60 protein-coding genes and 2 pseudogenes (2 of these 62 only partly in view) are annotated in these 56,988 nt (G+C 47.2%); 45 read left to right on the plus strand and 17 right to left on the minus strand.

Annotated features, from left to right (window positions below; genetic code table 11):
- On the plus strand, positions 1-494 hold the 3' portion of the coding sequence (locus OF158_RS05760; RefSeq protein ID WP_014095642.1) for a TerC family protein. It extends 310 nt beyond the left edge of the window; 494 of the gene's 804 nt are visible here — the last part of the coding sequence; the start codon falls outside the window, past its left edge; its stop codon occupies positions 492-494.
- A 44-nt stretch (positions 495-538) separates the two neighbouring features.
- Here the strand turns inward: OF158_RS05760 and OF158_RS05765 are convergent, their stop codons facing one another.
- The gene (locus OF158_RS05765) at positions 539-739 is read right to left on the minus strand and encodes an alpha/beta-type small acid-soluble spore protein (RefSeq protein WP_014095641.1); all 201 of its coding nucleotides are present in this window, start codon (positions 737-739) and stop codon (positions 539-541) included.
- 217 nt (positions 740-956) lie between these two features.
- On the opposite strand from OF158_RS05765, the gene OF158_RS05770 reads away from it, so the two are divergent.
- From OF158_RS05770 to OF158_RS05780, 3 genes and pseudogenes are all read left to right on the plus strand, one after another.
- Entirely contained in the window at positions 957-1,118 is a 162-nt protein-coding gene (locus OF158_RS05770) for a hypothetical protein (protein ID WP_014095640.1), read from the plus strand.
- Positions 1,115-1,252, plus strand: a complete 138-nt coding sequence (locus OF158_RS05775) for a hypothetical protein (RefSeq protein WP_014095639.1) — start codon at positions 1,115-1,117, stop codon at positions 1,250-1,252. The genes OF158_RS05770 and OF158_RS05775 overlap by 4 nt, the downstream gene beginning before the upstream one ends.
- Before the next feature lie 236 nt (positions 1,253-1,488).
- Positions 1,489-2,700: pseudogene (locus tag OF158_RS05780) on the plus strand (PAS domain S-box protein); the annotation flags it as partial.
- 247 nt (positions 2,701-2,947) lie between these two features.
- Here OF158_RS05780 and OF158_RS05785 read toward each other — a convergent pair.
- Positions 2,948-4,258 (minus strand): transposase, encoded by a 1,311-nt coding sequence (locus OF158_RS05785; RefSeq protein WP_013858128.1) that lies wholly within the window; start codon positions 4,256-4,258, stop codon positions 2,948-2,950.
- 201 nt (positions 4,259-4,459) lie between these two features.
- Between OF158_RS05785 and OF158_RS05790 the strand changes: the two are divergent.
- Together OF158_RS05790 and OF158_RS05795 are read left to right on the plus strand one after the other, a co-directional pair.
- Positions 4,460-4,720 (plus strand): annotated as a pseudogene (locus OF158_RS05790) (ATP-binding protein); the annotation flags it as partial.
- Entirely contained in the window at positions 4,662-5,132 is a 471-nt protein-coding gene (locus OF158_RS05795) for a methylated-DNA--[protein]-cysteine S-methyltransferase (protein WP_035181953.1), read from the plus strand. The pseudogene OF158_RS05790 and the gene OF158_RS05795, both read left to right, overlap by 59 nt.
- Positions 5,133-5,169: 37 nt before the next feature.
- On the opposite strand, the gene OF158_RS05800 is transcribed toward OF158_RS05795, so the two are convergent.
- The gene (locus tag OF158_RS05800; RefSeq protein ID WP_013858888.1) at positions 5,170-5,592 is read right to left on the minus strand and encodes a YkvA family protein; all 423 of its coding nucleotides are present in this window, start codon (positions 5,590-5,592) and stop codon (positions 5,170-5,172) included.
- Between the two features lie 357 nt (positions 5,593-5,949).
- On the opposite strand from OF158_RS05800, the gene OF158_RS05805 reads away from it, so the two are divergent.
- Entirely contained in the window at positions 5,950-6,240 is a 291-nt protein-coding gene (locus OF158_RS05805; RefSeq protein WP_017552150.1) for an aspartyl-phosphate phosphatase Spo0E family protein, read from the plus strand.
- Between the two features lie 287 nt (positions 6,241-6,527).
- Here the strand turns inward: OF158_RS05805 and OF158_RS05810 are convergent, their stop codons facing one another.
- A complete protein-coding gene (locus tag OF158_RS05810) occupies positions 6,528-8,684 on the minus strand; it encodes an ATP-dependent Clp protease ATP-binding subunit (RefSeq protein ID WP_013858890.1) in 2,157 nt (718 codons plus the stop codon).
- A 526-nt stretch (positions 8,685-9,210) separates the two neighbouring features.
- On the opposite strand from OF158_RS05810, the gene OF158_RS05815 reads away from it, so the two are divergent.
- Positions 9,211-10,245 carry a YkvI family membrane protein gene (locus tag OF158_RS05815; protein WP_035181951.1) on the plus strand — a complete coding sequence of 345 codons (1,035 nt, stop codon included), beginning with the start codon at positions 9,211-9,213 and terminating at the stop codon, positions 10,243-10,245.
- Between the two features lie 81 nt (positions 10,246-10,326).
- Here OF158_RS05815 and OF158_RS05820 read toward each other — a convergent pair whose 3' ends face one another.
- Both OF158_RS05820 and OF158_RS05825 read right to left on the minus strand, forming a co-directional pair.
- Entirely contained in the window at positions 10,327-10,944 is a 618-nt protein-coding gene (locus OF158_RS05820) for a CPBP family intramembrane glutamic endopeptidase (RefSeq protein ID WP_014095632.1), read from the minus strand.
- Positions 10,945-11,188: 244 nt separating this feature from the next.
- On the minus strand, positions 11,189-11,377 hold the full coding sequence (locus OF158_RS05825) for a YkvS family protein (RefSeq protein WP_014095631.1): 189 nt from the start codon (positions 11,375-11,377) through the stop codon (positions 11,189-11,191).
- A 166-nt stretch (positions 11,378-11,543) separates the two neighbouring features.
- Here OF158_RS05825 and OF158_RS05830 point away from each other — a divergent pair, with 166 nt between their 5' ends.
- From OF158_RS05830 to OF158_RS05850, 5 genes are all read left to right on the plus strand, one after another.
- Complete coding sequence (locus OF158_RS05830; RefSeq protein ID WP_026104678.1) at positions 11,544-11,738, plus strand: hypothetical protein; 195 nt, start codon at positions 11,544-11,546, stop codon at positions 11,736-11,738.
- Positions 11,739-12,132: 394 nt separating this feature from the next.
- Complete coding sequence (locus OF158_RS05835) at positions 12,133-12,399, plus strand: phosphocarrier protein HPr (protein ID WP_013858895.1); 267 nt, start codon at positions 12,133-12,135, stop codon at positions 12,397-12,399.
- Positions 12,399-14,120 (plus strand): phosphoenolpyruvate--protein phosphotransferase, encoded by a 1,722-nt coding sequence (gene ptsP / locus OF158_RS05840; protein ID WP_035181948.1) that lies wholly within the window; start codon positions 12,399-12,401, stop codon positions 14,118-14,120. Before OF158_RS05835 ends, ptsP begins: the two co-directional genes overlap by 1 nt.
- 338 nt (positions 14,121-14,458) lie before the next feature.
- Complete coding sequence (locus OF158_RS05845) at positions 14,459-15,244, plus strand: SDR family oxidoreductase (protein WP_014095628.1); 786 nt, start codon at positions 14,459-14,461, stop codon at positions 15,242-15,244.
- 135 nt (positions 15,245-15,379) lie between these two features.
- Positions 15,380-16,243 (plus strand): NAD(P)-dependent oxidoreductase, encoded by an 864-nt coding sequence (locus OF158_RS05850; protein ID WP_014095627.1) that lies wholly within the window; start codon positions 15,380-15,382, stop codon positions 16,241-16,243.
- A 256-nt stretch (positions 16,244-16,499) separates the two neighbouring features.
- Here the strand turns inward: OF158_RS05850 and OF158_RS05855 are convergent, their stop codons facing one another.
- Positions 16,500-17,654, minus strand: coding sequence for an aminotransferase A (locus tag OF158_RS05855; RefSeq protein WP_026683822.1), 1,155 nt, complete (start codon positions 17,652-17,654; stop codon positions 16,500-16,502).
- Between the two features lie 239 nt (positions 17,655-17,893).
- On the opposite strand from OF158_RS05855, the gene OF158_RS05860 reads away from it, so the two are divergent.
- Positions 17,894-18,796, plus strand: coding sequence for a chemotaxis protein (locus OF158_RS05860; RefSeq protein WP_017552157.1), 903 nt, complete (start codon positions 17,894-17,896; stop codon positions 18,794-18,796).
- 131 nt (positions 18,797-18,927) lie between these two features.
- On the opposite strand, the gene OF158_RS05865 is transcribed toward OF158_RS05860, so the two are convergent.
- Complete coding sequence (locus OF158_RS05865; protein ID WP_017552159.1) at positions 18,928-19,395, minus strand: YkyB family protein; 468 nt, start codon at positions 19,393-19,395, stop codon at positions 18,928-18,930.
- A 175-nt stretch (positions 19,396-19,570) separates the two neighbouring features.
- Here OF158_RS05865 and OF158_RS05870 point away from each other — a divergent pair, with 175 nt between their 5' ends.
- From OF158_RS05870 to OF158_RS05920, 11 genes are all read left to right on the plus strand, one after another.
- On the plus strand, positions 19,571-22,687 hold the full coding sequence (locus OF158_RS05870) for an MMPL family transporter (RefSeq protein ID WP_035181945.1): 3,117 nt from the start codon (positions 19,571-19,573) through the stop codon (positions 22,685-22,687).
- Between the two features lie 257 nt (positions 22,688-22,944).
- The gene (locus OF158_RS05875; RefSeq protein ID WP_225620879.1) at positions 22,945-23,913 is read left to right on the plus strand and encodes a GGDEF domain-containing protein; all 969 of its coding nucleotides are present in this window, start codon (positions 22,945-22,947) and stop codon (positions 23,911-23,913) included.
- A 34-nt stretch (positions 23,914-23,947) separates the two neighbouring features.
- Positions 23,948-24,634, plus strand: a complete 687-nt coding sequence (locus tag OF158_RS05880; RefSeq protein ID WP_235221809.1) for a putative bifunctional diguanylate cyclase/phosphodiesterase — start codon at positions 23,948-23,950, stop codon at positions 24,632-24,634.
- 166 nt (positions 24,635-24,800) lie between these two features.
- Entirely contained in the window at positions 24,801-25,016 is a 216-nt protein-coding gene (locus OF158_RS05885) for a hypothetical protein (protein WP_014095621.1), read from the plus strand.
- A 131-nt stretch (positions 25,017-25,147) separates the two neighbouring features.
- The gene (gene fadH, locus OF158_RS05890; protein WP_035181941.1) at positions 25,148-25,912 is read left to right on the plus strand and encodes a 2,4-dienoyl-CoA reductase; all 765 of its coding nucleotides are present in this window, start codon (positions 25,148-25,150) and stop codon (positions 25,910-25,912) included.
- Between the two features lie 22 nt (positions 25,913-25,934).
- Positions 25,935-26,843 (plus strand): acetamidase/formamidase family protein, encoded by a 909-nt coding sequence (locus tag OF158_RS05895; protein WP_026683826.1) that lies wholly within the window; start codon positions 25,935-25,937, stop codon positions 26,841-26,843.
- 337 nt (positions 26,844-27,180) lie between these two features.
- On the plus strand, positions 27,181-27,432 hold the full coding sequence (locus OF158_RS05900) for a YkuJ family protein (RefSeq protein ID WP_013858910.1): 252 nt from the start codon (positions 27,181-27,183) through the stop codon (positions 27,430-27,432).
- A gap of 167 nt (positions 27,433-27,599) precedes the next feature.
- On the plus strand, positions 27,600-28,046 hold the full coding sequence (gene cbpB, locus OF158_RS05905) for a cyclic-di-AMP-binding protein CbpB (RefSeq protein ID WP_013858911.1): 447 nt from the start codon (positions 27,600-27,602) through the stop codon (positions 28,044-28,046).
- Positions 28,047-28,115: 69 nt separating this feature from the next.
- Complete coding sequence (locus OF158_RS05910) at positions 28,116-29,006, plus strand: transcriptional regulator CcpC (protein ID WP_071646891.1); 891 nt, start codon at positions 28,116-28,118, stop codon at positions 29,004-29,006.
- 61 nt (positions 29,007-29,067) lie between these two features.
- Positions 29,068-29,778, plus strand: coding sequence for a 2,3,4,5-tetrahydropyridine-2,6-dicarboxylate N-acetyltransferase (gene dapD, locus OF158_RS05915; protein WP_014095617.1), 711 nt, complete (start codon positions 29,068-29,070; stop codon positions 29,776-29,778).
- A gap of 67 nt (positions 29,779-29,845) precedes the next feature.
- Positions 29,846-30,964: an N-acetyldiaminopimelate deacetylase gene (locus OF158_RS05920; protein ID WP_017552165.1), complete on the plus strand. Its 1,119-nt coding sequence runs from the start codon at positions 29,846-29,848 to the stop codon at positions 30,962-30,964.
- 37 nt (positions 30,965-31,001) lie between these two features.
- Here the strand turns inward: OF158_RS05920 and yhfH are convergent, their stop codons facing one another.
- The 4 genes from yhfH to OF158_RS05940 form a co-directional block, all read right to left on the minus strand.
- Positions 31,002-31,136, minus strand: coding sequence for a protein YhfH (gene yhfH, locus OF158_RS05925; protein ID WP_013858915.1), 135 nt, complete (start codon positions 31,134-31,136; stop codon positions 31,002-31,004).
- Between the two features lie 450 nt (positions 31,137-31,586).
- Complete coding sequence (gene rnjA / locus OF158_RS05930) at positions 31,587-33,254, minus strand: ribonuclease J1 (RefSeq protein WP_014095615.1); 1,668 nt, start codon at positions 33,252-33,254, stop codon at positions 31,587-31,589.
- A gap of 4 nt (positions 33,255-33,258) precedes the next feature.
- A complete protein-coding gene (locus OF158_RS05935; RefSeq protein WP_013858917.1) occupies positions 33,259-33,465 on the minus strand; it encodes a DNA-dependent RNA polymerase subunit epsilon in 207 nt (68 codons plus the stop codon).
- 128 nt (positions 33,466-33,593) lie between these two features.
- Entirely contained in the window at positions 33,594-33,845 is a 252-nt protein-coding gene (locus OF158_RS05940; protein ID WP_142743390.1) for a hypothetical protein, read from the minus strand.
- A 368-nt stretch (positions 33,846-34,213) separates the two neighbouring features.
- Between OF158_RS05940 and pdhA the strand changes: the two genes are divergently transcribed.
- The 6 genes from pdhA (at position 34,214) to OF158_RS05970 (ending at position 39,825) form a co-directional block, all read left to right on the plus strand.
- Complete coding sequence (gene pdhA, locus OF158_RS05945) at positions 34,214-35,320, plus strand: pyruvate dehydrogenase (acetyl-transferring) E1 component subunit alpha (protein ID WP_014095614.1); 1,107 nt, start codon at positions 34,214-34,216, stop codon at positions 35,318-35,320.
- 3 nt (positions 35,321-35,323) lie between these two features.
- On the plus strand, positions 35,324-36,301 hold the full coding sequence (locus tag OF158_RS05950; protein WP_014095613.1) for an alpha-ketoacid dehydrogenase subunit beta: 978 nt from the start codon (positions 35,324-35,326) through the stop codon (positions 36,299-36,301).
- Positions 36,302-36,415: 114 nt separating this feature from the next.
- Complete coding sequence (locus tag OF158_RS05955; RefSeq protein ID WP_014095612.1) at positions 36,416-37,729, plus strand: dihydrolipoamide acetyltransferase family protein; 1,314 nt, start codon at positions 36,416-36,418, stop codon at positions 37,727-37,729.
- Between the two features lie 4 nt (positions 37,730-37,733).
- Positions 37,734-39,146 (plus strand): dihydrolipoyl dehydrogenase, encoded by a 1,413-nt coding sequence (gene lpdA / locus OF158_RS05960; RefSeq protein ID WP_014095611.1) that lies wholly within the window; start codon positions 37,734-37,736, stop codon positions 39,144-39,146.
- A 186-nt stretch (positions 39,147-39,332) separates the two neighbouring features.
- Positions 39,333-39,575, plus strand: coding sequence for a hypothetical protein (locus tag OF158_RS05965; protein WP_014095610.1), 243 nt, complete (start codon positions 39,333-39,335; stop codon positions 39,573-39,575).
- Between the two features lie 139 nt (positions 39,576-39,714).
- On the plus strand, positions 39,715-39,825 hold the full coding sequence (locus tag OF158_RS05970; protein WP_014095609.1) for a GapA-binding peptide SR1P: 111 nt from the start codon (positions 39,715-39,717) through the stop codon (positions 39,823-39,825).
- 128 nt (positions 39,826-39,953) lie between these two features.
- Here the strand turns inward: OF158_RS05970 and OF158_RS05975 are convergent, their stop codons facing one another.
- Positions 39,954-41,423, minus strand: a complete 1,470-nt coding sequence (locus tag OF158_RS05975) for an aminotransferase class I/II-fold pyridoxal phosphate-dependent enzyme (RefSeq protein WP_014095608.1) — start codon at positions 41,421-41,423, stop codon at positions 39,954-39,956.
- 120 nt (positions 41,424-41,543) lie between these two features.
- Here OF158_RS05975 and OF158_RS05980 point away from each other — a divergent pair, with 120 nt between their 5' ends.
- Both OF158_RS05980 and OF158_RS05985 read left to right on the plus strand, forming a co-directional pair.
- Entirely contained in the window at positions 41,544-41,702 is a 159-nt protein-coding gene (locus OF158_RS05980; RefSeq protein WP_014095607.1) for a hypothetical protein, read from the plus strand.
- 34 nt (positions 41,703-41,736) lie between these two features.
- Positions 41,737-42,024 (plus strand): UPF0223 family protein, encoded by a 288-nt coding sequence (locus OF158_RS05985; protein ID WP_014095606.1) that lies wholly within the window; start codon positions 41,737-41,739, stop codon positions 42,022-42,024.
- Positions 42,025-42,147: 123 nt separating this feature from the next.
- Here the strand turns inward: OF158_RS05985 and OF158_RS05990 are convergent, their stop codons facing one another.
- Complete coding sequence (locus tag OF158_RS05990; protein ID WP_014095605.1) at positions 42,148-42,768, minus strand: DUF1054 domain-containing protein; 621 nt, start codon at positions 42,766-42,768, stop codon at positions 42,148-42,150.
- A gap of 195 nt (positions 42,769-42,963) precedes the next feature.
- Here OF158_RS05990 and OF158_RS05995 point away from each other — a divergent pair, with 195 nt between their 5' ends.
- Positions 42,964-43,158: a hypothetical protein gene (locus OF158_RS05995; RefSeq protein ID WP_014095604.1), complete on the plus strand. Its 195-nt coding sequence runs from the start codon at positions 42,964-42,966 to the stop codon at positions 43,156-43,158.
- A 202-nt stretch (positions 43,159-43,360) separates the two neighbouring features.
- Entirely contained in the window at positions 43,361-44,155 is a 795-nt protein-coding gene (locus OF158_RS06000) for an inositol monophosphatase family protein (protein ID WP_014095603.1), read from the plus strand.
- Between the two features lie 12 nt (positions 44,156-44,167).
- Here the strand turns inward: OF158_RS06000 and OF158_RS06005 are convergent, their stop codons facing one another.
- Complete coding sequence (locus OF158_RS06005; protein WP_014095602.1) at positions 44,168-44,353, minus strand: YlaF family protein; 186 nt, start codon at positions 44,351-44,353, stop codon at positions 44,168-44,170.
- A 124-nt stretch (positions 44,354-44,477) separates the two neighbouring features.
- On the opposite strand from OF158_RS06005, the gene typA reads away from it, so the two are divergent.
- From typA to OF158_RS06020, 3 genes are all read left to right on the plus strand, one after another.
- Entirely contained in the window at positions 44,478-46,322 is a 1,845-nt protein-coding gene (gene typA, locus OF158_RS06010) for a translational GTPase TypA (protein ID WP_017552173.1), read from the plus strand.
- A 64-nt stretch (positions 46,323-46,386) separates the two neighbouring features.
- Positions 46,387-46,719 carry a YlaH-like family protein gene (locus OF158_RS06015; protein WP_014095600.1) on the plus strand — a complete coding sequence of 111 codons (333 nt, stop codon included), beginning with the start codon at positions 46,387-46,389 and terminating at the stop codon, positions 46,717-46,719.
- A gap of 186 nt (positions 46,720-46,905) precedes the next feature.
- Positions 46,906-48,234 carry a PhoH family protein gene (locus OF158_RS06020; RefSeq protein ID WP_014095599.1) on the plus strand — a complete coding sequence of 443 codons (1,329 nt, stop codon included), beginning with the start codon at positions 46,906-46,908 and terminating at the stop codon, positions 48,232-48,234.
- A 66-nt stretch (positions 48,235-48,300) separates the two neighbouring features.
- On the opposite strand, the gene OF158_RS06025 is transcribed toward OF158_RS06020, so the two are convergent.
- The gene (locus OF158_RS06025; RefSeq protein WP_017552174.1) at positions 48,301-48,792 is read right to left on the minus strand and encodes a peptidylprolyl isomerase; all 492 of its coding nucleotides are present in this window, start codon (positions 48,790-48,792) and stop codon (positions 48,301-48,303) included.
- A gap of 242 nt (positions 48,793-49,034) precedes the next feature.
- Here OF158_RS06025 and OF158_RS06030 point away from each other — a divergent pair, with 242 nt between their 5' ends.
- Positions 49,035-49,316, plus strand: a complete 282-nt coding sequence (locus tag OF158_RS06030; protein WP_013858935.1) for an Fpa/YlaN family protein — start codon at positions 49,035-49,037, stop codon at positions 49,314-49,316.
- Between the two features lie 178 nt (positions 49,317-49,494).
- Positions 49,495-50,712, plus strand: a complete 1,218-nt coding sequence (locus OF158_RS06035) for an FtsW/RodA/SpoVE family cell cycle protein (RefSeq protein ID WP_014095597.1) — start codon at positions 49,495-49,497, stop codon at positions 50,710-50,712.
- A 157-nt stretch (positions 50,713-50,869) separates the two neighbouring features.
- Here the strand turns inward: OF158_RS06035 and OF158_RS06040 are convergent, their stop codons facing one another.
- On the minus strand, positions 50,870-51,817 hold the full coding sequence (locus OF158_RS06040; RefSeq protein WP_035181934.1) for a COX15/CtaA family protein: 948 nt from the start codon (positions 51,815-51,817) through the stop codon (positions 50,870-50,872).
- A gap of 480 nt (positions 51,818-52,297) precedes the next feature.
- On the opposite strand from OF158_RS06040, the gene cyoE reads away from it, so the two are divergent.
- The 5 genes from cyoE to ctaF form a co-directional block, all read left to right on the plus strand.
- Positions 52,298-53,212, plus strand: coding sequence for a heme o synthase (cyoE, locus tag OF158_RS06045; protein WP_014095595.1), 915 nt, complete (start codon positions 52,298-52,300; stop codon positions 53,210-53,212).
- Positions 53,213-53,298: 86 nt separating this feature from the next.
- Complete coding sequence (coxB, locus tag OF158_RS06050) at positions 53,299-54,372, plus strand: cytochrome c oxidase subunit II (protein ID WP_035181932.1); 1,074 nt, start codon at positions 53,299-53,301, stop codon at positions 54,370-54,372.
- A gap of 37 nt (positions 54,373-54,409) precedes the next feature.
- On the plus strand, positions 54,410-56,281 hold the full coding sequence (gene ctaD / locus OF158_RS06055) for a cytochrome c oxidase subunit I (RefSeq protein WP_017552179.1): 1,872 nt from the start codon (positions 54,410-54,412) through the stop codon (positions 56,279-56,281).
- A complete protein-coding gene (locus tag OF158_RS06060; protein ID WP_014095592.1) occupies positions 56,281-56,907 on the plus strand; it encodes a cytochrome (ubi)quinol oxidase subunit III in 627 nt (208 codons plus the stop codon). The genes ctaD and OF158_RS06060 overlap by 1 nt, the downstream gene beginning before the upstream one ends.
- Before the next feature lies 1 nt (position 56,908).
- Positions 56,909-56,988 carry the 5' portion of a cytochrome c oxidase subunit IVB gene (gene ctaF / locus OF158_RS06065; RefSeq protein ID WP_017552180.1) on the plus strand. The gene runs 250 nt beyond the window's last position, so 80 of the gene's 330 nt are visible here — the first part of the coding sequence; it begins with the start codon at positions 56,909-56,911; the stop codon falls past the right edge of the window.

Raw genomic sequence — 56,988 nt, forward strand, 5'->3', positions numbered from 1 at the left:
CCGCATCGAAGCCGGTTTCTTTCTGGATGACCGTTTTTAAAGTGGAACTCGCCGACATTGCGTTTGCCATTGATTCTATGCTTGCAGCTGTGGCCATGGCTGTGACGCTGTCCCCGGCCGGCTCGTTTCAAATTGGGGGAATTAACGGCGGACAGTTCAGCGTTATGTTTTTAGGCGGGGTGATCGGACTGGTGCTAATCCGCTTTGCTGCCAACCGGTTTGTCCGCCTGCTGGAAAAATATCCGGGCCTTGAAGATGCCGCTTTTCTGATTGTCGGCTGGGTCGGGGTGAAATTGCTCGTTTTTACGCTTTCACACCCGGGCGTCGGGCTGATTGATGAACATTTCCCGGAGTCTGCTTTGTGGAAACTGATTTTCTGGGCGGTGATGCTTGCGATCGCAGCGGGCGGCTATTTTTTCTCCGTCCGCAAAAAAAATCGCAATAAAGAGGCGCAATCCGCCGGGAAATCGGGTAAAAAGCAGCAACAGATGTAAAAAAACCGGCAAAGCAGGCGAATCCCGCTTTGCCGGTTTTTCTTTTATTCCGGATTTTGCCCCAAAAGGCGGGACTGGGCCTCGCGCACGAGCCGTTTTGTCATTTCTCCGCCTACCGATCCGTTTGCCCGAGATACGGTATCCGATCCGAGCTGCACGCCAAATTCTTGCGCTATTTCATACTTTACTTGGTCCATGTATGCCTCAATCCCCGGTACCAACAATTTATTGCTGTTTCTCGCCATCATCATTCTCCTTTTTTTAAAAAATTGGCTCCTCTTTCTGCCGCCCGTATTGCGGCTTCAGCCTTTATGAATAGTATCGGCTTGCAGGAAAGAATTATGTTTGGAAACAGTTGTATTTGCATGCACCCTGAGCCGGTTTTGACAGATATTGCAGCCATAAGGGCGGTGGTGCGCGGGCATGCTAATGATGCAGGCAACCTGAAATGGAGGGGACGGCATGGCGAAACGAAAAGCGGAATTTGATGCAGCCGCGAAAAATAACAAAACCCCGAAAGAGAATCTGGCTGAAACAGCTTTCTCCACGGAATTTGCCCGCGGGGAAGAAGCGGTGAAAGGGGCAAACCGGAATTCAAAAAAAGGCAGGAAAGGGCGTTCATGAACCGCAGGAAACAAAATGTCCGGGAAGAAGCGGGGCTGGAATTCGGGGACATCAATGCCGGGAAGATATATGAAATCATGGCTGAAAGCGGAACCGGCAAAAAAAGAAAAAATGCAAAAAAAAATAAAAAATGAGGATGGCAGCCGCCATCCTTTTTTGCGGAAATGGCAGCAGGAATTCCCCCGTTGGACCACGAATTATCACCATATCATCCATCTTGCCAATTTCATTTGACATATCTTCTCAAAAAGAATATGTTCTTAAATAGCAGCTGGAAACCCTTATGCAGCAGACTTTTCCAGACATTTGTTGTGAACAGAAATATCATAAATTCAGGGGCATGCTTCTTATGAAGAAGGGGAGAACAAATTTGGGAACAGATCAGTTTATGAGCCAAAAGAAAAGGGGACTTGTATTAAGAGATCATGAGCAGCTTTACCGAACCCTTTTTTTGGAAGCAATGGATGCAATTGTATTTTGGGATCAAAACGGCCGGATCCTGTTGGCAAACGAAGCCGCTTTAAAAATTTTCGAGTGCACGATGGAGGAGTTTATCGGGAAAAAGCTGAGCGATTTTGTTTATGTCGAAAACGGCGGGAATTGCCGGGAGTTCGACAGGCTGAACCACATCCCGGCAGCCCGCGAAGAACTGCTCTTTAAAATGCCGAACGGGCAGCTGAAGCATCTCGAGTTTACATCCCGGTATATCAGCGCAGAAAATTACCATGTGACCATTTTCCGCAATGTCAGCAGCCGTTACAAGATGGAACAGACGCTGCGGGACAGCGAGGAACGGTTCCGGAAAGTGTTCGAAGGATCGATCGACGGGATGGTCTTATGGAACTGGGATTTGAAAATTGTCGATATTAACCCTGCAGCCGCGAACTATTTCGACTGCAGCCGGGAAGATGCGATCGGGAAGAAAATCCAAAATTTATTGCTTACCAATGACGAAAAAGTGCAAAAAGATTTTCTCCGCCATCTTTTTCAGTTGAAAGAGAACGGGACGGCAGATTATTTGTTTAATGTTTCAAAAGCCAATGAAACGAAATATTATGAGATCACGTCAAAAGGGAACCTGACATCGAATATGAATTTAACGGTCATCCGGGATATTACCGAAAGAAGGGCGATGCAGGAGCAGCTCCGCAAATCGGATACCCTGAATATTGTCGGGGAGCTCGCGGCCGGCATTGCCCACGAAATCCGCAATCCGATGACAGCTTTGAAAGGTTTTATCCAGCTGCTGCAAAACAGCATGAAAGAGGAAGAGCATTCATTATATTTTAACGTGATTACATCGGAACTGGCGCGGATTGAAACAATTATTACCGACTTTCTGGTGCTGGCAAAGCCGCAGGCAATCCAGTTCCAAAATCATGATATCCGGAAAATCATGCGCGATACGATTGGTTTGCTGAATGCGCAAGCGCTGATGCACAATATCCAGATTTCCTGCCGCTTTGACGATGGGCTTCCGGATGTTTATTGCGAAGGCAACCAGCTTAAGCAGGTCTTTATCAATATCATTAAAAATGCAATAGAAGTCATGCCGGACGGAGGAAAAATAGATATCAAGATTTGTTACGAAAAGGAAAGAGGGCTGGTCCATACAAGCATTCGCGATGAAGGGCAGTTCTGAAGAGTAAATTCATCAATTTTTAGATGTTTTATGATAAAATGACTTATCCACATTTAGAAAATTTTTCCATCTATTTTTTCTGCTTTCAAAGTCAAAAAGAGCCGAATTTGCAAATTTCTTTTTTAAAATTGTGGATAACTTCAAAAAAACCTTTTTTTACATCACATCCTTTGCTATAATATAACCATTAAGTAAACCTTACTTGTATTGGCTTACTTAAATGGGTGAAATCCTCGTCTGTTAAAATGCGTGTCCGAAACGATTCCAACAGATTTGAGGATTTTTCTTTTGCCGTTTTTTTGAGTGCTTTTAAGATTGACGAACCTTTTTCAAACAGCTGTCTAATAATATCTGTTATTTGAACTAATAAATAATGATTTTTCATGGCTGTGTAGTTTTGGCTATTGGCATGTTCTATATTGTAACGATTATTTTTTTGTTCGTTAAATCCTTGATTTTCAATCTTCCAGCGGCTTCTTCCTGCAGCGATGAGTCGTTCCACGTTCTTTTTCGTGATTTTAATATCCGTTATAAATACATACTCTTTCGATTTCCCATCCTCTGTTTTCATTGTGGCCTCCATCAGATTGACCGTTCTGTCTTTGTAGGCAATATCATTCACCCAAACTAATGAATTCTGATCCTTACTTTGTTCCAGCTCTTTTATTGCCTTAAACTCCGTCGAGATACTTTTAATTCTCCCTTCCTTAAATCTGCATATATATTTCCATTTGTGCGCCCTGCACAGATTAAATACCGTTTCACATGCATAGAGACTATCTCCCAAGATACAAATCGGTAGTCTTTTAAATATTTTTTTTATTTTCTTTGCCAGCCTGTCGAAGGCTTTTAATTCACAATCTTGCTTAGAAACATTTTCTGATTCATTTTCGATAAATTCGGAGGCAATACTGAAGACCATATCCCCCACGACAAGCTTGGCTTCAAGTACATGGTGCATATAAAGTACGTTCGTTTCTCCTGTTTCTTTATTTGTATATGCCCGTCTCAGGCAGTGTTTACAATGTTTCTCATGAAAGGTGTGTAATCCAGTTCCATCAATGATGACACCCCAGTACTTTCCTTCAATTCGATAAGACTCGAGAGACCTTTTTTTCAATAATTCTTTAATCATATACGTTCTAATTTTTTCTAATTCATTTACATCTAAGCCAGATAAAAAGTCGTTAATTGTATCATAATGTGGAAGTTCTTCAAGAGAATCTAAGCCTAACACCTTCCCTACATTTTTAATACATTCTTCTTTATTAAAACTCTCACTCATGTTTCTCATGGATTTTAGGCCGGTCATATTTTTCAACATCATCGTAAATAAAAGGACCTCTGGACCATAAGTGATATAGCTTTGATGTCGGTGGTCTGCTACCTTTTTTAGGTTATTCATCAGGTCTTTGAAAAAATGCTTCTGAATTTTAAGGAACTCGAAAAAATAATTTGCTTCTTTTTCACGATTTCTTTTTTCTTTTCTAGTAACCAAAATAAAAACCCCCTCAAAACAGCCAAGTTTAATTAGGGCTTGCTGAACGAATCAAATTTTAGCTTGTATTCGACTTGTCACTAAGCCATGCCAAAATATTCGTCCAGCAAGCTCTAATTATTTAAATTATTACATATTTAGCCGCATTTTTGGGGGGGGAATAGTTAAATTATCACGAAAAATTTTTACTCCTCAGAGCTGGATGAAGGGGAAGGCATCCCGGACGATAAAATTGAAAAGCTGGGCGAGCCGTTCTATACGACAAAAGAAAGAGGAACCGGACTTGGTTTGATGATCAGTTATAAAATCATAAAGGAGCATAAAGGCTTCATTCAAGTCCAAAGCAAAGTACGGGAAGGCACAACTTTTCATATCTTTCTTCCCGTGCAGCAGGAAGCAGGTGATGAAAATGGCTTTTATTTGGCTGGAAAGCCCAATCGGACCTTTAACAGTAAGGGCTGATGAAAAAGGCATTACGGCCGTTTCTTTCGGCAAAACAGATGAAGAGGGTATGCCGGAACCCCGCCACCCGCTGCTTTTGCGCGCAGCCAGTGAACTGGAAGCGTATTTTGCAAAGAAAAGAACCCGTTTTGATGTGCCGGTTTCTGTCTCCGGCACTCCCTTTCAAATGGCGGTTTGGGAAGCGCTGAAAAAAATTCCGTATGGGGAAACGTGCTCGTATAAAGACATCGCTGAGGCTGTCGGGAACCCGAAAGCCGTGCGGGCCGTCGGGCAGGCGAACCGGAAAAACCCTGTTCCGATCCTGATCCCCTGCCACCGCGTGATCGGAAAAGACAAGTCGTTAACAGGCTATGCCGGGAGCCGGATCGATCAAAAGGCATTCCTGCTCCATCTTGAAGGGGCGATTATCTAAAAGGGGCAAAGTTTTGAAATCCCGCGCGGACCAAGGTTCAACTTTTATCTCTTTTGTTTTTCCATTGTAAAAATTTTTCCAAATCCGGGGTCACTTGCGTCAGGAGAAAAGCAAGCACGGCGGTGTCGTCAACAAGGCCCGCGCCGGCAAGAAAATCAGGGATGATGTCAATGGGAGATACGAAATAAATAAGGCCGATTACAATCATGAGAATCGTCCGGTACGGAACGGTGCGGTATTCGCCTTTTGCCCATGCCCTGACAAGCTGGAAAAGGACGCGGATTTTACTCCACATATTGGCAAGCGTGATTTTGTTGGAGAGTGCTTTTTTCTCCGCGCGGTTAACCAGATCGCCGGTTTTTTTCCGGTCGTTTAAATACTGTTTTGCTTTTGAACGAAATAACCATCCGGCTGCTTTGGCCAGCAGAAAATTTTTTGCCATCTGCTTCACTTCTTTCATGTCTTTTTCTCTTTTATTTTTCCACTGCGTGACCAAAAAAAACATGGAGCGGTGAAAAACGGGTGGTTTTTTCGGGAGATGTGAAAATTTTTGGCGAAAATTTTGTCTAATATTGCGATTGTATTTACATTTCCGTCAAGACCTGCGATACTACTTTAGTAATGGTAAAATAAGCAGGATGGGGGCAGGGCTTTTGCGCCTTTCCGGCTTGCAGAGAACTTTTGCCACGATGCCATCATGCGGAAAACCGGCAGAATAGTCCGCCATTTTCCATGTGTAACACCTCACATTTTTTGAAGCATAATCGGGGGATAACAATCATTCAATAGAAAAAGAGAACTAAAGGAGAATTTGGAAGTGGACACGCACATGTTAGAGGAGAACAAGTATCTTTACAGAATTCAGAAAAAACGTCAGGAAATGATGGAGCTTGGGAAAAAACTGGGCCTGACGCATGAGAAAACGGTCCGGTGCAGCCAGCAGCTGGATTCGCTCATGAATGAGTATGAAGCCTATCGAAAGCAGCACAACGCCCGGTCATCCGAAATGGTGATTATCCGGGAAATGTCATTCATATTGTATGAAAAAGTGCAGCGGCTCAATCTGGCTGAAGCGAGAAAAACGTATAAAGCCATGCAGCTTGTTTAACAAACAGGGGAACTGCTTCCAACCTTTGCATCTTGGTTTTGCTCCTTTGAGTGCGGATGAATCCCTGATCAATATTCCGGATGAATATGTTTCCCGCCCGCCTTTTTGTTTGGACTGGTTTTGGCCGGGTAATAAAACCCGGCTTTCTTCCGATTGATTTACAACAGCCGGGTTTGGACTGCGTTCGATCTTTTTACAAACATAAAAAACCCGGCAGATGGCCCGTGCTGTCCATCTGCCGGAATGCAAAAACCGGCATGGGCTATGTCCGCATGCCGGTTTTTGCTTTATTTTTCCGCGATGGCAATGTCACCTTCGCGGACTTCCGCTTTTAAGTTTTTGCTTTCCGGATGGTCGAGGATAAAGTCGGCAATCCGGTCTTCAATTTTTTCCTGGATAACGCGGCGGATCGGGCGGGCCCCAAATGCCGGGTCATAACCGAGTTCGGCGATTTTTTCTTTCGCTTCTGCTGTCACGTCAAGCGTAATCGCTTGTTCGTTCAGCGTTTCATTCAGTTCGCCGAGCATCAGGTCAACAATTTTAACCAAATGTTCTTTTTCAAGTGGTTTAAATTCGATAATGTTGTCGAAACGGTTCAGAAACTCCGGTTTGAAGAAGTCGCCGAGTGAATCGAGAATATTCGATTCTTTGATCGCTTCACTTTTAGCGAACCCGACTGTTTTATGCTTAAATTGGGTGCCGGCGTTGCTCGTCATAATGATGACGGTATCTTTGAAGCTGACCGTCCGCCCTTGGGCATCGGTTAAGCGCCCGTCATCGAGAATTTGCAGAAACATGTTCAAAACATCCGGGTGCGCTTTTTCAATTTCGTCGAGCAAAATAATGCTGTACGGGTTGCGGCGCACTTTTTCCGTCAGTTGGCCGGCATCTTCATAACCGACATAGCCGGCAGGTGCCCCGATCAGTTTCGAGACGCTGTGTTTTTCCATATATTCGCTCATGTCAAGCCGGATCATCGCATCTTTCGTGCCGAACAGTTCTTCCGCGAGCCGTTTTGTCAGTTCCGTTTTTCCGACGCCGGTCGGGCCGACGAACAGGAACGAACCGATCGGGCGGCTTTTCGCTTTCAGGCCGGCACGCGAACGGCGGATTGCTTTCGCCACTTTCCGGACCGCTTCATCCTGGCCGATCACTTTTTTAGCGAGGTTTTCTTCCAGATGCTGCAGTTTTTTCGCTTCATCCGCTTCGAGTTTGCCGACCGGAATACCCGTTTTCTTTTCGACGATTTCCTGAATTTGCGTGACATCGACAACCGGTTTGGCTTCGGTTTGTCCGGAAGCAGCCAGCTCGTTCAGTTTTTGTTCTTCTTTTTTCAGTTCGGCTGCCTTTTCATAGTTTTCCGTTGCAACCGCAGTTTGTTTTTCCTGCGCAATTTCAGCAAGCCGTTTTTGGATATCTTCTTTGCTCGGAACCGCAATCGTCAGGTTCAATTTCGAACCGGCTTCATCCATCAGGTCGATCGCCTTATCCGGCAGGAAGCGGTCCTGGATGTAGCGGTGCGACAACTTCGCACAAGCTTCAATCGCTTCATCGGTATAGGAAACGTGGTGGTAGTTTTCATACCGGTCTTTTAAGCCGCGCAAAATCATGACGGTTTCTTCGAGGCTTGGTTCATTGACCTGTACCGGTTGGAAACGCCGTTCAAGTGCGGCATCTTTTTCAATTTGCCGGTATTCTTTCAAAGTGGTCGCGCCGATAACCTGGATTTCGCCGCGGGCAAGCGCCGGTTTCAAAATATTGCCTGCGTCCATCGAACCTTCTGCAGAACCTGCGCCGACAAGCAGGTGAATTTCGTCAATAAACAGAAGCACGTTTTTCCGTTGTTCCAGTTCGGCAATCAATTTTTTCATCCGTTCTTCAAATTGGCCGCGGATTCCCGTGTTTGCGACAAGCGAAGCCACATCGAGCAAGTAAACTTCTTTATGCCGCAGTTTTGCCGGAACCTGTTTTTCGGCAATTTTTAAAGCGAGCCCTTCTGCAATGGCGGTTTTTCCGACGCCCGGTTCGCCGATTAACACCGGGTTGTTTTTATTGCGCCGGTTTAAGATTTCAATGACGCGGGCGATTTCTTCATCACGGCCGATGACAGGGTCAATTTGCCCGGCCCGTGCAGCAGCGGTCAGGTTGCGGCCGAACTGGTCAAGTAGTCCGTTGCCGCCGCCCTGTGTTTGCGTTTGTACGGTTTGTTTCGCGCCGTTCGGCTGGAACCCGTTGGCGTTCATTTGGTTAAAGAGGTCGTTGAATCCTCCGAATCCGAAGTTTCCAAATCCGTTATTCATAAACATGCCTCCCCAGTTGTTTTCGAATTTTGCCCGTTCTTTTTGGTAGCAGGACTGGCACAGGTTCAATGTTTTTTGGTTTCCGTTCACATTTATATGCATCCCGATCGTCGCTTCGTTTTGATGGCATTTGTCACATAACATCAAACATTCCTCCTTTGATCGGTTTGATTTTGACTATCTTTGACTAATGAGATTGAAAAACAATCAAAGCGCTTTGATTTGCTTTGACCTTAATTGGAAATCAGTATAGCTCAAAATTTCACAAGATGCAAGTCTTTTGCATGCACCCCTTTGATGCATTTTGGCCTTTACAGTAGAATGGCAAAGTCATTTGTCTTGTGCTGAAAAAAGGAAACGGCATCTGCGAGTCACCTTTTGACTATTTTTGACCTTTCTAATATCATGATACAACTGCGCGGCCCGAAAATCAAAAGATCTGCATTTGTCATTTGCGCTATCGGCCAATGGCACCATCTTATAATTGACTATCTTTGACCTTTGCCTATAGTATATGACAACTTTTTTTGTTTGTAAAGGTTTTTTTGACTTTTTTTGACCAATTTTTTAGCGGCGGAAATGAACCGGCAGGGCTATTTTAAGAAAGCGGGACATAGGATAGTAACGGAGCCGGCAGGTTGTCTTATTTTTTCTTAAAGGGGTGCAGGCGTTGAATAAGTGGGGCGGTGCTGTCCAAATCGCAGCCGTATATATTGGAACGGTGATCGGGGCAGGGTTTGCAACAGGGAAAGAAATTACCGTTTTCTTTACACAGTTTGGGCTGTATGGATTGCTTGCCATCTGCCTTTCAGGGTTTTTATTTATTTTCTTTGGCACAAAAATGATGGAAAAAGCGATCGATTTACATGCGGATTCCTATGAAACCTTAAACCGGTATTTATTTGGCAAAAAAGCGGCCGGTTTCGTGAATGTGATGATGATGGCCATGCTATTCGGGGTCTGTGGCGTCATGCTGTCCGGTGCGGGTGCTGTTTTCGAGGAACAGCTCCGTGTTGGCAGGGGGACAGGGATTTTATTGACGGTGCTGCTCGCCTTTTTTGTCATGTGCTTTGGCATCAAGGGGCTGCTTGGCGTCAACACGTTTGTCGTGCCTTTGATGCTTTTGTTTAATTTTCTCCTTTTGTCGCAGTCCGTCCAGTCACCCGGATTTTTTCAAGCGCTCATGGCCCGGCCGGAAAGTGTTGATATGCCCCGTGCCCTTCTCCGCGCCCTTTCCTATGCGGCTTTGAATTTGGCGCTCGCGCAGGCGGTGCTTGTCCCGGTTGCGGCGGAAGTGAAAGATAAGGAAGTCGTCCGTGCCGGCGGGATACTGGGCGGGCTGTTTTTAACGCTCATCCTGATTTCCAGCCATTTGTCACTGGTCACGCTGCCGGACGTTGCCCAAGTGGAGATTCCGATGGCGCATATTGTGAAAGCGAGTTTTCCGGGCATTTATTTTATTTATGTTCTGCTGATTTTCGGGGAAATTTTCACTTCTATTATCGGGGATGCCTACGGGCTTGAGCGGCAAATGCAAAAATATATCCCGATGAAAAGCGGTTTGCTGTACGGGTTGATTTTTTCCGCCATTCTGCTGATCAGCAGCTTGCATTACGGCCCGCTATTATCGGTTTTATATCCCTTGTTCGGCTATTTCAGCCTTGTTTTTATGATGGCACTCGGAATAAAGACGATCCGGGGGTGACCGGTAAGGCATTCAAAACAGCTTTGCGCGGTTGTTATGCATTTGTGGCGGGCAAATGCCGAAAAAAAGCCGTCCCCCTGCTTAAAAAATCGGCAGGAAGACGACAAGCAGCAAATCAAAGGTAAGATGCGACAAAATTTGCGCAGACAGGCTCCGTTTTTTTGCATACAGCAGCCCCCAGAAAATCGAACCGGCAAAAGCGGCAATGACCATGATTTTTAATCCGCAGTAAAAATAAACGGATGCGTTCAATACGGCGGAAATCAAAATCGCATATTTCGCTTCCATCATTTTCATGAGCCGGGCCTGGACAAATGAACGCCAAAAAATTTCTTCTCCGGGGATGAGAATCAGGACAAGCGCTAAGTAATGCCAGAAGGATTCGGGCGAAAAACGCCTGTATGCGCGGGCGACTTCATTGTCAAGCCCGCCCGGCAAAAAACCGAGTACTGTATTGCCAATTCTGAAAATAATATAGAGGAGAAAACCCGAAAAAATGCCATACAACAGCAATTGAAGGTACGGAAGCTTTTCGTGTTTTTCTGATTTTCCAAGAAAAACCGTGTAACTGATCAAAAACAGCATTGCTCCGGAATATAAATACCAAAAAACGGAGGTATCCCGAAACGTAATATATAGCAGAAGGTGGGCGATCAAGATACTTCCGAGAAGCTTTGTATCCACCATGTTTTTTGCCACCGCCAATGCGCTCCTTTCTTAAGTTCGCAAACCGCCGGCAAAAAAACCGGGAAGGGCCAAAAAGAGATCCGGCCCCGCAGTCCGGCCTTCGCGGCATTGGGTCAAACAAAAATACATTGAATATTTTAGCAGAGAAATAGGGAAAAAGGTATCCGGGAAAATAATGTTAAAAAATTCACAATCATAGAAACGGCAGTAAAAAACCGGCATGTGCCGGTTTTTTACTGCGCGGTAAGCGTTTGAATTAATGTAAAGCCGAATGGATAACCTGATAGTTTTTATGATTGACCACTGTTTTTTCATCAAGCTCCAGTTCCTGATAGTTTTCCATATAGGTTAAATCCACGATGACCGAGTTCTCGTTCACCTTTTCGACAATTCCTTGAAGCCCGTCTTTAAATTCAATAATGTCACCAATTTGTGCTTTTTTCATTGCGGTCCTCCCGTAAGAAAGTATTGTAACCAGTTTGCACTATTTTTCTGAAAAATTCAAGGCGAAAGGAACAGAAAAATACAAATCGGGCCGGTTTTAAAAAATCGCGAAAGCAAACAAGTAGGCGGCAGGAAGAATGTGGTACAATACCGGGTGGGGTGGTCGTATGTCGGAAGAAGAAATCAGACAGGAAATCAACCGGCTTCGCAACAGGGAAATCGAAGAATTATTCGTCAGCCGTGAAGATTTTATGGACTTCCGGAAAGTGCTTATTGCCGAGGAAGACTTTAAACATTTTAAGGGCATTGCCTTGCGCGGCGGGAATGTCCGCTATATTTATTTGGACGAGCCGGAAATCTGACCGGGGCATGCATAATTTTGTGCATTTTTAAGCAAAATGAAGTCAACTCTGATGATTGTTTTATTTGGAAAGGCATGTTATTCTATTACGGGGATTTTGTTTTTCCCGCACTGTGCAATATTTGTCATTTTTTTGATCCGGCCGGGGACATGCGTGTTCCCGGTTTCGGGCGAGGCGTGTTTTTGGCACGGATGGGCCGCGCGTACTTTGAGGGAGCAGCCTGCTGAATAACCGGGGATGAACGGTGTTTGCAGGTACCCGGCATCGCTGCGGTTTTTTTCAACCCCCGTTTGCAAAATTTGTCATTTGTATGAAGATGGTTGATAAATATTGACGAAAAATGTACAGTGCATTATTTTTAGAACTATATTATAGAAAAGGAGTCGTTCTACCCATGGCTGAAAAACAATTTAAAGTAACAGCAGATACAGGAATCCACGCACGTCCTGCTACATTGCTCGTACAAACGGCAAGCAAATTCGATTCAGATATCCAATTGCAGTATAAGGATAAGAAAGTGAACCTGAAATCGATCATGGGGGTTATGTCCCTTGGAATCGGCAAAGGCGCCGACATTACCATTTCTGCAGAAGGCAACGATGCACAAGATGCATTGAACGCTTTAGCTGAATTAATGAAAAAAGAGGGTCTGGGCGAATAATGTCAACCATTTTAAAAGGTATAGCAGCATCCAACGGGATTGCCATCGCAAAAGCATATCGCCTGGTAGAACCGGATTTGTCTTTTGAAAAAAGGTCTGTCCAGAATGTTTCGGATGAATTGAAACGCTTTGATACTGCTGTGTCTGAATCCAAGTCTGAACTGCAGGCGATCAGGGAGCATGCAATGAAGGAACTGGGGGCGGACAAAGCAGCGATCTTTGATGCCCATTTGCTCGTTTTGGAAGATCCGGAACTGTTGACGCCGGTCCAGGACAAAATCAGGGATGACCAGGTCAATGCGGAATACGCATTGAAAGAAGTTGCGGATATGTTCGTGACCATGTTCGAACAAATGGACAACGAATATATGCGCGAACGTGCAGCGGACATCCGCGACGTGACAAAACGGATTCTGGCTCATCTGCTGAAAGTGGATATTCCGAATCCAAGCATGATCTCGGAAGAAGTCATTGTCATTGCTGAAGACTTGACCCCTTCTGATACGGCGCAGTTGAACCGCCAGTATGTAAAAGGTTTTGCAACAAATGTCGGCGGGCGTACGTCCCACTCTGCGATCATGGCGCGTTCTTTGGAAATCCCTGCAGTCGTCGGGACGAAAACGGCGATCCAGGATATCCAAAACGGCGACCTTGTCATCGTGGACGGCAACAATGGCGATGTCCATGTGAATCCGACACCTGAAGTGGTCGATGAATACAAACAAAAGCAGGAACAATTTGAACGGCAAAAAGCCGAATGGGCGAAGCTGGTCAATGAAAAATCCGTTTCGAAAGACGGCCATACGGTTGAACTGGTTGCCAATATCGGCACCCCGAACGATCTCGACGGCGTGATCCGGAACGGCGGGGAAGGCGTCGGCCTGTACCGTACAGAGTTCCTCTATATGGGCAGGGACGAGCTTCCGTCAGAAGAAGTGCAATTTGAAGCCTATAAAGCGGTGCTTGAAGGCTTAAAAGGCAAACCGGTTGTAGTCCGTACGCTGGATATCGGCGGCGACAAAAAACTGCCATACTTGCCGCTTCCGGAAGAAATGAACCCGTTCCTCGGCTTCCGTGCGATCCGCTTGTGCCTGGACAGACAGGATATTTTCCGCACCCAGCTGCGTGCATTGCTCCGCGCGAGCGCATACGGCAACCTGAAAATTATGTTCCCGATGATTTCCAATCTGGATGAATTCCGCAAAGCAAAAGCGATTCTTTTGGAAGAAAAAGAAAAGCTTATCCAGGAAGGCGTGCAGGTTGCAGATCATATCGAAGTCGGCATTATGGTTGAAATTCCTTCCACTGCCGTAATGGCTGATTTGTTTGCAAAAGAAGTTGATTTCTTCAGTGTCGGCACAAACGATCTGATCCAGTACACGATGGCTGCAGACCGTATGAACGAACACATTTCGTATTTGTACCAGCCGTATAACCCGGCCATTTTACGCCTTGTGAAACGCGTCATTGACGCGGCGCACAAAGAAGGCAAATGGGCCGGCATGTGCGGCGAAATGGCCGGAGACGAAATCGCTATTCCGATTCTGCTCGGCCTCGGCCTTGATGAATTTTCAATGAGCGCTTCTTCGATTTTAAGGGCCCGTTCCCAAATCAGGAACCTGAATAAGGCTGATATGGAAAAACTGGCAGAAGACGTTTTGAACCTCACAACGAACGAAGAAGTAAAAGAACACGTGAAAAAAGTTCTTTCAAAGGCATAAAAAAAATTTTTCAAAAACAGGTTTAGGGGCGAAGGAAGCGGGTATATGTAAACCATCCCAGCATTAAGGGTAGTATTATTGGTATCCAGTATTGTTACAATACCGGATGTATATCGTTTCTTTCTCATTTTTCCCCCTATTTTTGCCGAGTGGCTTTGCCATTCGGCTTTTTTTTGGATTGCGCTTTGGCGGAGCGCACATCAAAATGCCGGATATCCATTTTTAACGGAAAAATGGTGGGGAAGCCGGTTTGAAGCTTTATCGTGTATGGATGGGGAAAAATCGTTTATAATGAAGACAGGATTTTGTGAACATAAGATTTCGGGGAGGGATTTTGAATGGATTTAGGGTTGAAAGGAAAAGCCGCCCTTGTTGCCGCTTCCAGCCAGGGGCTTGGGAAAGCGGTAGCCAAACAACTTGTAATGGAAGGCGCGGATGTCCTCATTACAAGCCGGAATGAAGAAAAACTGCAGGCGGCAAAAGAAGAATTATCCGCTTACGGCACCGGAAAAGTAGCGTATATCCGGGCAGATATTACCCATCCGGAAGATATTCGCGCCATGGTACAAAAAGCACGGGATACATTCGGCAGACTGGATATACTGGTCAACAATGCAGGAGGACCGCCGGCCGGAAGTTTTGAAGATATGGCGGATGAAGACTGGCAAAAATCATTCGAACTGAATCTGCTTTCGTACATACGCATCATCAGGGAAGCATTGCCACTTTTAAAGAAAAACGGCGGCCGGATCATCAACATTGCCTCTTCATCCATTAAGGAGCCGATCCCGGGGCTGATTTTGTCGAATACGTTCCGGACGGGCATTGTGGGGCTTTCGAAAACGCTGGCGGAAGAATTTGCCCCGTACCAAATCCTTGTGAATACGGTCGGCCCGGGCAGAATTGCAACGGACCGGATCGTCCATCTTGACAAAGTGACAGCGGAGAAAACCGGAAAATCGATGGAAGAAGTCCAGGCAAAGGAACTGGAGTCGATTCCGCTCGGCAGATACGGCGAACCGGACGAATTCGGGAAGTTTGTTGCGTTTCTGGCTTCGGAAGCCAATTCCTATGTTACCGGAAGCAGCTTCCTGATCGACGGCGGAAAAGTCAAATCGATTTAATTTGCCAGGTTTAAAGCAGATCATGCGGGGTATAAAATAGAGGAAAGATTGTTTTCTTCCTTGTACCCCCATGTTTGCTTTTGGCCTGCTGTGATGCAGGCTTTTTTGTTTATTTGCGAAAAAGGGGGACCCAGGATGAAAAAGATCGGATTTATCGGGCTAGGCGTAATGGGCCGGAGCATGGCGCAAAATTTGCGGAATGCAGGATATCCGCTTTTTGTCTATAACCGGACAAAAGAAAAAGCGGAGCCACTTCTCAAAGCAGGAGCCGAATGGTGCAGCACGCCGGCAGAAACGGCTGCAAAATCAGATATCGTCATTACGATGGTCGGCTATCCGCACGATGTGGAAGAAGTGTATTTCGGGGAAAACGGGCTGCTTGGCGCGGCGAAAGAAGGAACGATCCTGATCGATATGACCACTTCCACGCCGACCCTTGCCAAAAAGATTGATGAAGCGGCTAAAGCGAAACAGGTGAAGGCGCTTGATGCACCGGTTTCCGGTGGCGATATCGGGGCGCAAAAAGGCAATTTGACGATTATGGTAGGCGGCGACGAATCGGTATTTGAAGAAGTAAAACCGGTTTTTTCCGTACTCGGGGAAAATATCGTGCTGCAGGGCGGCCCGGGATCCGGCCAGCATACCAAAATGTGCAACCAGATCGCCATTGCCTCCAATATGATCGGCGTGACAGAGTCGGTTGTGTATGCGAAAAAAGCAGGACTCGATCCGGAAAAAGTGCTCAAATCTATCAGCGCCGGGGCAGCCGGGAGCTGGTCAATGTCCAATCTTGTTCCGCGCATGCTTGCGGGCGATTATTCCCCGGGCTTTTTTATCAAGCATTTTATTAAAGACATGAAAATCGCCCTTGATGAAGCGGAAAAAATGGGGCTCAACCTGCCGGGGCTTGCGCTCAGCAAAAAATTATATGAAGAACTGGCCGCAAAAGGTGAAGAAAATAGCGGCACACAAGCATTGATTAAATATTGGTCCAAGTAAAGTTTGCCCGCCGGCATATGCCGGCGGGCTTATTTTTTATGCTGGCGGGATCATCCTGGCCGGGTCATATGCCCATGTTCCAGCAAATTTTGTTAACACGGGAAGCCGTTATGGTTTAACGCAGGCTTCTCTCTTTATGGCGAACGCGGCGCCAGCAAGCCAGCAAGGAATGAAAATATATTTCATTTTCAGCATAACACCCATTGCCCATGGAATGCGGTACCGGCGGAAAAATGAAAATCAGCCGGCGCATATTTCAGGATAGATTTGCAACAAACTTTTCCATGCGCGCAAGCCCTTTTTCAAGTTGATCCATGCTGCATGCGTAAGACATCCGGAACCAGCCTTCGCCGTACTTCGAAAAAGCGCTGCCCGGGACAACCGCGACTTTTTGCTGTTTTGCCAGATCGAGCGCAAAATCGAAAGAGGACCGCTTCAACGCTTCCGGCACCTTTGCGAATACGTAAAAAGCCCCGTCCGGTTTCACATACCCGATGCCGATCTCATCCAGCCTCCTGCATACATAGTCTCTCCGCTTTTCATATTCCTTTTTCATGGCGTGCGCGTCATCGATGCCGGCTGTCAGCGCTTCAAGCGCCGCCATCTGGGAAATAGAAGGCGCGCACGACACATTATATTGGTGGACTTTTAAAATATGCTTTGTGAGCCATTCCGGCGCAAACACGAAGCCGATCCGCCAGCCGGTCATCGAGTGGGACTTTGAGACGCCGTTAATGACGATGGTCTGCTCCGGCAAAAACGAAGCAATCGAGACGTGCTGCAGATTGTACGTTAGCTCGCTGTAAATTTCATCGGCCAGAATGAAAATATCACGGCCGCGGAGCAGGTCTGCAATTTCCTGCAATTCCGCCTTTTCGAGCGTAACCCCTGTCGGATTGGAAGGGTACGGCAAAATGATGCATTTCGTTTTTGCTGTGATAGCCTGGCGGATGAGATCCGCGGTTAGCTTAAACCGGTTTGCCCTTGTGTCCACGTGCACCGGAACGGCTCCCAACAGGCGGATGGCCGGTTCATACCCCGGGTAAACGGGCCCGGGCAGGATGACTTCGGAACCGGGTGTCAATACGGTTCTGAGCGTAATATCGATCGCCTCGCTGGCGCCGATCGTGACAATGACTTCCGTTTCCGGTTTATAAGACAGATTGTATTTCGTTTTTACAAATTGTGCTGCAGCCTTGCGTAAAGCAAGGTCGCCGGCATTGTGGGTATACGTTGTCTTATTTTCTTCAATGGCGCGGATCCCTGCTTGTTTGACATGTTCCGGCGTTTTAAAATCGGGCTGGCCGATTGTAAATGAGACCATGTCTTCGATTCCGGCAACCATGTTTGAAAACTTGCGGATGCCGGATATTTCAATCTCCCGCACATGCGGGTTCAGTAAATGTTCCAAAACCGGTTTCCTCCTCTTTCACGAATTGCTTTTCATTAAATATGTATGTCCTGTTCTTCTTCATCTTACCACGCTTGCACATTTGTGAAAAAGCAATCTTTTCCGTTTGCCCTTTTAGAGGTGAAACATTCTGGTCCATCTGCCGATATAATTCATGTGGGCAAATATTGAGAATCGGGCAGTCTACAAAATGCTCCGCGCCGGATTTTCATACGTTTTAGAACGAGGGGGTGAGAAAGATGAGTCTAGAGCACGAGATTTTACTGGAAAGTGGCACAAACGAAGTAGAGATTGTAGAATTTTCTGTTGCACAAAATCATTATGGCATCAATGTCATTAAAGTAAAGGAAATTATCATGCCGGCTGCGGTCACCACCATTCCGCACGCCCATCCAAATGTTGAAGGCATTATCCAGCTGCGCGGGGAAATACTGCCGGTTGTTAATTTGCGCAAAGTGCTCGGTTATCCGCCTGAAACGGGCGAGGATGACAAATTTATCGTGACGGAGTTCAACCAGCAAAAAATTGTCTTTCATGTGGACAATGTTTCAAAAATCCACCGGTTCTCCTGGGATCAAATTGAAAAACCGTCTGGGATGTATGCGGGCACCGATACACAGGTGATCGGCGTGATCAAGAAAGAAGACATGATGATTTTGCTGCTTGATTTTGAAAAAATGATTGCGGAAATCAACCCGGAAGCCACGATCCGGGTGGAAGAAGTCAAAAAGCTTGGAAAGCGGGAGCGGAACAATAAACGGATTGTGATCGCGGAAGATTCCGGCCTGCTCAGGGAATTGCTCCGCGATACGCTGCTTGAAGCCGGGTATGAACAAATTGCGTTTTTTGAAAACGGGAAAGAAGCATTCGAATATTTATCCGGGATTGCAGAAAGCGGAAAAGAGATTAAAGATGAAGTCCAGCTTGTGATTACGGACATTGAAATGCCGCAAATGGATGGACACCATTTAACGAAAAAAATAAAAGAAGATCCTGCATTAAAAGTGCTGCCGGTTATCATCTTTTCGTCGCTGATCACGGACGCATTGAGGCATAAAGGGGAAATGGTCGGCGCCGATGCCCAAATCAGTAAACCTGAAATCAACCAGCTTATCCTTGCGATGGACGAAAAAGTGCTGTAAACGCAGAAAAGCCCCCGGCTAATCGCGGAGGGCTTTCCTGTATGGTTGCGTATCGTGATTCATCTGGAAGGGGTCTTTTACCCGGTTTTGCAAACGGATTTTCCCGTTATTTGGTTTGCGCTTATTGCGGCTTAGAAAAAGGAGTCACCCAATTTTTTAAAAACCGGTTTGCAATTTTTTCTGCCGGTGCGGGGCTGCCCCGGATGCTGTTGTTTTTCCGTGAGCCCAGTATACTGCTCGAGCAACTGCTTAGCCTGGCTTAAAGGCATGCGGCATTTCGGGTTCCTTGTTTTATGGTCCAGGTATCCGAGATGGGGGAGGTTTTTAAAATCGTCTTTTGACGGCGGAATATGGAATGTATAATCACCGCACTTTACAAGCACATCAGACTGCTGCTGGCTGTACTTTGGATGCTCGGAAAAGTGTAGCCCGACTTTCAGTGCTTTCCCTTCCCGGATCATTTTTTCAAGCGCTTTTTTCTTTAAAAGGTAAAGAAATTTTGGATTGGTTGCGGTTTTCGCATGGCGATTGACCGTGAATACAGCATAAGAGAGGTTTTCGATTGTAGGTTGTAATGGAGCAGGTTTATGCGAATTCAAATAGAGAACTCCTTTCATTTTTAATCATATTATTTTTTAGTCAATTATACTACTTTTCGTTTATTTTGGAAAGAAAGCAACATGAAAATGTCCATTTTTTTACATACTTCTGCGGCCGTTTGTTTTATAATGGTTCAAGAGTGACGTGATCACAAGCTTGGGAGGAAACCAGTTCATGAAGCGATTGGTGCAGTTGAAATGGATTGTTGTTTTAGTATGGGCATTGATCAGCATTTTATTGGCATGGAAAGCGCCGGCAATGGAACCATTAGTCAGGGAAAAAGGCCAGATTAAGGTTCCGGAAGGTTATGCCTCGCAACGGGCGGCTGAAATCAAAAGCCGGCACCAGCAGACAGAAAACCACGGTACAAGCGTCATCATCGTGTTCCATGACCGGGTAAAAATATCCGGCCATGAGATGGGGCATATCCGGAGCACACTTGAACGGCTGGAAAAAAATAAAAAGCAATATGCGATTACGGGCTTAACAACCCATTTTCGCGAGCCGGCCCTTAAAAGTGAGCTTGTCTCCAAAGACGGAAAAACGGTGATGGCCATTGCCAGCGTGGATCCGGGCAAGAAGTCTTTTAAAACAGTGCGCGCGGCTTTGCAGAAAGCGGTAAAAACGCCGGGCGTCGAGGTGATGATGACCGGCAACAGGCTGATCAATGAAGATGTCACGGACAGATCACAGGCGGGCTTGAAAAAAACAGAAGCGATTACGATTGTTTTCATCCTGGCCGTCCTTGTGCTCGTGTACCGTTCAATCGTCGCGCCGCTCATCCCGCTATTAACGGTCGGGCTTTCTTATCTTGTCAGCCAGTTTATCGTTGCGATACTCGTCGACAAGCTTGATTTTCCGGTTTCAAATTTTACGCAAATTTTTCTCGTTGCTGTTTTGTTCGGGATTGGTACGGATTATTGTATTTTGCTGCTCAGCCGCTTTAAGGAAGAACTGGCGGATGGCAAAGAAACATTGCCGGCCATTCTTGCGACTTACCGTTCGGCCGGGAAAACGGTGCTGTTCAGCGGCATTGCCGTCCTGATCGGTTTTGCCTCGATCGGGCTTGCCAGTTTTAAGCTGTACCAATCCGCTTCTGCCGTTGCGGTCGGGGTAGCCGTTTTGCTGTTTGCCCTGTTTTCGATTGTGCCGTTTTTTATGGCTGTGTTAAAGAAAGGGCTGTTCTGGCCTGTGCGCGGGGACATTTCCCACCATGAAAGCAAAATTTGGGAACGGGCCGGCCTTTTTGCGCTGGCAAGGCCGTTTCTTTCCCTTGCGATTGTGGCGGTGATCATGGTTCCGCTATTGATCAGCTATAACGGAAAGCTGTCTTTCAATTCTCTCGATGAACTCGGGGACAACTACGATTCCGTAAAAGCGTTCAACATCATTGCCGAAAGTTTCGGCGCCGGGAAAGCAATGCCGGCCGAAGTCGTCCTCGAGAATGATGAGCCTGTTAAATCAAAAGACTATCTCGCTTTAATCGAGAAAATCAGCGCTGATCTGGATAAAGTCCCGCATGTTGCACAAATTCAAAGCGCGACAAGGCCGGACGGTTCGGTAATGAAAGAAATTTATGTCAAAAACCAGGCCAAAACATTGGGTGAGGGGCTGGAAAAAAGCCATAACGGCATTCAGAAAATCAAATCAGGATTAACGGGGGCATCCGGTTCCCTGGAAAACGCCAAATCAAAGTTTAAAGAAGCAACCGACGGGATCGGAGAGCTGGAGGCCGGTTCAGAGAAAATCTCAGCCGGCATGGGGAATCTGTCAAACTCGCTCAGCCGGATTGAAGAAGGCATCCAGAGCGGTTCGGCGGGCGCGGACGAACTGAAAAGCGGGGTAAAAAATGCCCAGCAGCAGGCAAAGGAACTGCAGTCCGGTTTTAACCAGCTGTATGGAAAATACCAGCTCGTCCAGTCTGGCATCCGCCAGTTTATCAGCCAAACGGACCAGTTGCCGGCTGATATTCCGAAGCAGGTCAGCTCCCTGCAAGCGGCTTACCAGGCGTTTTTAAAAGATAATCCGGAAGCAGCGAATGACCCGCAATTCCAAAAAGTGCAGCAGGCGATGAATGAGCTTGGGCTCGGCACCGGTAATGACAATGATACCATTGTCAGCCTGTACCGCCAGATTGATGCCGTCACAGCAACATTGGAAAGCGTGGACGCAAAACTTTCAGCGATTTCCGCCGGGCTTGGCCGCTTTGCCGATGGGTTTACGCCGATCATCAACGGGCTTGATCAGCTTGAAAACGGTTTGAACCAGACCGCAGCAGGCCAAAACGAAGTGATCCGGAAAATCCCGGCGCTGCAAAAAGGGCTTCAGGGGATCGCGGACGGCCAGGCACAGCTGAAAACCGGCCTCACGACGTTTGGAACCCATATGAATCAGCTTTCCGATGGTCTTGATAAAAGCGCAGCAGGACTCGGGAAAATCGAATCCGGGTTGTACGATGCCGGTTCTTATCTGAATGATTTGGCGGATGAAACAAGTATGGAACAGTCCGGCATTTATATTCCGGATGCCCTGCTTTCAAATGCGGATTATCAGAAAGCGCTTGGCCATTATATTTCGAAAGACGGAAAAATGGTGACTTTTCATCTGATATTAAATGAAAACCCGTATTCCAACAGGGCAATGGCTGATATTAGTCATATCAACCGGGCATTAAAAGACGCCGTAAAGGGGACAAAATTGGAAAATGCCCACATCGGGATCGGCGGCGTGTCAAGCATCAACCGCGATTTGGATAAGATGTCGAAAGCGGATTACACGCGTACCGTTACTTTTATGCTGATCGGGGTGGCCGCCGCACTTTTGATTTTCTTGCGGTCGATCGTCATGCCGCTCTATTTGCTGGCGTCCCTTCTTATCACTTATTTTGCATCTGCCGGTTTAACGGAAATCATTTTTGTCCATCTGCTCGGCTATCCGGGTATCAGCTGGGCGGTGCCGTTCTTCGGTTTTGTCATTTTAATCGCGCTCGGTACCGACTATTCCATCTTTTTAATGGAACGGTTCAATGAATACCAGCATTTGCCTGCAAAAGAGGCGATTTTGCTTGCCATGAAAAAGATGGGGACCGTTATTCTTTCTGCAGCCATCATTCTTTCCGGCACTTTTGCGGCTATGATGCCGTCCGGCGTTTTATCATTGCTGCAAATCGCCACCCTGACACTTACCGGGCTTCTGTTTTATGCCTTGATCATGCTGCCCTTGTTTGTGCCGGTGCTTGTAAAAATGCTTGGGAAGGCAAATTGGTGGCCCTTTATCGCAAATCAGAAGTAAAAAAGGGGCAACAAGTGAGCGACGGGCGGATCACTACCGACGGAAAAAGACAAAAACCGGGAGTGGCGGGACCCGGCAAATGGATGGCCGGCCTAGAAGGAAAGCAACGGCCGCGGATTTCCCGGCCGCACTTTCCGCCCCGGTTTTTTGTATTTTAACTATGCTTTTCGTACATTTCTCTGTAAAATAGAAATATACTTTCACCTGAGTTTTTCAGCGTCAGCAAGCATTTTCTTGATCAGAAAAAGGATGATATTATGGACAAATCGAAAGCTGAAGGACAAACAAAGAAATTCCAGGAACTGCCAATCGATGTTTTTTTCAGCCGCGATTTTCTTTCCAAGCTTTCCGAGACGGTCAGTGTTTTGAAAGTGGAGAACGGGCCGGCGTTTAAGTTTGTTTATGTGAACAAAGAAGAGCAGATGGAAAAGACCGGAAAATTTCTACATGATGTCCTCGGGGAAGAGGAAGCCGCCCGGTTTGCATATTTTTGCCAAACTGCGCTGGAAGATAACAAAGCTGTCGACTTCATTCATCATTCGGATGCAAGGCGCATCCTCCATACTTCTTTGGCCGGCATGAACGGCGGAGAGTGGGTGATTGCCATTACAAGGGATGTGACAGCACTGCTGGATGGCGAACGGATGCTTCCGGATGCACGTACATATCAGCTTGACCCTTTAACAGGCCTTTGGAACAGGCACGCTTTGCTGGATCGGTTGAACAGGAAAACGGCGGAAGCAAAAAAAGGCGCGCCCCATCCGGCTGTATTATATATCGATCTTGACCGTTTTAAATTTTTTAACGATATTCTTGGCCAGCATGTCGGCGATGAAATTTTAAAACGGATAGCCATCCGCCTGAAGCAGCTCCCCTTTTCGGATTACGAAGTGTACCGCCAAGGCGGGGATGAGTTTATCGTGCTTACGGCCGGGCGCTCACGGGAAGAAGTGAAGCAAATGGCGGAACAGATCCTGGCGCTCTTTTATGACCCGTTTAAAATTGAAGGGGAAGATTATTTTTTGACGCCGTCCGTTGGCATCAGCCTGTTTCCGGAAGACGGCGAAGACGGGGAAACGTTAATCAAACATGCGGACACGGCTCTTTTTAAAGTGAAGGAACGGGGGAAAGGGCATTTCCTTTTTTACAGCAAAAAAATGGATGCCGACTTCCATAATTATATTTTGATGGAAGCCCATCTCCGCCGCGCCATGCCGCGCCATTGAAAAAAACGAGCTGGCCGTCCATTATCAGCCGCAAGTGCAGCTCGATACGGGCAAAATTAAAAGTTTTGAAGCCTTGTTGAGATGGCGCAACCCGAAATTCGGTAATGTCCCGCCTTTGAAATTCATTCCGCTTGCAGAAGAAACAGGGCTGATCACTTCAATCGGCGCGTGGGTGATCGATCACGTATGCGCGCAAATTGCACAATGGCGGCAAAAAGGGTGGGCCGGTTTCCGGGTCGCTGTGAATATATCCCCGAAGCAGTTTCTTGATCCCGGCCTGGCCGGACTTATCGGAAGAACGCTTGAAAAATACAAGCTGCCTGCGTCCGTGCTTGAAATTGAAATTACAGAAGGCGCAATGGAAGATAAAGGCCATATTTTAAAAGTGCTTAGCAGCCTGAAAGAAATGGGGCTGACGATATCGGTCGATGATTTCGGAACCGGGTATTCTTCTTTGAACTATCTTAAAAAATTTCCGGTTGACATTTTAAAAATTGACCAGTCTTTTGTCCGGGAACTGGAAAACAGCCAAAAAGATGCGGCCATTACAAAAACGATCATTCACCTTGCCCACCAGCTCGGGCTTGAAGTCGTCGCGGAAGGGGTCGAGGAACAAGGACAGGTGGAGTTTTTGCAATCGGCCCGCTGCCAGAAAGCACAAGGTTACTTCTTCAGCCGGCCTGTCCCCGCCGAAGAAGTGGAAAAGCAGCTGTTTGTGTAAAATCCGTCCGGTTAAATTGCAAAAACGTATTTTCTTTTCCCCTGACTAATGGTACATTGTATGGTATGGTATAGAAAAAAGAATTTCACCAAGACGGCTCTTTCTATCGTTTTCGGTGCCAGCCGGAATCCGGGCCGCATTTTTGGACACGGAAGGAGCGTTCAAAATGAGCGAAAGAATGGACATGATTTTTATCCCGGCTGAGGCTGGATATATTAAAGTTTACGTTTTCGGTTTTTTGCGTGACAGTGCCTGGGGGCAGGCGTATGCGGAATATAACGGCCTGACGGTTGTGGTAAAAGGCTATAACCGTAAGAAAACGATCATCCGGGCATTAACGAAGCTGCATGAGTCCTTATTAAAAATAAAAAAAGATTCTTAGTTTCATACGCCCTGGAAGCACTTGGGCCGGGGCACTGGGATCGTTTGCGACGGTATCCGGCAGCTTGCCGAATCCGTTGATTTTTTTATATATAATGAATGGCTGTTCATTCATGAAAGGGGAGAAGGTTGATGAAAGAAAAAGTTGTCATCGTAACAGGCGGTTCAAGCGGAGTGGGGAAGGCAATGGCGAATAAATTTGCGCAGTCAGAAGCAAAAGTGGTCATTACAGGAAGGGATGAGGAAAAATTAAAGGCAACAAAAGCGGAACTGCTCCGTTACCATTCTGATATTCTCACGGTGCAAATGGATGTCCGGAATCCGGAAGACGTCCAGCGAATGGTGGAAGAGACAGACAAAAAATTCGGACGCATTGATTTCCTTGTCAATAATGCCGCCGGAAATTTTATCTGCCCGGCGGAAAAATTATCGGTAAACGGCTGGAATGCGGTCATCAATATTGTCTTAAACGGGACATTCTATTGTTCACGGACGGTTGGAAACTACTGGATAGAAAAAAAGATCAAAGGGAGCATCCTCAATATGGTCGCCACCTATGCCTGGGGGGCAGGAGCCGGCGTTGTCCATTCTGCAGCGGCAAAAGCGGGTGTGTTATCCTTAACACGTACGCTTGCGGTGGAATGGGGCAAAAAATACGGCATCCGCGTCAATGCGATCGCGCCCGGCCCGATTGAAAGAACAGGCGGTGCGGGCAAGCTGTGGGAATCGGAAGAAGCGGCAAAAAGGACATTAGACAGTGTCCCGCTCGGACGGCTCGGAACGCCGGAAGAAATTGCCGAACTTGCTTTTTTCCTGTTCTCGTCCCATGCTGCCTATATCAATGGAGAAGTGATTACAATGGACGGCGGCCAGTGGCTGAATCAGCATCCTTTTTAAACGGCCGCGAAAGGAGCGGATCATGCAGCAACTGAAAAAAGAACATTTTATCACCCATTTTTCAGCGGAAAACAAGCCGGCTTACAAAGTCCGGCTGAACGAAACGTTTGCCGTGGAGACGTTTGATTGCTACGGCGGAAAAATCACATTGGAAACCCAGCTTAGGACGGAAGTGGACATTCCCTTTATCAACCCGGCGACAGGCCCGATTGAGATTGAAGGGGTTAAAAAAGGCGACATCCTTTGTATCAACATTCAAAATATCGAGCTGGATGAAGCCGGTGTCATGGTGCTTTACCCTGGGATGGGGGTGCTCGGCGAGGATGTAAAAGAAACCGATACGCGCATCATCCGTGTGAAAGACGGTCACATCCAGTTTAACAGCCAGCTTCAATTTCCGGCTGCCCCGATGATCGGCGTTATCGGCGTTGCCCCGGAAAAAGGCGCGGTGCTTTGTGAAACACCCGGGGACCATGGCGGCAATATGGATACGAGATGGATCACAACGGGGTCGACATTGTACCTTCCCGTTTTCCATGATGGTGCCCTGCTTGCGCTCGGCGATCTTCACGCCGCAATGGGGGACGGGGAACTGGACGGTTCCGGCGTGGAGATTGGCGGAAAAGTCACCCTGCAATGCACGAAACTGGCCGGCGCGCCCGCTATCGGCATGCCGGCCGTTGAAACCGACCGCGCATGGTTTTTGATTTCATCGGCAGAAACCGTGGAAGCGGCGACGAAAAAAGGGATGCGAGCGGCTGCAAACAGGTTCCGGGCTGCTTTCGGGCTTGGGTTTAATGACGCCTACAGGCTGTTGAGTGCCACATGCTCCCTAGAAATCAGTCAGATTGTAAATCCGCTTGTGACGGTCAGAATAGCTGTGCCGAAAGCTGTTTTGCCCGATTTGTTCGCGCCGGGCCCTCTGCTTTAAAAGCAGGACACTGAAAAAGTATTCAAGAAACGGTGAGACACTCTGGATGAGCGGTGTCTCGCCGTTTTTATGTTTTCTTTTCAATTTTTTGGAGCGGCTTCTTTTAAAACAGGAGTTTTTTCTCCGGGACAAATCGCAAAAATGTTACAAGGTCTTCCCCGATTTCGGATAAAATAAGGACAGAAACGGCACAAAATGAAAAAATTTGCCGCCGCTCCCTTTTCTAAGCGAAGGTTTTACTGTAAAATTCGAATGGGACAGGTTATCATTTGTGTGAATAAAAGGGTGAATGCCGGCATCCAAAACCGGTACTCACGTTCGTTGAAAGGAGTCCATTATGTCTCAATTATTAGGTATTATCCAAAGACTGCAGGCGATGCAGGAAGCAAAAGATACAGGGGAAGTCCAGCAACGGCGTTTTGAAGTGAACGGCAAGGCGCTCTGCCAGGTGAAATTTTTCCCGCAGACCGGAACGTTTGAACTGGAAGTATTCGATGGGCAAAAACACGCCAGCAAGTACCAGTTTGACGATCTGGATATTGCCGCCATCGAAATCTTTGATATCGTCCAGGAAGGCTCTGACAGTTAAAAAATTTTTTCGCCCGGCACAAAGCCGGGCGTTTTTCTTTCGTCAATCAAGTCCTGTTTATGATAAAATAGTAGTGATCCATCATGCATCAACGGCAAACGAAATAAGCATCTCCTCTTGAAGGTTTTTGTACCTGAAAATACGGAAGAAAAGGAGATTTTTGCAAGATGATTTCATTGCAGAGCCAGGAATTTCTTGAACCGAAAATCATGGATTTTATGATCCCGTCTGAAAAAGTGGCCCATGTGCAGGTTGGGAACAGCCTGGAACATGCTTTGCTCGTGCTGACGAAAAGTGGGTATGCCGCTGTTCCGGTTTTGGACGCCAGCTACCGACTGCACGGCCTGATCAGTTCCGCGATGATCACCGATTCCATTTTGGGGTTGGAACGGATTGAGTTTGAAAAACTAGGCGAGATTAAGGTGGAACAGGTCATGAAGGCGGACATTCCACGGCTGAATGTGCATGACAATTTTGAAAAAGCGTTGCGCTGGCTTGTTGACCACAATTTTTTATGTGTTGAAGACGATGAAGGATTTTTTGCCGGCATTTTTACACGGCGTTCGCTTCTGAAGGAATTGAACCATCATATTCATAAATTGAATCATTTTTAGCGGTGGCACCGCGCAAATGGCTGCGCGGTCCTTTTTTCCATAAACCAAAGAAAACGGATTGGGGTTAACATGAATTTTTCGGAGTGTCAGTTACTGTCTGTTTTAGCACAGGAGTTAAATATGCGGAAGGCGGCTGAACGGCTGTTTGTGTCGCAGCCCGCCTTGTCGCAAAGGCTGCAGTCGATTGAAAAGCAGTGGGGAGCGCAATTGTTTCTCCGCACGCAAAAAGGGTTGATCATAACGCCTGAAGGGGAACTGGTCATCCAGCTCGCCAACGAAATGCTCGAAAGGGAAGAAAATGTGCGGGAAGCCATCCGCACGCTCGACTCAAAAGTGTACGGAACATTAAAAATCGCCTGCGCCACGATCGTCGGCCAAAACTGGCTGCCGAAAGTACTGAAAACATTCGTTGAAAAATATCCGGAGGCAAAAATCTCGCTTGTTACGGGCTGGAGCAGTGAAATTTTGCGGTCCATTTACGAAGATGAAGTCCATATCGGCATTGTCCGCGGCTTGAATGAATGGAAAAGTACGAAAATCCATTTGTTTGAAGATCCGCTCTTTCTTGTAGACCAGGAAATTGACACCCTTGAAAAGCTGCCGGCTGCCGACCGGCCGTTTATCCAGTTTAAAAGCGATTCGAATTATTATCAGGAAATGATGGACTGGTGGCACCGCGAGTTTCAAACTTCCCCGAAACAAACAATCGTAGTAGACCAGATCGAAACGTGCAAGCAAATGGTTTTTAACGGTATTGGCTATGCGATTTTGCCTGCGATCACGCTGGACGGGGCGGAAATCCGCCATCTGCACAAAATTCCGCTCGAAGGGGAAGGCGGGGAGCCGCTGAAACGCGACACATGGCTGCTCGGTTATGACGCCGCGTTTCAATTGAAGCAGGTCCGTGCTTTTGTAAAAGTGGTGCGTGAATTTATTGCGGCGCAGCCCCATATCCTTTAAAATGAAACATATGCGCAAATGATCACATTTACGTGCGAATCTGCTGTCAGGAGGCATACATATGGACATGATGGATGCAAATGAAATCATTTCATTCATAGCAAACAGCAAAAAATCAACACCTGTAAAAGTATATGTGAAAGGAAATGTCGAAGGCCTTGATTTCGGTGAATCAGCCCGTGTTTTTGCAGGCGGCGGCATGGCTGTCGTCTTTGGTGAATGGGAAGAGATTTCGGCCGTGCTGGAAGCAAACCGTGGCAAAATCGCGGATTATGTTGTGGAAAATGACCGCCGCAACTCGGCCATTCCGCTTCTCGATTTAAAAGGAATCAACGCCCGCATTGAACCTGGCGTCACGATCCGTGACCGTGTGGAAATCGGCAATAACGCCGTCATTATGATGGGGGCCGTAATCAATATTGGCGCCGTCATTGGAGAAGGCACGATGATCGACATGAACGCCGTTTTAGGCGGCCGTGCAACAGTCGGGAAAAACTGCCATATCGGAGCGGGCACCGTGCTTGCCGGGGTCATTGAACCGCCTTCTGCGAACCCGGTTGTCATTGAGGATGATGTATTAATCGGGGCGAATGCTGTGATTCTGGAAGGCGTACGCGTCGGAAAAGGGGCGGTTGTGGCAGCTGGTGCGGTCGTCACGCAAGATGTGCCGCCACATACCGTTGTTGCGGGCATTCCGGCAAAAGTGATCAAAGAAATTGACGAAAAAACAAAATCCAAAACCGAAATCATGAAAGACCTCAGAAATTTGTAAGCCGGGGACGGGTGCCAAAAAAACGGTGCCCGGCCTTTTTTGCCATACCGGAAAGGAAGGACTGGATATGGAAACGAATTTGATTGCCATCAGGCGGGATCTGCACCGGATTCCCGAACTCGGATACAAGGAGCATAAAACACAGCGGTACATCCTTGATTTTATTTCGCGTTTGCCAAAAGGCCATCTTGAAGTGAAAACATGGAAAACCGGGGTGCTTGTAAAAGTAAAGGGGACCTGCCCCGAAAAAAAGATTGGTTACCGGACGGATATAGACGGCCTGCCGATCAAAGAAGAGACAGGGTTCCCGTTTCAATCGGAACACGAAGGAAACATGCATGCGTGCGGTCACGATTTTCATATGACGATTGCACTCGGGATTTTATCGCATTTTGCAAGCCGGCCCGTTAAGGATGATCTGATCTTTATTTTTCAGCCGGCAGAAGAAGGGCCTGGCGGGGCGAAAGCGATGCTGGAAGAAGTGCTGCACGATGAATGGCAGCCGGACCTTGTGATGGCACTCCATGTTGCGCCGGAATACCCGGCTGGTACGGTGGCGGTAAAAAAAGGGCTGCTGTTTGCCAATACATCTGAACTGTATATTGACCTGGAAGGAAAGGGCGGGCATGCGGCCTATCCGCAGCATACAAAGGATATGGTGGTGGCGGCGGCCCATCTGGTGACCCAGCTCCAGTCTATTATCTCACGCAATATCGACCCGCTCGACAGCGCAGTGGTGACCATCGGGAAAATCACCGGCGGCACGGTTCAAAATGCAATCGCGGAACATGCACGCCTTGAAGGGACGATCCGCACGTTATCGAGCGAAGCGATGGAAAAAGTGAAGCACAGGATTGAAACGCTCACAAACGGGCTTTCGGTCGGTTTTGAGTGCCGGGCGGAAATTGATTACGGCTGTAATTATTATCAGGTGTTCAATCATCCGGAAGAGACCGCCCGCTTTATGGATTTTGTCCGAAGCTACGGCGGGGTGCACCTGCATGAATGCAGGGAGGCTTTAACAGGGGAGGATTTCGGCTATATGTTGAAAGAAATCCCTGGCTTTATGTTCTGGCTCGGTGTCGGGTCACCATACGGGCTGCACCATGCCAAATTTGCGCCGGACGAACGAGCGCTCGAGACAGCTGCCGATTTGATGATAGCCTATATTTTATCGTTGCAATAAAAAAGAAGGGGATTTCCCCTTCTTTTTTATTACGGCGTTATTCTTCTTTTTTGGAAAGGCAATGGTCGCATTCCAGCATGTATGATTCTGCTTGTTCTTCAATCGGCTGACCGCATTCAGGGCATTGTTTCGCAGGCAATGTTTTAAAAAATTCAACTGGGCTCATCATCATTTTTCATCCATCTCCTTTTTCGTGTTTGGATTTTTAGGTTGTTATAAAACCATTCAATGATGCTGCGACAGCCGGGCTGGTGTCAGCAAAAGCATGTTTTATAACAACAAATCATTTATCCTTCTGTTATAATACAGTATATACCCTGAAATTTGTTTTGTACAGTACTTTTTGCAAAAAAAAATAAAAAATTCTTTTCAAGCGGATGGATAAAATTGGAAACGTTTCCTCTGCAAAACGCCGGCCGGATCGGGTACACCGGTTTGGCGCGCCTTTTTCAAACAGACATACAAAAAAGCACTATGCTAACGGGGAGGACACTGAAAAAATGTGTTTTAAATTTATTTATACAATGCAAAAAAACGGCGAGACACGATGAATGGTGGTGTCTCGCCGTTTTTCGTTTTCTTTTGGACTTTTCAAGTGGGCTTCCTGACGGGATCCCCTTTTTTAAACTTCCATAATAATCGGCATAATCATCGGCCGGCGTTTCGTTTTTTCGTATAAAAACGGCGCCAGCGTATCCGTAATTTCATTTTTGATTTCGGCCCATTGCGTCGTTTTCCGTTCCATCACTTTATTCAAGTGCTTTGTGATGATCGTTTGCGCTTCGTTGATCAAATCGCCGGATTCACGCATGTACACAAAGCCCCTTGAAATAATGTCAGGGCCGGATGCAATTTTAAACTCGTTCATATTGATGGCCACAACGACAATGACGAGCCCTTCTTCAGAAAGGATGCGGCGGTCGCGCAAAACAATATTGCCGATATCGCCAATGCCGCTCCCGTCAATATAGACAGAGCCGGATGGGATTTTGCCAGCAACTTCTGCGGTGTCATGACCGAGCGCCAGCACTTCCCCGTTATCCATGATAAAGCAGTTTTCTTCCGGGACGCCACAGTCGTTGGCAAGCTTGGCATGCATCCTGAGCATCCGGTATTCACCGTGGATTGGCATAAAATATTTCGGTTTGATCAGCCGCAGCATCAATTTCTGTTCTTCCTGACCGCCATGGCCTGATGTGTGCACATTGTTCAAAGACCCGCTGATCACATCGGCGCCGGCGCGGTACAGCAAATTAATCGTCCGGTTGATGCTCGTCGTATTACCCGGAATCGGGGAGGAAGAAAAAACGACGGTGTCGCCCGGTTGGATCTGGATCTGCCGGTGCGTGCCATTTGCAATTCTGGACAGTGCCGCCATCGGTTCGCCCTGGGTACCGGTACAAAGAATGGTAACCCGGTTGGCCGGCAGACGGTTCAATTGTTGTGTGTCAATAAACGTATCTTTCGGGGCACGGATATAGCCGAGATCACGGCCAATTTCAATCGCCGCTTCCATACTACGCCCGAACACGGCAATTTTCCGACCCGCCAAAACAGCCGCTTCCGTCATCTGTTGCAGGCGGTGGATATTGGAGGCAAAGGTTGCAAAAATAATCCGTCCGTCCACTTTCCGGAAAATATCCTGTATGCTTTCCCCGACACGTCGTTCAGACATCGTAAAATGCGGCACTTCGCTGTTTGTGCTGTCGGACAAAAGGCAAAGCACGCCTTCTTTTCCGATTTCGGCCATTTTCGTTAAGTTGGCCGGCTCACCCACTGGTGTAAAGTCAAACTTAAAGTCGCCGGTGTGCACGATATTGCCCGGCGGCGTTTTGACGACGATGCCGTAAGAATCCGGAATGCTGTGCGTCGTCCGGAAAAACGTAACAGATGTTTTCCGGAATTTAATCACATCGTCTTCTTTAATTTCAATCAGCTTTGTCTGCCGGAGAAGGCCGTGCTCTTCCAGCTTGTTCCGGATAAGGCCGAGTGCAAGCTTCCCGCCGTAAATCGGGACATTGATCTGGCGCAGCAAATACGGAATGCCGCCGATATGGTCTTCATGCCCGTGCGTAATAAACAGGCCCTTAATTTTGTCCGCGTTTTTCACGAGGTAGGTATAATCCGGGATGACATAGTCGATTCCGAGCAGTTCATCTTCCGGAAATTTGATGCCTGCATCAATTAAAATGATTTCATCTTGAAATTGTACGCCATAAGTATTTTTTCCGATTTCGCCTAATCCGCCGAGGGCGAAAACCGCTGTCTGGTCATTTTTAACAAATTTCATACAGTTACTCCGTTAATTTAAAATTTTCCTGCTGCTTTTCGTATTCAAGATATTTTCCCTCAAGCAGCTGAATGTATTCAATGTTGATTCGGCGGTCTTTCAACTTTTGGCGTACTTCCCTTTCCGATCCGGCTTCAATATAGAACGTCTTCGTGTTTTCCCGGACAGGAATCTCTTCAGGATTTTCCTGGTAATACACTTTGTAAATCATGATTAATCTCTCCTTGCTCCGTTTTCAATGTAACTTTTTCTATTATATATAAATCATGGTACATATCACAACTTTTTCATGGCCTTTTTTTCATAAAGAAAAGAATAATCCCTCTGGAAAAGAGGGATTCAAAAGTTCAGGCGATTAACTTTTTGCGCAGCATATCTTTCCACTGTTTTAAAAGCTTCTTCCTCAGCTTTTTTAACATTGTGGATCAACTCCCTACTTCTATTGTAATATTTATTTGGATATTGTAAAGGCGTGCGGCTCATCTTGTCCTTTATTATATGTAGGGAAAATGCGGAACCATCACGCCAAAATATGACAATTTCCGGCATGCCGGGAAAGATTGCTGCAAAAAATGGCAGCGTTTGCAACAACGTTTCGGGCCCGCGGAACCGGTTTTCCTGAAAACCTTCTCTCGCAACGTTTCCGCTTTTATAGTACAGTTTAAATTGCATATTGATACAGTTTTCCCGGGGAGAATGATTCGGTATATTAAAAAAATATCGGATAGAAAAAGCGTTTATAATTGACGCTTTTTTATTTTTCATGTACTCTATATATGTTGAATATAGTGTTGTATTAGTCACATCCGCTTTTTTATTGATACAGCGCTTTTTTGGCAGGCCAAAAATGATTGCGGTTACTTGAAAGAATTGTCGGTTTCTGCAGTAAACACACATTTTTTAAAATCGGCGAAATTGTATATCCATATATGCGGATAAAGAAAGGATTGGTGAACGGGATGGCTTCACGCACAAACCTTGATGAAGTAAAGACGCTTCATGATATTGAAGAAAAGTTTGAAACAGTCCAAATCTTAAATGAAGAAGGGAAAATTGTAAACGATTCCCTCATGCCGGATTTAACGGATGAACAGCTTCAGGAAATGATGCGGAGAATGGTGTATACGCGCATTCTTGATCAGCGGTCCATTTCCTTGAACCGCCAAGGCCGCCTCGGGTTTTACGCGCCGACTGCCGGCCAGGAAGCTTCCCAAATTGCTTCCCATTTTGCACTTGAAAAAGAGGACTTCATTCTCCCGGGATACCGCGATGTGCCGCAGCTGATCTGGCATGGCCTTCCGCTTGAACAGGCATTTTTATGGTCGCGTGGACATGTGGACGGGATGAAGGGCATTGAAAAATTGAACATTCTCCCGCCGCAAATCATTATCGGCGCTCAGTATGTGCAGACTGCCGGCGTTGCGCTCGGCATTAAAAAACGCGGCAAAAAGGCCGTTGCCGTGACATATACAGGGGACGGCGGCAGTTCACAAGGGGACTTTTACGAAGGCATCAACTTTGCGGGTGCTTTTAAAGCCCCAGCTGTTTTTATTGTTCAAAACAACCAGTTCGCGATTTCAACGCCGCGTTCCGTGCAAACTGCGGCCAAAACACTGGCGCAAAAAGCGGTGGCTGCAGGCATCCCGGGCATTGTAGTGGACGGCATGGACCCGTTTAGTGTATATGCGGCGGTAAAACGCGCGCGCGAACGGGCGCTCGCCGGAGAAGGTCCTTCTCTGATTGAAACGATCTGCTACCGTTTCGGCCCGCATACGATGAGCGGGGACGACCCGACGCGTTATCGTACGGAAGACCTTGACAATGAATGGGCGAAAAAAGATCCGCTCGTCCGTTTCCGCAAGTTCCTCGAACAGAAAAACCTGTGGAGCGAAGAGCAGGAAAATGAAACGATCGAACAGGCGAAAGAAGATATTAAAGCTGCCATTAAGAAAGCGGACAGCGCACCTAAACAGAAAGTGACGGATCTGATCTCCGTGATGTACGAAGAACTTCCGCAAACTTTAAAGGAACAATACGAATTTTACCAAGCAAAGGAGTCGAAATAAGCCATGGCCCAACTAACGATGATACAGGCAATTACGGATGCGCTCAGGACCGAGTTGAAAAATGATGAAAATGTTTTGGTATTCGGTGAAGACGTCGGCGTAAACGGCGGCGTCTTCCGGGCAACGGAAGGGCTGCAAAAAGAGTTCGGCAAAGACCGCGTCATCGATACGCCGCTCGCCGAATCCGGCATCAACGGGCTTGCCATCGGGCTTGCGCTCCAAGGGTTCCGGCCGGTTCCTGAAATCCAGTTTTTCGGCTTTGTTTTTGAAACGATGGACTCGATCCACGGCCAGATGGCGAGATACCGGTTCCGCACCGGCGGGGATTTGAAAATGCCGATTACGATCCGCGCTCCTTTCGGCGGAGGCGTGCATACGCCGGAAATGCATGCGGACAGCCTCGAAGGACTCATGGCGCAAACACCGGGCATTAAAGTTGTAATTCCGTCCACGCCTTATGATGCGAAAGGGTTGCTTATCTCCGCGATCCGGGACAATGACCCGGTCGTTTTTCTCGAACATATGAAACTGTACCGTTCTTTCCGGGAAGAAGTGCCGGAAGAAGAATATACGATTCCGCTCGGAAAAGCCGATGTAAAACGGGAAGGAAAAGATATTTCGATTATCGCTTACGGCGCAATGGTCCATGAATCATTGAAAGCAGCGGATGAACTTGAAAAAGAAGGGTACTCCGCAGAAGTGGTTGATCTCCGTACAGTCAGCCCGCTTGATGTAGAAACGATTGTGGCGTCTGTGGAAAAAACAAACCGCGCCATTGTCGTCCAGGAAGCACAGCGCCAGGCTGGTGTTGCGGCAAACGTCGTTGCGGAAATCAACGAACGCGCGATTTTGAGCCTGGAAGCACCAGTATTGCGCGTAACAGCGCCGGATACCGTTTATCCGTTCTCGCAGGCGGAAGGCGTTTGGATTCCGACCTATAAAGATATTTTGGAAAAAGCAAAAGAGACATTGACATTCTAAACCGGTTTTTGCCGTAAACGGGTGATGGCGGCGCGTTGAACCGAGATACATTCCAATCAAGTTTTTTGCTGCACCTTGATGGGGGCGCATTTTGAAAAAAGGAGCGTGAACACCTTGTCATTTGAATTCAGGCTGCCGGATATCGGCGAAGGGATCCACGAAGGCGAGATTGTAAAATGGTTTATTAAACCGGGCGATAAAGTTTCGGAAGATGATGTGCTTTGTGAAGTGCAAAATGACAAATCGGTTGTCGAAATTCCGTCCCCTGTGGAAGGGACTGTTGAAGACATTCTTGTTGAAGAAGGGAGCGTCGCAGTTGTCGGCGACGTCCTTGTAAAATTCGATGCGCCCGGATATGAAAATCTTAAATTTAAAGGGGATCATGGGCAAGATCAGAAAGAAGAGGCGGCAGAAAGTGCAAAACCGGAACCGGCCAAACCGGAACCGGCAAAACAGGAAACAGCTGAAACTGCCAAGCCTGCTGAAAAAGAAGCAGAACATGGCTCCGAATCCGCGGATCGCCGCGTGATCGCAATGCCATCCGTACGGAAATATGCCCGGGAAAAAGGTGTCGATATCCAGCTTGTGTCCGGAACCGGAAAAAACGGCCGCGTGCTCCGCGAAGATATCGATGCGTATGTGAACGGGCCGCAGCAGCCGGAAGCGGAAACCGGCAAAACCGAAGCACAGGCACCTGCTTCCCAGAATGCTATTCCTGAAGGGGAATTCCCTGAAACACGTGAACCGATGAGCGGCATCCGCAAAGTGATTGCAAAAGCGATGGTCAACTCGAAACAAACCGCGCCGCATGTTACGCTGATGGATGATGTCGATGTGACGGCACTGGTCGCGCACCGGAAAAAATTCAAAGAGATCGCGGCAGAAAAAGGCATCAAACTGACTTTCCTGCCGTATGTCGTAAAAGCGCTCGTCAGCACGCTGCGGGAATACCCGGTTTTAAATAGTTCGATTGATGATGAAACGAATGAAATCATCCATAAGCATTATTACAATATCGGGATTGCCGCTGATACGGAGCGCGGCTTGCTTGTGCCGGTCGTCAAACACGCCGACCGCAAACCGGTATTTGCGGTTTCCAAAGAAATTAATGAACTGGCTGAAAAAGCAAGAGATGGAAAGCTTGCCCCGAACGAAATGAAAGGCGCTTCCATTACGATTTCCAATATCGGTTCCGCCGGCGGGCAATGGTTTACACCGGTTATCAACCGTCCGGAAGTGGCCATTTTAGGAATCGGCCGGATTGCAGAAAAGCCGGTCGTTAAAAACGGTGAAATTGTTGCAGCGCCTGTACTGGCGTTGTCGCTCAGTTTTGACCACCGTATCATCGATGGTGCCACCGCACAAAATGCGTTAAATCATATCAAACGTTTGTTGCATGATCCAGAACTTTTATTAATGGAGGCGTAATCTGATGGTTGTAGGAGATTTTCCAATTGAAACCGACACAATTGTAATCGGCGCAGGGCCTGGCGGATATGTCGCGGCCATCCGGGCAGCCCAGCTCGGCCAAAAAGTGACGATCGTTGAAAAGCAGTTTATCGGCGGGGTTTGCTTAAATGTAGGATGCATTCCTTCAAAAGCGCTCATTTCGGCGGCGCACCGCTATGAATACGCAACGGAATCCGAGGCGCTCGGCATTGCCGTTGAAAATGCAAAAATTGATTTTGGGAAAGTGCAGGAATGGAAATCCGGCGTCGTGAAAAAACTGACCGGAGGCGTAGAAAGCCTGTTAAAAGGCAACAAAATTGACATCGTCCGCGGGGAAGCCTATTTTGTCGATGACCATACGCTTCGTGTAATGGACGAGAAATCAGCGCAAACCTATACATTTAAAAATGCGATTCTCGCAACCGGTTCGCGACCGATTGAAATCCCTTCCTTCAAATTTTCAGAACGCGTCATTGATTCAACCGGCGCGCTGAGTTTGAAGGAAATTCCGGAAAAACTCGTCATTATCGGCGGCGGCGTCATCGGAATGGAACTCGGGACAGCCTATGCAAAATTCGGGACGAAAGTAACGATTTTGGAAGGGGCAAAAGACATTATCGGCGGCGCGTTTGAAAAACAAATGACTTCCCTCGTTGTCCGCAAGCTGAAAAAACGGGGTGTCGAAATTATCACGGAAGCGATGGCAAAAGGCGTGGAAGAGAAGGAAAACGGCGTAGTTGTCACGTATGAAGCAAAAGGCCAGGAACAAAAAGTGGAAGGCGATTATGTGCTGGTTACGGTCGGGCGCCGTCCAAACACAGATGAACTCGGCCTTGAACAGTTGAATTTAAAGATGACAGACAGGGGCATTATCGAAGTGGATAAACAGTGCCGGACAAGCGTGCCGAATATTTATGCCATCGGCGATATTGTCCCGGGCCCGCAGCTTGCCCACAAAGCCTCCTATGAAGGGAAGATTGCGGCCGAAGCCATTTCCGGGCAGCCGGCCGAAGTGGATTACCTCGGCATTCCGGTCATTGTCTTTTCTGATCCGGAACTTGCAACGGTCGGCTATACAGAACAGCAGGCAAAAGAAGAGGGCATTGATTATGCAGTCGGCAAATTTCCGTACGGCGCGAACGGGCGGGCACTTGCCCTTGAAGCCGGCGAAGGTTTCGTCAAACTGATTACACGCAAAGAAGACGGGCTGTTGATCGGTGGCCAAATCGTCGGGATCAGCGCTTCCGATATTATTTCGGAAATCGGCCTCGCAATCGAGGCGGGCATGACAGCGGAAGATATCGCGCTGACGATCCATGCCCACCCGACATTAGGGGAAATTACGATGGAAGCGGCCGAAGCGGCACTCGGCACCCCAGTCCATATTTTAAAATAATGATTCAAAGGCTTCACACCGGGAAGGCTGCCCCGGCGTGAAGCCTTTTTCCGTTTAAAGGCGCCGCTATAAGGCTATAACAGTAACAACTGCATATGGGACAGATTTTTTCGTGCTGGCAGGCAAGGTTATAACAACGAAACTGCGTGCATATTTTGAATTATGATGAAAGGTGCAGGTGGGACAATGAAATGTACGGTGGCATTTTTATTCCAGATCATGATATGGAGCGGTTTTAAACTGGCAGAGTGGTTGTCCGATCACGATCCAGTTATTTTTACCGCCGCCCTGTTCATTATTTTTTTATTCATTGCCTTTGCCCTGGCAAAATCAATTGTGCATTCGCTCCGGGCTGCATCTGTGGTAACGGTGCTGAGTCTCGCTGTATACGGGCTTGTGGAAGTGTCATTTTCAAAACTGATTTTCTAAAACAACCGCAAAATGATTTCGCTTTCAATTGTATAACATAATTTAAAATATGTTATACAAAATCCTTGATTTTTTCTCCAGTATGACATATTATAATATTACAAGCGATTACAAAAAGCGCAAAGGGGAGGAAAATCGGATGGGAATCATTGTTTGCCAATCATGCGATGCCACGATTGACCACGTTGAGGAAGAAAAAGTATCCGTGCTTTACTCAACGTGTGACCAATGTAAACACGAAGAAGAATAGTCCTGAACTGTAGCACTTGATTTTTCCAATGCATGCGTCCATTTTCTCTCGGCCGGCTTGTTGCCCGGCTTTTTTTGCGTGATGGGACAAAAAAGCAGGCGGGAAGGCCCCAGCCTGCTTTTTCAAACTTATTGAATGGCATGATGTTCTTTAATGACGCGGATCGTTTGCAATGTTTCGTCTTCAGGCCCCTGTACGGGAAGGCCGGCTTCGATGTTTTTCCGGATATAAGCAATGTTTTCTTCCGTAATAATTTCCCCCGGGATAAAAATCGGAATGCCCGGCGGATAGACCATGACAAACTCGGCAATGATCCTGCCAGCAGAACCGGAAAGCGGAATGGATTCCGTCTCGGCATAAAAGGCATCACGCGGCGAGAGGGCAAGCGATGGAATTTCGGGAAGCATCACTTTCACCCCTACCTTGCCGGACAAATGCGAGAACGTGTCGGACAAGCTGTGTAAAGCCTCAACGAGCAAGTCCAGCTCCGTTTCCGTATCCCCGGGCGTCACAATGCAAAGAATATTGTACAAATCAGAGAGTTCCACTTCTATATGGTAGGTTTCACGCAGCCATTTTTCCGCATCATGGCCGGTGATCCCCAAATCTTTTACAGAGATGATCAACTTTGCCGGATCGTAATCATATGTTGCTTTCGTTTGGAGGATCTCGCTTCCGGCGCAATACAAATGATCGATTTCGTTTATCCGCTCCCGTGTTTTTTGCGCAAGGCGGGTTGTTTCCTTGATGATCGTGCTTCCCTCGGTTGCAAGCCTTTTTCGGGCGACATCGAGCGAAGCCAGTAAAATGTAGGAAGTGGACGTGGTCGTCAGCATGCTGAAAATGCTTTGGACACGTTTTTTCGATACAAGCCCTTCCTTCAGATTCAAGATCGAACTTTGCGTCAGCGAGCCGCCAAGCTTGTGGACGCTCGTTGCGGCCATATCGGCGCCGGCCTGCATGGCGGAAACTGGCAGTTCATCGTCAAAATGAATATGGACACCGTGTGCCTCGTCCACCAGTACCGGGACATGGCAGGCATGGGATATATCCACAATGCTATTCAAATCAGCGGAAATGCCGTAATAGGTCGGATTAATGACCAGAACGGCTTTCGCATCGGGATGCTGCTTGAGCGCTTTGGAAACGGACGCCGGGGTAATGCCGTGTGAGATGCCAAGCAAAGGATCCACTTCTGGGTGGATAAAAACGGGCACGGCGCCGGAAAACACAATCGCAGACATCACCGATTTATGGACATTGCGTGGCACAATAATTTTATCGCCCGGCCCGCAGACGCTCATCACCATGGCCATAATCGCGCCGCTCGTCCCTTGTACGGAAAAAAACGTGGCATCCGCACCGAATGCTTCCGCCGCAAGCTTCTGCGCCTCCTCAATCATGCCATGGGGCTGGTGAAGATCATCGAGCGGCTCGATATTAATTAAATCCAGTTTTAATACATTGTCGCCGATGAATTTGCGAAAATCAGGATCCATCCCGCGCCCGGTTTTATGGCCGGGAATATGGAATTGGACGGGATTTCGTTCAATATGCCGGAGAAGCCCGGTGTATAACGGCGTGTGATATTGTGACAATCATTCCACCTCTTTATCTCATTGCTTGCTTTTGAAGAAAAACAAGATGAATTATAGCATTCCGGACACGGTTTTTAAATAGTTTTTCTTTGCACAGGGAAAAAAAGCCGGATGCGGGCAATGGAAAAAGATAAAGCGCATAAAGCATGGAGAAATGAGGGGAAGCTAGACGGTGAATGTACAAGGCGGGGAGCCATGGGAAACCAAACGGATGGTAGCCCTTGTATTCCGGCAGATGGCGGCATCATTGGCCAGGCGGAAGCGATTCAGGTAAAATAGAACGGGTATACAGAAGAAAAGCGAGGTGGTTTGGATGGAATATCCATATCCGATTTCAGCTGACTGGTCGACACAGGAAGTCATCGACGCCGTTCAATTTTTCGAAGCGGTGGAAGAAGCATATGAAAAAGGGGTCAACCGGGATGTGCTGCTTGCCAGGTACCGCCGTTTTAAAGAAATCGTCCCCGGGAAGGCGGATGAGCGGAATATATGCAATGAATTTGAAGAGGCGAGCGGTTATTCCCCGTACCGGGCCATCAAGAAAATGAAGGAAGAGCAGGGACCGGTCATTAAAATGGATAAAAACGGATCGCGCGATTAGCGGCACGGAAAGAAAGCAGCATCACCCGCTGATGCTGCTTTTAAATTGTCTGCAAATTACGAATCGGCACAGGAGAAAAAGCGCACCGTGTTCCGGCGCGCTTTTTTCCACTCTGCATGCTGTTTAGGCCATTTTGTAGATGGGTAATACATGTACAAAGACGTCCTCGATCGTTTTGGCCAGTTCATCCGGGGACATGCCGGCTGCTTCTTCCCGCGGGATCTCAAGCCCGCAAAGCATTTCGGCTTTTTTAACAACCTGCATCCGTCTGAAAAACGTGTTTAAAGTATGGGGATTCATACGGTCAGTGCGGATGCCACCCGGTTTTGTATGATCATCCGACCAAATGTAATGGCCGGGTATATTTTCTAAAATCGGATCAATTTTCTTTTCGAGTTTTTTTCCGATGGACGCTTTTTGCGGGCACTCATTCATGACGGCCGTGACAATGAAGAGCCGGTCTTCCCACAGCCCGATTTGAAAATGAGGAAGCATTTTGTAGCCGCGCTTGCCAGGGGAAAAGGCCACCCACGTATCTTTCGGCGGATTGACGGTACGGCGGGCGTGTTTGGCAACATGATAAAATATTTCTTCACCGGTCAAAACCGACAAAACCGGCGAAAAATACTCCCCCAATACTTCAAGTTTCGGACGGACGGTTGATTTCAGCTGTTCCATCCGCTGATCGAGGCCTTCGATCCGGAAAACGTCAAAATCCTGTCCAGTAAAAGCAGTGATGCCCATTTGTTCACCTCCGTTCTGTATGAACCATGGGGATATTCATATTTTATCATCCATCAGGGAGGTTTAACAAATAAAAGCCGGTGGGTAAAAATAGGTATACACACAATTTTGTTACATCAATCGAGATTACACATAATATATATAAAGATAATATCAGAAAATTCATATCATTACCCCAGGAGGATGTGAAGAAAAATGAAACAAGTAATCTCTTCGGTGAAAAGAAAACCTTATGAAAGAAAACGGATTGCAGTATTGCGCATGGAACTGGATTACGAACTGGCTACGTTATATGAAGCGATGGAAATGAAAGATGAAGAGCAAAAAGGAAAGTCGATTAAGCGTCTGGAAAAAATCCGTGAAGAACTGCTGAAAATGAAAGCCATGTAATGGAACGAAAAGGCAGGATGTCGTTGAAAGCGGACTCCCTGTATTGGATACAGATGGGGTTCGTTTTTGTGCAGGAGAGGTTCATCTTTACTGACAAAACCGCTATGGGAAAACGATTTCGGACGCATTCTCAAAACTTGATAATTGTCTTTATTTCCTTTACGCTTAAGGGAAATGATTTGCATAGATGGAGGGCCCGACTATGGACAGATGGGAAGAAATCAATACATATGCCGTCCGGTGGATCAGGGAAGCGGGCGAGCGGATTCTTGCTTCGCAAAAACCGCTGCAAATTGAAACAAAATCGGACCGCAATGATCTGGTTACCAATATTGACAAGGAAACAGAACAATTTTTAATCGGCAAAATCCGGACAACCTTTCCGGATCACCACATTTTGGGTGAAGAAGGCTTCGGTGAGGATATTCGTGATACAGAAGGCATCCTCTGGATTGTGGATCCGATTGACGGGACGGTCAATTTTGTCCACCAAAAAGTCAATTTCATGATTTCCATTGGGGTCTACGAGAACGGAGAAGGCAAACTGGGCTATATTTATGATGTCGTCCGGAAAGAATTGTATTTTGCAGAAAAGGGCAAGGGGGCTTATTTTAACGGGGAACGGATTCCGTTACTTGCGCAAAACAGGCTGGAAGATACGATCCTTGCGCTGAATCCGTATTGCATGGTGGAAAACAGGGGTATCGACCCGGCCCGTCTGGCAGCGCTTGTCAGGGATGTGCGCGGCACAAGGAGTTACGGGTCGGCAGCGCTTGAGCTTGCTTATGTGGCAATGGGAAGGCTTGATGCTTATATTACGATGCGCCTGTCGCCGTGGGATTTTGCCGCCGGGAAAGTGATCGTGGAAGAAGTGGGCGGCGTTGTGACGGATGTTTTCGGGCGCCCGCTCGATATGCTCGGGAACAGTTCCGTGTTTGCCGGCAAGCCCGGGCTGCATGAGGAAATTTTAAAGCGGTATCTAAAAGGGCAGGAATAAGAAAAGAGGGGCTCACAGTTTCCCCTCTTCACGCATTTTTTTCTTTGTTTTAAAGCCGAATCCCATAATGACAATGAGAAGCGCGGTGCAACCGAGAATGCCGGCAACGCTTTGGGCGCCGATCGCAACGCCGATGCCGCACATGGAAAGGAATGCAGCCAGTGAAAAGAACACAAATACCCATTTGATTTCCCGCATATGATGAACCTCCCTCTCCCCTTATTTTAGCGAAAATGTTTTAATAAAGCCAGCATTGTGTTATAATATTTTAGTTAAAGGTACAGACTAACATAGATTTGCGTTTAGGCAGGAGGAAATGTTTTTGAAAAGAAGAGAAGATTTACGCAACATTGCCATTATCGCGCACGTAGACCATGGGAAGACGACACTTGTGGACCAGCTGCTGAAGCAGTCCGGTACTTTCCGTGCCAATGAGCATGTTGAAGAACGTGCAATGGATTCCAATGATCTGGAACGGGAAAGAGGCATTACGATCCTTGCCAAAAATACGGCAGTTCATTATAAAGATAAGAAAATCAATATTTTGGATACTCCGGGACATGCTGACTTTGGCGGCGAAGTCGAACGGATTATGAAAATGGTGGACGGGGTCTTGCTTGTGGTGGATGCCTATGAAGGCTGCATGCCGCAGACGCGTTTCGTGCTGAAAAAAGCACTGGAACAAAACTTGACGCCGATTGTGGTCGTAAACAAAATTGACCGCGATTTTGCACGCCCTGAAGAAGTGGTTGATGAAGTGCTTGAATTATTTATTGAGCTGGATGCTAATGATGAACAGCTGGAATTTCCGGTTGTGTATGCTTCCGCCATTAACGGGACGGCAAGCCTCGATCCGGATCCGGCCAAACAGGAAGAAAATATGAAAGTGCTGTTTGATACGATTATCGAACATATTCCGGCACCTGTCGACAACCGCGAAGAACCGCTCCAGTTCCAGGTTGCCCTGCTCGATTACAACGATTATGTCGGGCGGATCGGCATCGGCCGCATTTTCCGTGGAAAAATGCATGTCGGCCAGCAGGTGGCATTGATGAAGCTGGACGGCAGCGTCAAGCAGTTCCGTGTCACCAAAATGTTCGGTTTCTTCGGGCTGAAGCGGGAAGAAATCGAGGAAGCATATGCTGGGGATTTAATTGCGGTGTCCGGAATGGAAGACATCAATGTTGGGGAGACGGTCTGCCCAATTGAACACCAGGAAGCACTGACGCCACTCCGCATTGATGAGCCGACTTTGCAAATGACTTTCCTTGTCAATAACAGCCCGTTTGCCGGCCGTGAAGGAAAATTTGTGACGGCGCGGAAAATTGAAGAACGGCTCCGTTCGCAGCTGCAGACGGATGTCAGCTTGCGTGTTGAAAACACTGACTCTCCGGATGCATGGGTTGTATCTGGACGGGGGGAACTGCATTTATCCATTTTAATTGAAAATATGCGCCGTGAAGGGTTTGAACTGCAGGTTTCAAAACCGAAAGTGATCATTAAAGAAATCGACGGCGTCAAATGCGAACCGGTGGAACGTGTCCAAATCGATACACCGGAAGAACACACCGGTGCGATTATTGAGTCGCTCGGTTCCCGGAAAGGCGAAATGCTCGATATGATCAATAACGGAAATGGACAAGTCCGCCTGATTTTCAATGTCCCGGCCCGCGGATTGATCGGCTATACGACCGAATTTATGACGCTCACGAGGGGTTACGGCATTTTAAACCATACGTTTGATTCCTACCAGCCAATGCAGTCTGGTCGTGTCGGCGGCCGCAGAAACGGCGTTCTCGTCTCCATGGAAACGGGCAAAGCCACGACATACGGCATGATGCAGGTGGAAGACCGTGGCACGCTGTTTGTCGAGCCAGGCACGGACATTTATGAAGGCATGATCGTCGGGGAAAACTCCCGTGAAAATGATATTGCTGTCAATATTACGAAAGCAAAACACGCGACAAACGTCCGCTCGGCAACAAAAGATCAGACGGCGGTCATCAAAAAGCCGCGCATAATGTCGTTAGAACAGGCGCTCGAATACCTGAACGACGACGAATATTGCGAAGTGACGCCAGAATCAATCCGGCTGCGCAAAAAAATCCTGAATAAGAGCGAGCGCGAAAAAGCGCAGAAACGGGCAAAAGCAGCAGAGAATGCATAAGCAAAGAATAGGGCCGGCATGACCCTGTTCTTTCATATATTCAAAGGGGAAAAGGGGAGATAGGATGACAAGCGAGGCGGTTCACCACCAATTGTCATTTTTTGCGGCGTTGTACAAAGTGGATGAAAACCCGGAACCGGGGATGTGGGCCTTGTATCTGACCATCGTCGTTCTTTCGGTCATTGTCTACCGGCTCGGATTTGCGAGAAAGTTGCCAGTTCTGAAATCTGCTGTTATTTATGTACTGCTCCTTTTGGGATGCACGCTGCTCACGTTTTTTGCCATCTTTTTGCCCGTGGGGGAGTCGCTCTGTTTAGCGGCTGTTGTGCTCGGCGTTTACAAAATCCGCCTGTATCAGCATAAAAAAACTGAAAAAAAGGAACGTTTTCCAATGTAGCACGCTTCCGGTTCCGGAAGCTTTTTTTTGTGCCGCAAAAGAACTGGACGCGCGCAATGATTCTAACCGGACTTGCCCGTACATATACTTTAGCAGTGCCTGGTCCTTTGTCCAATCCCAGCGATGAACAGGTCACACCGCGCTCACATAAACTAACATAATCCATATGAAGCAGGGGGCATCGATTTGAAGAAAATATACGTCTTGGATACCAATGTATTGCTCCAGGATCCATATGCCATCTTTTCTTTTGAAGATAATGAAATTGTCATACCGGCTGTTGTACTGGAAGAAGTGGATTCTAAAAAACGAAATATGGACGAAATCGGCAGAAATGCGCGCCAGGTATCCAAATTAATGGACGGTTTCCGGCAAGCCGGAAAACTGCATGAGAAAATCCCGCTTGAAAACGGGGGTGTGCTCAGAATTGAGCTGAATCACCGCTCCTTTCACCAGCTGCAGGATATTTTCGTGGAAAAAACAAATGACAACCGGATCCTCGCGGTTGCGAAAAATTTATCGCTGGAAGAAGAGAGAAAAGAAAATGGCCGCCCGGTGATTCTTGTCAGCAAAGATGCGCTCGTCCGGGTAAAAGCGGACGCGCTCGGCCTGTTGGCGGAAGATTTTTTAAACGACCGTGTCGTAAGCCTCGATCATCTTTATACCGGGCAAATGGAAATGTATATCAGCCCCGATTTATTGAAACGGTTTTATGAAAAGCAGGAACTGTCGCTGAGCGAAATTGCCAACCACCCGTTCTACCCGAACCAATTTCTGATTTTGAAAGATGCGCTCGGCAGCTCGGCTTCCGCAATTGCCATTGTGGATCAGGCTGGAAAAACGGCGAAAAAGCTCTTTCATGTGCAGGATGCTGTCTGGGGAATTAAGCCGAGAAACGCCCAGCAGTGGATGGCAATGGAACTTTTGCTGCGCCCCGATATTCCGCTCGTCACCCTGACCGGAAAAGCGGGAACGGGCAAAACATTGCTTGCCCTTGCTGCAGGCCTGATGCAGACGGAAGATTTGCATGATTATAAAAAGCTTTTGGTCGCTCGTCCGATTGTTCCGTTTGGCAAAGATATCGGCTATTTGCCGGGAGAAAAAGAGGAAAAGCTGCGGCCGTGGATGCAGCCCATCTACGATAATCTTGAGTTTTTGTTTAATACGAAAAAAGCGGGAGAAATTGATGGCATATTGTCCGGCATGAGTTCGATTGAGGTGGAGGCGCTGACGTATATCCGCGGGCGCAGCATCCCGGAGCAATATATCATTATTGATGAGGCGCAAAATTTATCCAAGCATGAAGTGAAGACGATTTTAACAAGGGTAGGGGAACAGAGTAAGATCGTGTTAATGGGGGATCCGGAACAAATTGACCACCCGTATTTGGATGCTTACAATAACGGGCTGACGTACGTCGTTGAGAAATTTAAAGATGTGCCGCTCGCCGGGCATGTGCAGCTGCTTAAGGGCGAGCGCTCAAAACTCGCGCAAATCGCGGCAGACCTTTTGTAAGACCACTATATGAAAAAACCGGGAGCAGCTGTCTTAAAACGTTTATGCTGCCCCCGGCATCCGGGATTATTCAATGCGCATACCGGTTACATATTTGACCGGGTTTTCCCGGTTTGAACCGTCATCCAATAAAATGTGAAGCGGGCCGTCTTCTTTCAGCGCCCTTCCTTTAATAGAAAAGGCAGCAATTAAATGGCCAGCCATTTCAAGCGGATAAGCGACAGGCCCGTTCTTTGTTTCAAACACGATTTTTTCCGCATCTTCCAGCGGCTCCGCATTTTGAATGAACAGGCCGACCGGGATGCCAAATGTCCCAGTTTTCAAATGGTGCCGTTTAAACTTTGACTTTGTCCTTACAGCAGCCTGCGGATCGGCCCCTTCTGCCATGGCTTTGTCAAAATATTTGCCGGTTTTCTTTAAGTAGGCTTCTTCCTGGCTGGTTTCCTGCTTTTCTTCGTCGAAATATGTATCAAGATCGACTTTCCGGTCATCAAATATCCAAGTGCCGATATCTAGCGTAATCGGAAACTTCACTTTTCCCTTTATTTGCATAATCATGATTGTGGCCCCTTTCTGTCCGTCTATACAGCATTATACCTTTCACGGCTGCCCGTGTCACTTGAAAGCGTATAAAAACAGTCCGGAAAGCGTTCGGGGTCGGGGAATTGCGGAATTTCAAATTCTGTCTCCCCCGCTTGTTTACGGGATTCCGGGCGTTTATTGATTTCGTATAACTTGCAAAATCACGGTTTTAAAGGTACAATTTTTAATTAGATTGATATGTGAACGGGGGGATCAATTTGGCGTCTGAAACAAAGGTGAACCACCGGGAGAAAGCATACAGCCTGCTCAAGGCGGACGCAGAAAAGATATTAAAATTAATTCAGGTTCAAATGGATAACTTAACGATGCCCCAATGCCCTTTATACGAGGAAGTATTGGATACACAAATGTTTGGTTTATCCCGTGAAATAGATTTTGCGGTCCGGCTCGGCTTAGTGGATGCCGGTGACGGAAAGCGGCTTCTTGATTCGCTTGAACAGGAACTGTCCCTTTTGCATGATGCATATATAAAAAAATAATGTTGAAAACTCAAACGATGTTCCGGTTGTTTGAGTTTTTTATTTTTTGAATAAGGGTCAGGTAATGGCGGCCGGCGAAAAAGATGTTATAATTTAAAAATAACGGCAGGAGTTTTTTTAAAACGGTAGAATATTTTTTATCATGAATGTTGCAGTTTTTACGGATTGGAAGGTTCCTATGCTGAAAAAAATCTTAAAATCATTCGACTACTCGGTCATCGTTGTCTACCTGCTTCTTTGCTTATTCGGTTTGGTAATGATCTACAGTTCCAGCATGGTGATTGCAGTGCAGCGTTACGGGCTGGACAGCGCCTATTTTTACAACAAGCAGAAAATCAATTTGGCCCTTGCACTCCTTGCGTTTACCGTTACGGCTTTTCTCCCGTATAAACTATACGCGAGCAAAAAATTCCTTGCAGTGCTGATGTGCGGGTCGATGTTCGGGCTTTTGGCACTGTTTATTTTCGGCCATACGTCGAATAACGCGCAAAGCTGGTTCCGGCTCGGTTCCAGTTCCGTACAGCCGTCGGAATTTGTGAAAGTTGCGATTATTATTTATCTGTCCGCCGTTTATGCCAAGAAACAGGCATACATTGACATCTTTAACAAAGGGGTTGTCCCGCCGCTTATCTTTCTTATCGTTGTTTGTTTCCTGGTTGCGATCCAGCCGGATATCGGGACGGCGACCATCATTTTTGGGATTGGCTGCACGATCATCGTTGCATCCGGCATGCGCCTGAAAACCATGCTGAAGCTGGCAGGGCTCGGGCTTCTATTTGCCGTTCTGTTGTCGCCGTTTCTTTTTCTGGAAAAGGACAAAATCTTTACACCGGTTAAGATCGCACGGTTTACAGGCTATTTGAATCCTTTTCAGAACGAAGGCGGGGAAGGTCTTCAGCTCGTAAACTCCTATATTGCGATCGGGTCAGGCGGGCTGAAAGGGCAGGGACTCGGGGAAAGCATTCAAAAGCTCGGTTATCTTCCAGAGCCCCACACCGACTTTATTATGGCCATTATTGCCGAAGAACTTGGGGCTTTTGGCGTTTTGTTTGTGATCGGCGGGCTTTGCTACATTGTGCTGCGCGGCATATATATCGGCATCCATTCAAAAGACCAGTTCGGGAGCCTGCTTGCGATCGGAATTTCCGGCATGATTGCCATCCAGACATTTATCAATCTGGGCGGCGTCTGCGGCCTGATTCCAATTACGGGGGTGACGCTGCCGTTTATCAGTTACGGCGGTTCATCGCTTCTGATTTTGTCCCTTTCCCTCGGCATTCTGGTCAATGTGGGCATGTTTACAAAGTATGAGGAAAAGTATAAACACAAACAGGAAAAGCCGCAGGAAGCGGGCGGAGCAAACCGGAGGCCGTATCAGGTCTACTCAAGGCCGTAACGTTTAAAAACGGGTGCGCGGCAGAGTGAAAGCAGAGGATAAAATAAAAAGGCGCAAGGTTTTATGCCTTGCGCCTTTTCCGCCTATCTTACGTAAGCCCTTTGCTGCCTTATTTTGCACCAAGCCGCAACATGCGGTACCATTGGTTTTTCCAAACTCAGCGAACCCGGGCTTTTTTTAGCGGGAGGCTGTCTTTGCTTTTGGCAAACTGCTTCACTCGCCCGACAACAAGGTTCAAATAACATAACAGGCCGAACAGACAGGAAATGAAAAATGCGTGCAGGAGGGTGAAAGTAAGATTCATCCTCGAAAAAACGACCATGGCGCCTGAAACAGCCTGCAGGCAGACAAGCACGAACGCAATGATCCATCCCCAGTAAATAACGCGCTGGTTTTGATAATGCCTTACCGCTTTAAAGGTGATATAAGCAATCCAGACAAAGATGAGGAGTGCCGCCGTCCGGTGCCCCATCTGCACCCATTCGAACCGGTTTGCGGGCAAGGAAGGGTCGCTGTTCACACAAAGCGGGAAATCCCGGCAAACAAGGCTTGCATTCATATGGCGGACAAGCGCGCCCGTATAAACGACGATAAAGCTGTAAACGGTCACGCCGATCGTATGCCATCTCATGCTTTTTTCAAGGACAAGCCGGCCTGCGTCAAATTTCTGGTCCCATTCAAAAACCATCAGCGTTAGCATCAGCACGGACGCAAACGAAATGAGCGAAACGCCGAAATGAAGCGCCATCACAAGATCGGATGAACCCCAGACGACTGCCGCCATACCGAGAAATGCCTGCAGAAGCAGAAAAATGACGGAAATAATGGATAAAAATTTCGTTTCTCTTTTATGGCCGATTGCAAACCATGACCAAATGGCAAGCGCAAAGACAAGAAACGATGCGATGCCCGTGCAAAACCTGTGCAGCCACTCGATCAGCGACTCGACAGTGAGCGGATCAGGAAAAATTTTGCCGTTACAAAGCGGCCATTGGCGGCCGCAGCCAAGGCTTGAACCGGTATTGGTGACAAGTGCCCCGCCGATTAAAACCACCATCATCGATAAAGTTGTCACTACTCCGAGCCATTTTAAAGTTGTGCGCAATTGTTCCACCTTCTTTAATCTCATTTGTAAACATGTATCACAAGCCACGAATGCAACATACAGTCCCGCATCATTGCAACCGTTCATATAGTAGAAAATCCGTTCGGCAAGGTGCTTCCAACTATCATCTTATCGTAAAACAGTCTGAAGGAAAAATATTTATTTCCCATGACACAAATTTGCCATAAAAATGTGTCGAAAATATCACACCTTCGCGGTAATTTATGATTAAATAGAATATAGGCAGGTATATTTCGGAATTCCGCATATTTACATGTTGGGAAACTTATAAATGATCTTAGTATGACGATATCGTTACATACAGTTTTGATTAATAGCCAAAAAGGAAAAGATGGATTATAGTTGTAGTATACCGTTTTCCTTATTGGCAGCGTAAAAACATTTACAAAAGGAATCCGCCGACAACGTGTCAGGCCATTTTTTTTGAACGGTTTTGAAAAATTGGAAGGAGGGACTATCGTGGCAGATAGTCGGACGATGGATACAACAACAAGGGTAAAAGCTGCAGACGCTTCTGCGTTGAAAGATTTCTTATCCTTGATTAAAATTGGAATTGTAAACTCAAATTTAATTACGGCATTTACCGGAATGTGGCTTGCTTTGGAATTGACAAACAGGCATTTTTTACAGTCACTGGACATTATGGTTCTTGCGATGGCGGGAACTGCGCTGATTGTCGCCGGGTCGTGCAGCCTGAACAACTGGTATGACCGGGATATTGATGTCATTATGAAAAGCAAAAATTTCAGGCCGACGGTTACAGGCAGATTTTCAAACGCAAAAGTGCTTACAATTGGCCTCGGATTTGTGGCACTCGGCACACTGCTATTGTTTATGACCACTCCAATGGCGGGGCTGATCGGGCTGTTTGGCGTATTCAGCTATGTCGTGCTGTATACAATGTGGTCAAAACGAACCCTTGTCAGCAATACCGTGATCGGCAGTTTTGCCGGCGCTGTTCCCCCGCTGATCGGCTGGGCGGCTGTTGACCCGCATCTCGGGATTGTGCCATGGATGCTGTTTTTGCTTATGTTTATCTGGCAACCACCGCATTTTTATGCGATTGCGATGAAAAAATGCGAAGAATACAAGGCAGCGGGCATTCCGATGCTTCCGGCTGTCAAGGGGTTTCAAATCACAAAATGGCATATGCTCATATGGGTGGCATTGCTTATTCCGGTGCCGTTTTTCCTGAAACCGCTCGGCATTGGTTTTATCATCCTTGCGACATTGTTTAATCTGGGCTGGCTGGCATTAAGCCTGTCCGGTTTTAAAATGAAGAATGATTTAAAATGGGCGAAATGGATGTTCATTTATTCGCTGAACTATTTAACGATCTTGTTTGTAGCAATGGTAATCGCTACGCTTTTCTAAAGGGAGTTCTTTCTTGCAAAAGAAATCCAATAGATTGCATCCTTGTTCTGACAGAAAGATACAGGAAAGAGGGGATTGGTAGAGCGATGAAACAGCGGCTGCAAAAGGGGAGTTTGCTTTTTATTGTCACTTTGTTTATGGCCGCGCTTTCGGGCTGTGGCAAGCCATATTTGTCGGCACTTGATCCTGCCGGCGAAGTGGCCCGGAAGCAGTATGATTTGATGATGTGGAGCGTTTGGATTATGGTGTTCGTCATGGTTGTCGTATTCGCCGTTTTCCTTACCGTTCTCATACGGTTCAGGCGGAAAAAAGGGGACGAATCCATTCCAAAACAGGTGCCGGGGAATCATAAGCTTGAAATCTTATGGACCATTATTCCGATTGTTTTATTGATTTTAATTGCCATTCCGACCATCAGCCAGGTCTTCAGCCTCGGAGATACGAAAGCGATGGATAAGAAAAAGGATGCCAAGCAAGGGGCGCTTATCGTTAAAGTTCGCGCCAGCCTTTATTGGTGGGAATTTGAATACCCGGGTTATGGTGTGGTGACAAGCCAGGAACTCGTTGTCCCAACAAACCAGAAAGTTTACTTCCAAGTGAAAGCCTCAGATGTGAAACACTCATTTTGGATACCGTCCGTTGGCGGGAAAATGGATGCCAACACAGATAATATCAACAAATTCTGGCTTGAAATTGATGATCAGAAGGCAGAGGATGCCGGAAATGTGTTTTATGGAAAATGCGCCGAATTATGCGGCCCTTCCCATGCCTTAATGGACTTCCGCGTGAAAGCGGTGCCACAGGATGAGTTTAAGGCGTGGATCAGCAATATGAAAAATGCAAAAGAAACAAAACCGGCGTCCGCTCTCGCACAGGAAGGGCAGGATGTATTCAAAAAAAGCTGCATCAGCTGCCACGCGGTCACGCCGAATGACACACGGCCGGAACAGGCACGGACAGCTCCCAATATGGCAACCTTTGGCGAAAGGGAAAAAGTCGCCGGCATTTTGGACCGTAATGAGGCCAATCTCAAAAACTGGATAAAAGATCCGGAGAAATACAAACCGGGGACAAAAATGCCCGCCTTCGGGGATAAGCTTTCCGACCGGCAAATCGATGCGCTTGCGGCTTATTTGATGCAATTGAAAGCTGGTGAATAAAACAAAGGGGATATTCGAAAGCAAAGGGGAGGTTAAAGTGAGCGTAGGAACAAAAAAGGCAGGTTTTGGCGCCACTGTCTATGAATATCTCACAACAGTGGATCATAAAAAAATCGGCATTTTGTATTTGATTACAGGGGGATTGTTTTTTGTCATCGGCGGGATTGAAGCGCTGATGATCCGCATACAGCTGGCGGTGCCGAACAATCATTTTGTCGGCGCGGATACGTACAATCAAGTCATGACAATGCACGGCACTACCATGATCTTTCTTGCGGCCATGCCGCTCTTGTTTGGTTTTATGAATGCGATTGTCCCGCTTCAGATCGGTGCCCGTGATGTGGCTTTTCCGTTTTTAAATGCATTGGGGTTCTGGTTGTTTTTCTTTGGCGGTATTTTCTTGAATTTATCCTGGTTTCTTGGGGGCGCGCCCGATGCGGGGTGGACTTCCTATGCTTCACTGTCCCTCGCATCTGGCGGACACGGGATTGATTTTTATTCACTCGGGCTGCAAGTTTCAGGTTTCGGTACGCTCATTGCTGGGGTGAATTTCCTTGTGACGATTATGAACATGCGGGCGCCGGGAATGACGTACATGCGCATGCCGATGTTCACATGGACGACTTTCGTTGTGTCCGCCCTTATTCTGTTTGCGTTTCCACCACTTACAGCCGGTTTGTTCTTGCTAACATTTGATCGGATGTTCGGTGCGAAATTTTTTGACGTGGCCTTCGGAGGAAATACCATCATTTGGGAACATCTTTTCTGGATTTTCGGGCATCCGGAAGTCTACATTTTAATTTTGCCGGCATTTGGCATTTTCTCTGAAATTTTTGCACATTTTTCTAAAAAGCGATTATTCGGATACTCTTCCATGGTATTCGCCGTTATTTTAATTGGGTTTTTAGGCTTTATGGTGTGGGCCCACCATATGTTTACAACCGGCCTGGGCAATGTAGCCAACGCCATTTTTGCCGTGTCTACAATGACCATTGCGGTGCCGACGGGCATTAAAATTTTCAACTGGCTGCTTACGATGTGGGGCGGGAGCATCCGGTTTACAACGCCGATGCTTTATGCGGCTGCTTTCATCCCGTCCTTTACATTGGGCGGTGTTACCGGGGTGATGCTCGCGGCTGCACCTGCTGACTACCAATATCATGACAGCTATTTTGTTGTAGCCCACTTCCACTATGTTATTGTCGGCGGTGTTGTTTTCGGGTTGCTTGCGGCACTGCATTATTACTGGCCGAAAATGTTCGGCACGATGCTGAATGAGACAATGGGGAAAATCACATTCTGGCTATTTTTCATTGGTTTCCATTTAACCTTTATGATCCAGCACTGGCTCGGATTGCTCGGGATGCCGAGAAGGCAGTGGACATATCTGCCGAATCAAGGCTGGGATACGGATAACCTCGTCAGTTCATCCGGCGCGGTGTTGATGGCGGCAGGTGTGCTAATCCTCGTGGCCAATATTGTTGTCACGGCCGTCCAGAACCGGAAAGTCGGAAACGATCCGTGGGAGTTTGGCAGGACGCTCGAATGGTCGATTTCCTCTCCGCCGCCGGAATACAACTTTGCACAAACACCGCTTGTCAGAGGAATTGACACCTGGTGGCTCGAAAAAATGGAAGGGAAAAAACAGGTGACACCAGCAGAGCCGATCAAAGACATCCATATGCCGAACTCGTCCATCTTGCCGTTTTTTATGGCATTCGGTTTATTTATTGCCGCGTTCGGCGCAATGTATCATGCAAACCATACCAAAGCCGGCATCACGATCCTTGTCATCGGCTTGGCGATTACCCTTGGATCGATGCTGATCCGGTCGGTAAAAGATGATACGGGATACCATATTAGGAAGGAAGCCTTAATGGAACGCGAAGAAAGGGGGGCCGGGGCGTAATGGAAATAGAACAAAATTTTACGGCGAAAACATGGCCAGAGTCCCCGGAGCGGGCGACGCTTGAAGGCAGGAATAAATTTCTCGGTTTTTGGCTGTTTTTAGGCGGCGAGACGGTCCTTTTTGCTTCCTTGTTTGCAACCTACCTGGCGCTGAAAGACAAGGGCCCGGCATCAATGGTGCATGCAAAAGACTTATTTGAACTGCCGCTAACCTTTTTGGCCACGGTTTTTCTGTTAACGAGTTCCATTACAAGTGTGTATGCCATTTATCATATGAAAAATTTTGCTTTTAAAAAAATGCAGGCCTGGTTTTTGATTACCGTTTTGCTTGGTGCTTGTTTTCTTGGGCTTGAAGTCTATGAATTCCATCATTATGTGACGGAATACCATCATACATTTACAAGCAGCGCATTCGGTTCCGCGTTTTATACGCTTGTCGGGTTCCACGGCGGCCACGTGGCGTTCGGGCTGTTATGGATTACGACACTGATGGTGCGGAACGCGAAACGGGGATTGAATTTGTACAATGCGCCGAAATTTTACGTGGCAAGCCTGTATTGGCACTTTATTGATGTCGTCTGGGTGTTTATCTTTACGGTTGTATATTTGATGGGGATGGTGGGATAAGATGGAACACAATGCACAAATGGACAGACGCCATGTTGAATACGAATACAGGCGCCGCAAAAGCGCGGAGGAAATGAAGTA

It is taken from the genome of Weizmannia sp. WK01 (assembly GCF_025905465.1).
GTDB classification, from domain to species: domain Bacteria; phylum Bacillota; class Bacilli; order Bacillales; family Bacillaceae_C; genus Weizmannia; species Weizmannia faecalis.

Excerpts from the sequence above, each read along its gene's own strand:
- OF158_RS05870 (WP_035181945.1), top strand. The coding sequence starts at position 19,571 with ATGAAGCGATTGGTGCAGTTGAAATGGATTGTTGTTTTAGTATGGGCA.
- OF158_RS06015 (WP_014095600.1), top strand. The coding sequence starts at position 46,387 with ATGACAAGCGAGGCGGTTCACCACCAATTGTCATTTTTTGCGGCGTTG.
- OF158_RS05990 (WP_014095605.1), bottom strand. The coding sequence starts at position 42,768 with ATGGGCATCACTGCTTTTACTGGACAGGATTTTGACGTTTTCCGGATC.
- ptsP (WP_035181948.1), top strand. The coding sequence starts at position 12,399 with ATGTCAACCATTTTAAAAGGTATAGCAGCATCCAACGGGATTGCCATC.
- dapD (WP_014095617.1), top strand. The coding sequence starts at position 29,068 with ATGGACATGATGGATGCAAATGAAATCATTTCATTCATAGCAAACAGC.
- OF158_RS05875 (WP_225620879.1), top strand. The coding sequence starts at position 22,945 with ATGGACAAATCGAAAGCTGAAGGACAAACAAAGAAATTCCAGGAACTG.
- OF158_RS05970 (WP_014095609.1), top strand. The coding sequence starts at position 39,715 with ATGGGAATCATTGTTTGCCAATCATGCGATGCCACGATTGACCACGTT.
- OF158_RS05985 (WP_014095606.1), top strand. The coding sequence starts at position 41,737 with ATGGAATATCCATATCCGATTTCAGCTGACTGGTCGACACAGGAAGTC.
- OF158_RS05950 (WP_014095613.1), top strand. The coding sequence starts at position 35,324 with ATGGCCCAACTAACGATGATACAGGCAATTACGGATGCGCTCAGGACC.
- OF158_RS05885 (WP_014095621.1), top strand. The coding sequence starts at position 24,801 with ATGAGCGAAAGAATGGACATGATTTTTATCCCGGCTGAGGCTGGATAT.
- OF158_RS05775 (WP_014095639.1), top strand. The coding sequence starts at position 1,115 with ATGAACCGCAGGAAACAAAATGTCCGGGAAGAAGCGGGGCTGGAATTC.
- OF158_RS05795 (WP_035181953.1), top strand. The coding sequence starts at position 4,662 with ATGAAAATGGCTTTTATTTGGCTGGAAAGCCCAATCGGACCTTTAACA.
- OF158_RS05965 (WP_014095610.1), top strand. The coding sequence starts at position 39,333 with ATGAAATGTACGGTGGCATTTTTATTCCAGATCATGATATGGAGCGGT.
- OF158_RS06025 (WP_017552174.1), bottom strand. The coding sequence starts at position 48,792 with ATGATTATGCAAATAAAGGGAAAAGTGAAGTTTCCGATTACGCTAGAT.
- OF158_RS05935 (WP_013858917.1), bottom strand. The coding sequence starts at position 33,465 with ATGATTTACAAAGTGTATTACCAGGAAAATCCTGAAGAGATTCCTGTC.
- OF158_RS05900 (WP_013858910.1), top strand. The coding sequence starts at position 27,181 with ATGTCTCAATTATTAGGTATTATCCAAAGACTGCAGGCGATGCAGGAA.
- OF158_RS05995 (WP_014095604.1), top strand. The coding sequence starts at position 42,964 with ATGAAACAAGTAATCTCTTCGGTGAAAAGAAAACCTTATGAAAGAAAA.
- OF158_RS05910 (WP_071646891.1), top strand. The coding sequence starts at position 28,116 with ATGAATTTTTCGGAGTGTCAGTTACTGTCTGTTTTAGCACAGGAGTTA.
- fadH (WP_035181941.1), top strand. The coding sequence starts at position 25,148 with ATGAAAGAAAAAGTTGTCATCGTAACAGGCGGTTCAAGCGGAGTGGGG.
- OF158_RS05860 (WP_017552157.1), top strand. The coding sequence starts at position 17,894 with ATGAGTCTAGAGCACGAGATTTTACTGGAAAGTGGCACAAACGAAGTA.
- OF158_RS06060 (WP_014095592.1), top strand. The coding sequence starts at position 56,281 with ATGGAAATAGAACAAAATTTTACGGCGAAAACATGGCCAGAGTCCCCG.
- OF158_RS05800 (WP_013858888.1), bottom strand. The coding sequence starts at position 5,592 with ATGAAAGAAGTGAAGCAGATGGCAAAAAATTTTCTGCTGGCCAAAGCA.
- OF158_RS05895 (WP_026683826.1), top strand. The coding sequence starts at position 25,935 with ATGCAGCAACTGAAAAAAGAACATTTTATCACCCATTTTTCAGCGGAA.
- OF158_RS05920 (WP_017552165.1), top strand. The coding sequence starts at position 29,846 with ATGGAAACGAATTTGATTGCCATCAGGCGGGATCTGCACCGGATTCCC.
- rnjA (WP_014095615.1), bottom strand. The coding sequence starts at position 33,254 with ATGAAATTTGTTAAAAATGACCAGACAGCGGTTTTCGCCCTCGGCGGA.
- OF158_RS05835 (WP_013858895.1), top strand. The coding sequence starts at position 12,133 with ATGGCTGAAAAACAATTTAAAGTAACAGCAGATACAGGAATCCACGCA.
- OF158_RS05845 (WP_014095628.1), top strand. The coding sequence starts at position 14,459 with ATGGATTTAGGGTTGAAAGGAAAAGCCGCCCTTGTTGCCGCTTCCAGC.
- OF158_RS05825 (WP_014095631.1), bottom strand. The coding sequence starts at position 11,377 with ATGAAAAAAGCACAAATTGGTGACATTATTGAATTTAAAGACGGGCTT.
- OF158_RS06000 (WP_014095603.1), top strand. The coding sequence starts at position 43,361 with ATGGACAGATGGGAAGAAATCAATACATATGCCGTCCGGTGGATCAGG.
- lpdA (WP_014095611.1), top strand. The coding sequence starts at position 37,734 with ATGGTTGTAGGAGATTTTCCAATTGAAACCGACACAATTGTAATCGGC.
- coxB (WP_035181932.1), top strand. The coding sequence starts at position 53,299 with ATGAAACAGCGGCTGCAAAAGGGGAGTTTGCTTTTTATTGTCACTTTG.
- OF158_RS05770 (WP_014095640.1), top strand. The coding sequence starts at position 957 with ATGGCGAAACGAAAAGCGGAATTTGATGCAGCCGCGAAAAATAACAAA.
- OF158_RS05850 (WP_014095627.1), top strand. The coding sequence starts at position 15,380 with ATGAAAAAGATCGGATTTATCGGGCTAGGCGTAATGGGCCGGAGCATG.
- OF158_RS05810 (WP_013858890.1), bottom strand. The coding sequence starts at position 8,684 with ATGTTATGTGACAAATGCCATCAAAACGAAGCGACGATCGGGATGCAT.
- OF158_RS05765 (WP_014095641.1), bottom strand. The coding sequence starts at position 739 with ATGGCGAGAAACAGCAATAAATTGTTGGTACCGGGGATTGAGGCATAC.
- cbpB (WP_013858911.1), top strand. The coding sequence starts at position 27,600 with ATGATTTCATTGCAGAGCCAGGAATTTCTTGAACCGAAAATCATGGAT.
- pdhA (WP_014095614.1), top strand. The coding sequence starts at position 34,214 with ATGGCTTCACGCACAAACCTTGATGAAGTAAAGACGCTTCATGATATT.
- OF158_RS05980 (WP_014095607.1), top strand. The coding sequence starts at position 41,544 with ATGGAAAAAGATAAAGCGCATAAAGCATGGAGAAATGAGGGGAAGCTA.
- OF158_RS06035 (WP_014095597.1), top strand. The coding sequence starts at position 49,495 with ATGCTGAAAAAAATCTTAAAATCATTCGACTACTCGGTCATCGTTGTC.
- yhfH (WP_013858915.1), bottom strand. The coding sequence starts at position 31,136 with ATGATGATGAGCCCAGTTGAATTTTTTAAAACATTGCCTGCGAAACAA.
- OF158_RS06005 (WP_014095602.1), bottom strand. The coding sequence starts at position 44,353 with ATGCGGGAAATCAAATGGGTATTTGTGTTCTTTTCACTGGCTGCATTC.
- OF158_RS05830 (WP_026104678.1), top strand. The coding sequence starts at position 11,544 with ATGTCGGAAGAAGAAATCAGACAGGAAATCAACCGGCTTCGCAACAGG.